The organism is Nocardioides sp. AX2bis, assembly GCF_902506435.1.
GTDB lineage: Bacteria > Actinomycetota > Actinomycetes > Propionibacteriales > Nocardioidaceae > Nocardioides.
In genome coordinates, this window is the sequence record NZ_LR733215.1 from 2970126 (window position 1) to 3025617 (window position 55492).

At 74.6% G+C, this 55492-nt stretch carries 55 protein-coding genes (1 of these 55 running past the window's edge); 25 read left to right on the forward strand and 30 right to left on the reverse strand.

Annotation, left to right across the window (positions count from 1 at the left end):
• Nucleotides 1-32: 32 nt before the first annotated feature.
• Complete coding sequence (locus GV155_RS14240) at nucleotides 33-482, reverse strand: hypothetical protein (RefSeq protein ID WP_160008971.1); 450 nt, start codon at nucleotides 480-482, stop codon at nucleotides 33-35.
• A gap of 20 nt (nucleotides 483-502) precedes the next feature.
• Nucleotides 503-1093 (reverse strand): RNA polymerase sigma factor SigE, encoded by a 591-nt coding sequence (gene sigE, locus GV155_RS14245; RefSeq protein ID WP_236554333.1) that lies wholly within the window; start codon nucleotides 1091-1093, stop codon nucleotides 503-505.
• Between the two features lie 345 nt (nucleotides 1094-1438).
• Between sigE and GV155_RS14250 the strand changes: the two genes are divergently transcribed.
• The gene (locus tag GV155_RS14250; protein WP_442938846.1) at nucleotides 1439-1972 is read left to right on the forward strand and encodes an O-methyltransferase; all 534 of its coding nucleotides are present in this window, start codon (nucleotides 1439-1441) and stop codon (nucleotides 1970-1972) included.
• Between the two features lie 3 nt (nucleotides 1973-1975).
• On the opposite strand, the gene GV155_RS14255 is transcribed toward GV155_RS14250, so the two are convergent.
• The gene (locus GV155_RS14255) at nucleotides 1976-3547 is read right to left on the reverse strand and encodes a leucyl aminopeptidase family protein (RefSeq protein ID WP_160008976.1); all 1572 of its coding nucleotides are present in this window, start codon (nucleotides 3545-3547) and stop codon (nucleotides 1976-1978) included.
• Entirely contained in the window at nucleotides 3544-3711 is a 168-nt protein-coding gene (locus tag GV155_RS14260) for a DUF3117 domain-containing protein (protein ID WP_160008978.1), read from the reverse strand. Before GV155_RS14260 ends, GV155_RS14255 begins: the two co-directional genes overlap by 4 nt.
• 149 nt (nucleotides 3712-3860) lie before the next feature.
• Here GV155_RS14260 and GV155_RS14265 point away from each other — a divergent pair, with 149 nt between their 5' ends.
• Nucleotides 3861-4655 (forward strand): enoyl-CoA hydratase/isomerase family protein, encoded by a 795-nt coding sequence (locus GV155_RS14265; protein ID WP_160008980.1) that lies wholly within the window; start codon nucleotides 3861-3863, stop codon nucleotides 4653-4655.
• A gap of 47 nt (nucleotides 4656-4702) precedes the next feature.
• Here the strand turns inward: GV155_RS14265 and GV155_RS14270 are convergent, their stop codons facing one another.
• The 4 genes from GV155_RS14270 to dapE are packed head-to-tail and all read right to left on the reverse strand — an operon-like array spanning nucleotide 4703 to nucleotide 7226.
• On the reverse strand, nucleotides 4703-5128 hold the full coding sequence (locus GV155_RS14270) for a hypothetical protein (RefSeq protein WP_160008982.1): 426 nt from the start codon (nucleotides 5126-5128) through the stop codon (nucleotides 4703-4705).
• 15 nt (nucleotides 5129-5143) lie between these two features.
• Nucleotides 5144-5401 (reverse strand): DivIVA domain-containing protein, encoded by a 258-nt coding sequence (locus GV155_RS14275; protein ID WP_236554334.1) that lies wholly within the window; start codon nucleotides 5399-5401, stop codon nucleotides 5144-5146.
• Entirely contained in the window at nucleotides 5398-6147 is a 750-nt protein-coding gene (locus tag GV155_RS14280; protein ID WP_236554335.1) for a TIGR00730 family Rossman fold protein, read from the reverse strand. Before GV155_RS14280 ends, GV155_RS14275 begins: the two co-directional genes overlap by 4 nt.
• The gene (dapE, locus tag GV155_RS14285; RefSeq protein WP_160008984.1) at nucleotides 6144-7226 is read right to left on the reverse strand and encodes a succinyl-diaminopimelate desuccinylase; all 1083 of its coding nucleotides are present in this window, start codon (nucleotides 7224-7226) and stop codon (nucleotides 6144-6146) included. Before dapE ends, GV155_RS14280 begins: the two co-directional genes overlap by 4 nt.
• 159 nt (nucleotides 7227-7385) lie before the next feature.
• Between dapE and GV155_RS14290 the strand changes: the two genes are divergently transcribed.
• From GV155_RS14290 to GV155_RS14300, 3 genes are all read left to right on the forward strand, one after another.
• Nucleotides 7386-8009: a hypothetical protein gene (locus GV155_RS14290; RefSeq protein ID WP_160008986.1), complete on the forward strand. Its 624-nt coding sequence runs from the start codon at nucleotides 7386-7388 to the stop codon at nucleotides 8007-8009.
• Between the two features lie 81 nt (nucleotides 8010-8090).
• Nucleotides 8091-8834 carry a TetR/AcrR family transcriptional regulator C-terminal domain-containing protein gene (locus GV155_RS14295; protein WP_201300173.1) on the forward strand — a complete coding sequence of 248 codons (744 nt, stop codon included), beginning with the start codon at nucleotides 8091-8093 and terminating at the stop codon, nucleotides 8832-8834.
• A gap of 17 nt (nucleotides 8835-8851) precedes the next feature.
• Nucleotides 8852-9763, forward strand: a complete 912-nt coding sequence (locus tag GV155_RS14300; RefSeq protein WP_160008988.1) for an oxidoreductase — start codon at nucleotides 8852-8854, stop codon at nucleotides 9761-9763.
• 22 nt (nucleotides 9764-9785) lie between these two features.
• On the opposite strand, the gene GV155_RS14305 is transcribed toward GV155_RS14300, so the two are convergent.
• The 4 genes from GV155_RS14305 to GV155_RS14320 form a co-directional block, all read right to left on the reverse strand.
• Nucleotides 9786-10460: a VOC family protein gene (locus GV155_RS14305; protein WP_160008990.1), complete on the reverse strand. Its 675-nt coding sequence runs from the start codon at nucleotides 10458-10460 to the stop codon at nucleotides 9786-9788.
• Between the two features lie 4 nt (nucleotides 10461-10464).
• Nucleotides 10465-13752: an isoleucine--tRNA ligase gene (ileS, locus tag GV155_RS14310; RefSeq protein WP_160008992.1), complete on the reverse strand. Its 3288-nt coding sequence runs from the start codon at nucleotides 13750-13752 to the stop codon at nucleotides 10465-10467.
• A 215-nt stretch (nucleotides 13753-13967) separates the two neighbouring features.
• On the reverse strand, nucleotides 13968-14570 hold the full coding sequence (locus tag GV155_RS14315) for a hypothetical protein (RefSeq protein ID WP_160008994.1): 603 nt from the start codon (nucleotides 14568-14570) through the stop codon (nucleotides 13968-13970).
• A 10-nt stretch (nucleotides 14571-14580) separates the two neighbouring features.
• Nucleotides 14581-14964, reverse strand: a complete 384-nt coding sequence (locus GV155_RS14320; RefSeq protein ID WP_201300174.1) for a DNA polymerase ligase N-terminal domain-containing protein — start codon at nucleotides 14962-14964, stop codon at nucleotides 14581-14583.
• A 67-nt stretch (nucleotides 14965-15031) separates the two neighbouring features.
• Here GV155_RS14320 and GV155_RS14325 point away from each other — a divergent pair, with 67 nt between their 5' ends.
• Genes GV155_RS14325 through GV155_RS14335 form a run of 3 tightly spaced genes read left to right on the forward strand, consistent with a single transcriptional unit; the run spans nucleotide 15032 to nucleotide 17638 of the window.
• Nucleotides 15032-15565: a DinB family protein gene (locus GV155_RS14325; protein WP_236554336.1), complete on the forward strand. Its 534-nt coding sequence runs from the start codon at nucleotides 15032-15034 to the stop codon at nucleotides 15563-15565.
• 47 nt (nucleotides 15566-15612) lie between these two features.
• Nucleotides 15613-16605, forward strand: coding sequence for a 2,3,4,5-tetrahydropyridine-2,6-dicarboxylate N-succinyltransferase (dapD, locus tag GV155_RS14330; protein ID WP_160011390.1), 993 nt, complete (start codon nucleotides 15613-15615; stop codon nucleotides 16603-16605).
• A gap of 34 nt (nucleotides 16606-16639) precedes the next feature.
• Entirely contained in the window at nucleotides 16640-17638 is a 999-nt protein-coding gene (locus GV155_RS14335) for a hypothetical protein (RefSeq protein WP_201300175.1), read from the forward strand.
• Nucleotides 17639-17762: 124 nt separating this feature from the next.
• Here the strand turns inward: GV155_RS14335 and dapC are convergent, their stop codons facing one another.
• A complete protein-coding gene (gene dapC / locus GV155_RS14340; RefSeq protein ID WP_236554501.1) occupies nucleotides 17763-18869 on the reverse strand; it encodes a succinyldiaminopimelate transaminase in 1107 nt (368 codons plus the stop codon).
• 5 nt (nucleotides 18870-18874) lie between these two features.
• Entirely contained in the window at nucleotides 18875-19201 is a 327-nt protein-coding gene (fdxA, locus tag GV155_RS14345; protein WP_160008998.1) for a ferredoxin, read from the reverse strand.
• Between the two features lie 67 nt (nucleotides 19202-19268).
• Between fdxA and GV155_RS14350 the strand changes: the two genes are divergently transcribed.
• Complete coding sequence (locus tag GV155_RS14350) at nucleotides 19269-20198, forward strand: GNAT family N-acetyltransferase (protein ID WP_160009000.1); 930 nt, start codon at nucleotides 19269-19271, stop codon at nucleotides 20196-20198.
• 3 nt (nucleotides 20199-20201) lie between these two features.
• Here GV155_RS14350 and GV155_RS14355 read toward each other — a convergent pair whose 3' ends face one another.
• From GV155_RS14355 to GV155_RS14375, 5 genes are all read right to left on the reverse strand, one after another.
• Nucleotides 20202-21158, reverse strand: coding sequence for a DUF389 domain-containing protein (locus GV155_RS14355; RefSeq protein WP_160009002.1), 957 nt, complete (start codon nucleotides 21156-21158; stop codon nucleotides 20202-20204).
• Nucleotides 21159-21228: 70 nt separating this feature from the next.
• Entirely contained in the window at nucleotides 21229-23004 is a 1776-nt protein-coding gene (locus GV155_RS14360; RefSeq protein ID WP_160009004.1) for a VanW family protein, read from the reverse strand.
• Between the two features lie 10 nt (nucleotides 23005-23014).
• Complete coding sequence (locus GV155_RS14365) at nucleotides 23015-23383, reverse strand: DUF6113 family protein (protein ID WP_160009006.1); 369 nt, start codon at nucleotides 23381-23383, stop codon at nucleotides 23015-23017.
• A gap of 4 nt (nucleotides 23384-23387) precedes the next feature.
• Nucleotides 23388-24308, reverse strand: a complete 921-nt coding sequence (gene mshB, locus GV155_RS14370) for an N-acetyl-1-D-myo-inositol-2-amino-2-deoxy-alpha-D-glucopyranoside deacetylase (protein WP_160009008.1) — start codon at nucleotides 24306-24308, stop codon at nucleotides 23388-23390.
• A 10-nt stretch (nucleotides 24309-24318) separates the two neighbouring features.
• Nucleotides 24319-25074 (reverse strand): NUDIX domain-containing protein, encoded by a 756-nt coding sequence (locus GV155_RS14375; RefSeq protein ID WP_201300176.1) that lies wholly within the window; start codon nucleotides 25072-25074, stop codon nucleotides 24319-24321.
• A gap of 43 nt (nucleotides 25075-25117) precedes the next feature.
• Here GV155_RS14375 and GV155_RS14380 point away from each other — a divergent pair, with 43 nt between their 5' ends.
• Both GV155_RS14380 and GV155_RS14385 read left to right on the forward strand, forming a co-directional pair.
• Entirely contained in the window at nucleotides 25118-26062 is a 945-nt protein-coding gene (locus GV155_RS14380) for a DMT family transporter (RefSeq protein ID WP_160009010.1), read from the forward strand.
• Nucleotides 26059-27123 (forward strand): hypothetical protein, encoded by a 1065-nt coding sequence (locus tag GV155_RS14385; RefSeq protein WP_160009012.1) that lies wholly within the window; start codon nucleotides 26059-26061, stop codon nucleotides 27121-27123. The genes GV155_RS14380 and GV155_RS14385 overlap by 4 nt, the downstream gene beginning before the upstream one ends.
• Before the next feature lie 21 nt (nucleotides 27124-27144).
• On the opposite strand, the gene GV155_RS14390 is transcribed toward GV155_RS14385, so the two are convergent.
• The 4 genes from GV155_RS14390 to GV155_RS14405 form a co-directional block, all read right to left on the reverse strand.
• The gene (locus GV155_RS14390; protein WP_160009014.1) at nucleotides 27145-27969 is read right to left on the reverse strand and encodes a thioesterase family protein; all 825 of its coding nucleotides are present in this window, start codon (nucleotides 27967-27969) and stop codon (nucleotides 27145-27147) included.
• Nucleotides 27970-27991: 22 nt separating this feature from the next.
• A complete protein-coding gene (locus GV155_RS20475; protein ID WP_236554338.1) occupies nucleotides 27992-29506 on the reverse strand; it encodes a lytic transglycosylase domain-containing protein in 1515 nt (504 codons plus the stop codon).
• A gap of 181 nt (nucleotides 29507-29687) precedes the next feature.
• Nucleotides 29688-29858 (reverse strand): hypothetical protein, encoded by a 171-nt coding sequence (locus GV155_RS14400; protein ID WP_160009016.1) that lies wholly within the window; start codon nucleotides 29856-29858, stop codon nucleotides 29688-29690.
• A 136-nt stretch (nucleotides 29859-29994) separates the two neighbouring features.
• Nucleotides 29995-30438: an OsmC family protein gene (locus GV155_RS14405; protein ID WP_160009018.1), complete on the reverse strand. Its 444-nt coding sequence runs from the start codon at nucleotides 30436-30438 to the stop codon at nucleotides 29995-29997.
• 81 nt (nucleotides 30439-30519) lie between these two features.
• Here GV155_RS14405 and GV155_RS14410 point away from each other — a divergent pair, with 81 nt between their 5' ends.
• Nucleotides 30520-30990 carry a MarR family winged helix-turn-helix transcriptional regulator gene (locus tag GV155_RS14410; RefSeq protein WP_201300177.1) on the forward strand — a complete coding sequence of 157 codons (471 nt, stop codon included), beginning with the start codon at nucleotides 30520-30522 and terminating at the stop codon, nucleotides 30988-30990.
• Here the strand turns inward: GV155_RS14410 and GV155_RS14415 are convergent.
• Both GV155_RS14415 and GV155_RS14420 read right to left on the reverse strand, forming a co-directional pair.
• Nucleotides 30966-32378: a hypothetical protein gene (locus GV155_RS14415; protein WP_201300178.1), complete on the reverse strand. Its 1413-nt coding sequence runs from the start codon at nucleotides 32376-32378 to the stop codon at nucleotides 30966-30968. The genes GV155_RS14410 and GV155_RS14415 overlap by 25 nt on opposite strands.
• Before the next feature lie 53 nt (nucleotides 32379-32431).
• Nucleotides 32432-33868 (reverse strand): phytoene desaturase family protein, encoded by a 1437-nt coding sequence (locus GV155_RS14420; protein ID WP_160009020.1) that lies wholly within the window; start codon nucleotides 33866-33868, stop codon nucleotides 32432-32434.
• 145 nt (nucleotides 33869-34013) lie between these two features.
• Between GV155_RS14420 and GV155_RS14425 the strand changes: the two genes are divergently transcribed.
• Nucleotides 34014-36179 carry a hybrid sensor histidine kinase/response regulator gene (locus tag GV155_RS14425; RefSeq protein ID WP_160009022.1) on the forward strand — a complete coding sequence of 722 codons (2166 nt, stop codon included), beginning with the start codon at nucleotides 34014-34016 and terminating at the stop codon, nucleotides 36177-36179.
• A 52-nt stretch (nucleotides 36180-36231) separates the two neighbouring features.
• Nucleotides 36232-36522: an antibiotic biosynthesis monooxygenase family protein gene (locus tag GV155_RS14430; protein ID WP_160009024.1), complete on the forward strand. Its 291-nt coding sequence runs from the start codon at nucleotides 36232-36234 to the stop codon at nucleotides 36520-36522.
• Here GV155_RS14430 and GV155_RS14435 read toward each other — a convergent pair.
• The gene (locus GV155_RS14435; RefSeq protein WP_160009026.1) at nucleotides 36519-37544 is read right to left on the reverse strand and encodes an LLM class flavin-dependent oxidoreductase; all 1026 of its coding nucleotides are present in this window, start codon (nucleotides 37542-37544) and stop codon (nucleotides 36519-36521) included. The two genes, GV155_RS14430 and GV155_RS14435, sit on opposite strands and share 4 nt — an antisense overlap.
• 47 nt (nucleotides 37545-37591) lie before the next feature.
• Here GV155_RS14435 and GV155_RS14440 point away from each other — a divergent pair, with 47 nt between their 5' ends.
• Nucleotides 37592-38293 carry a class E sortase gene (locus GV155_RS14440; RefSeq protein ID WP_160009028.1) on the forward strand — a complete coding sequence of 234 codons (702 nt, stop codon included), beginning with the start codon at nucleotides 37592-37594 and terminating at the stop codon, nucleotides 38291-38293.
• 83 nt (nucleotides 38294-38376) lie between these two features.
• On the forward strand, nucleotides 38377-40425 hold the full coding sequence (locus tag GV155_RS14445; RefSeq protein WP_160009030.1) for a carboxypeptidase regulatory-like domain-containing protein: 2049 nt from the start codon (nucleotides 38377-38379) through the stop codon (nucleotides 40423-40425).
• Between the two features lie 3 nt (nucleotides 40426-40428).
• Here GV155_RS14445 and GV155_RS14450 read toward each other — a convergent pair whose 3' ends face one another.
• A complete protein-coding gene (locus GV155_RS14450; protein ID WP_160009032.1) occupies nucleotides 40429-41490 on the reverse strand; it encodes an alpha/beta fold hydrolase in 1062 nt (353 codons plus the stop codon).
• 158 nt (nucleotides 41491-41648) lie between these two features.
• Between GV155_RS14450 and GV155_RS14455 the strand changes: the two genes are divergently transcribed.
• Both GV155_RS14455 and GV155_RS14460 read left to right on the forward strand, forming a co-directional pair.
• Nucleotides 41649-43442, forward strand: coding sequence for a sigma-54-dependent Fis family transcriptional regulator (locus GV155_RS14455; RefSeq protein WP_160009034.1), 1794 nt, complete (start codon nucleotides 41649-41651; stop codon nucleotides 43440-43442).
• Nucleotides 43443-43554: 112 nt separating this feature from the next.
• The gene (locus GV155_RS14460; protein WP_160009036.1) at nucleotides 43555-45237 is read left to right on the forward strand and encodes a flavin-containing monooxygenase; all 1683 of its coding nucleotides are present in this window, start codon (nucleotides 43555-43557) and stop codon (nucleotides 45235-45237) included.
• 42 nt (nucleotides 45238-45279) lie between these two features.
• On the opposite strand, the gene ychF is transcribed toward GV155_RS14460, so the two are convergent.
• On the reverse strand, nucleotides 45280-46356 hold the full coding sequence (gene ychF / locus GV155_RS14465; protein ID WP_160009038.1) for a redox-regulated ATPase YchF: 1077 nt from the start codon (nucleotides 46354-46356) through the stop codon (nucleotides 45280-45282).
• A 127-nt stretch (nucleotides 46357-46483) separates the two neighbouring features.
• Here ychF and GV155_RS14470 point away from each other — a divergent pair, with 127 nt between their 5' ends.
• Genes GV155_RS14470 through GV155_RS14490 form a run of 5 tightly spaced genes read left to right on the forward strand, consistent with a single transcriptional unit; the run spans nucleotide 46484 to nucleotide 51908 of the window.
• Nucleotides 46484-47860: an HNH endonuclease signature motif containing protein gene (locus GV155_RS14470; protein WP_160009041.1), complete on the forward strand. Its 1377-nt coding sequence runs from the start codon at nucleotides 46484-46486 to the stop codon at nucleotides 47858-47860.
• 22 nt (nucleotides 47861-47882) lie between these two features.
• On the forward strand, nucleotides 47883-48671 hold the full coding sequence (locus GV155_RS14475) for an exodeoxyribonuclease III (RefSeq protein WP_160009043.1): 789 nt from the start codon (nucleotides 47883-47885) through the stop codon (nucleotides 48669-48671).
• Nucleotides 48668-50272: a bifunctional diguanylate cyclase/phosphodiesterase gene (locus GV155_RS14480; protein ID WP_160009045.1), complete on the forward strand. Its 1605-nt coding sequence runs from the start codon at nucleotides 48668-48670 to the stop codon at nucleotides 50270-50272. Before GV155_RS14475 ends, GV155_RS14480 begins: the two co-directional genes overlap by 4 nt.
• Before the next feature lie 38 nt (nucleotides 50273-50310).
• Entirely contained in the window at nucleotides 50311-51459 is a 1149-nt protein-coding gene (locus tag GV155_RS14485) for a DNA recombination protein RmuC (protein ID WP_160009047.1), read from the forward strand.
• A complete protein-coding gene (locus GV155_RS14490) occupies nucleotides 51456-51908 on the forward strand; it encodes a DUF6542 domain-containing protein (protein ID WP_160009049.1) in 453 nt (150 codons plus the stop codon). The genes GV155_RS14485 and GV155_RS14490 overlap by 4 nt, the downstream gene beginning before the upstream one ends.
• Nucleotides 51909-51912: 4 nt before the next feature.
• On the opposite strand, the gene GV155_RS14495 is transcribed toward GV155_RS14490, so the two are convergent.
• A complete protein-coding gene (locus GV155_RS14495; protein WP_160009051.1) occupies nucleotides 51913-52539 on the reverse strand; it encodes an L-threonylcarbamoyladenylate synthase in 627 nt (208 codons plus the stop codon).
• A 102-nt stretch (nucleotides 52540-52641) separates the two neighbouring features.
• Between GV155_RS14495 and GV155_RS14500 the strand changes: the two genes are divergently transcribed.
• Nucleotides 52642-53715 carry a hypothetical protein gene (locus GV155_RS14500; protein ID WP_160009053.1) on the forward strand — a complete coding sequence of 358 codons (1074 nt, stop codon included), beginning with the start codon at nucleotides 52642-52644 and terminating at the stop codon, nucleotides 53713-53715.
• Between the two features lie 38 nt (nucleotides 53716-53753).
• Here the strand turns inward: GV155_RS14500 and GV155_RS14505 are convergent, their stop codons facing one another.
• Nucleotides 53754-54755 (reverse strand): 4-hydroxy-3-methylbut-2-enyl diphosphate reductase, encoded by a 1002-nt coding sequence (locus GV155_RS14505; protein WP_160009055.1) that lies wholly within the window; start codon nucleotides 54753-54755, stop codon nucleotides 53754-53756.
• Between the two features lie 76 nt (nucleotides 54756-54831).
• Between GV155_RS14505 and xseA the strand changes: the two genes are divergently transcribed.
• Nucleotides 54832-55492, forward strand: partial view of an exodeoxyribonuclease VII large subunit gene (gene xseA, locus GV155_RS14510; RefSeq protein WP_160009057.1) — the 5' portion only. The gene runs 590 nt beyond the window's last position; 661 of the gene's 1251 nt are visible here — the first part of the coding sequence; it begins with the start codon at nucleotides 54832-54834; its stop codon lies off the right edge, out of view.

A 55492-nucleotide genomic window follows, 5' to 3' on the forward strand; every position in this document is an offset into this window, starting at 1 on the left:
GTCCCCCCAGCGGTGCCTCCCCCGCGGCGCGGTCAGCGACCGCCGCGGCCCGACCGGTCCAGGGCCGGGGTGACGCCCGGCAGCGTGGGACCGAGCGGGGTGAGCTGGGTCAGCGGCGTGCGCTGGTCCATGGTCGGCGCCGTCGGCGCCGCGGCGGGCGAGGCACCCAGGGCGAGCACCCCGAGCATGGCGGCACCGACGGCGCTGCCACCGACCGCGACGACACCGACGCCGATCGCGCGGCGGGGACGGTGCTCGGCCTCGGTCCAGTCGGAGAGGCGTACCGGGAGTCCGGGCGCGCCGAGGAGCGAGCCCTTGAGGTGGTCCGGGGCCCCGCCGCTGCCGTCGGAGAGCCGCGCCAGCCGGCGCTTCACCCAGCCCTCACGCTCGACGAGGTCACGGCACTGGTGGCACTCGTGGACGTGGTTCCAGGCGCGCTCGGTCTCGACGGGGTCCAGGCGCCCGTCGAGGAGCGCGCTCACCCGCGAGCCGAGGTGTCCGATCACGTCAGCGCCCGGCGGACCACCGGCAGCGGTCCCGTCGCCGGCCCGGAGTAGCGGGCCCGTCCGTTCTCCGGCGCCCGGTGCGCCAGTGCGGTGCGCAGCTGGGCACGACCGCGGTGGATGCGGGACCGGACGGTGCCGAGCTTGGCGCCGAGGATCTCCGCGATCTCCTCGTAGGAGAGGCCCTCGACGTCGCAGAGCACGACGGCCGCGCGGAAGTCCGGCGCCAGGGTGGCCAGGGCGCGCTCGACGTCGTCGTCGAAGGTGCGGTCGGCGTAGGCCGTCCCGGGCTCGGGGGTCGTGCTCGAGAGCGAGTCGGCGCGGGCGTCGGAGAGCGCGTCGAAGCGGATCCGCTGCTTGCGGCGGGCCTGGTCGAGGAAGAGGTTGGTGGTGATCCGGTGCAGCCAGCCCTCGAAGGTGCCGGGGGTGTAGCCGTCGAGGGAGCGGAAGACCCGGACGAAGACCTCCTGCGTCAGGTCCTCGGCGTCGTGCTTGTCGCCGGTGAGCCGGTAGGCCAGGCGGTAGACCCGGTCGGAGTGCCGCTCCACGACCTCGTGCCAGGTCGGAGGGACGTGCGACGTGGCGTCCATGGTGGCTCCTGCGACCGAGGGGGGTGCCGTGACCGGCATCGGGGACCTCCACGGTAGGGCTCGGGGCTGAGACGGGCCTGAGAGACGGATCCGGGGACCGAACCGGGCCCGCGGCCCCGACGACGACCTCGTCCCCACCAACGTCCGGGGGCGTCCGGGCGTTCCCGGGTCCTGCTGGCGCTACGGTGGACGCCCGCACACCGCACCCCGCGCGCCACCCGGCGCCGTCCCCAGGAGGCCGCCATCAGCACCCCCCTCACGCCTGCCAGCCAGGCGTTCGCCGACGGGCTCGTGGCCGAGGACGACGCGCTCGCCGCTGCGCGCGTCCGCGCGGAGGAGGTCGGCGTGAGCGCCGTGACGCCCGGCGCCGGCGCGGCCCTCTGCTTCCTGGCCAGCGCCCTGGGCGCCCGCTCGGTGGTCGAGATCGGGACCGGTACGGGCGTCTCCGCCCTGTGGCTGCTGCGCGGCATGCGCCCCGACGGGGTCCTGACGACCGTCGACGTCGAGGCCGAGCACCAGCGCCTGGCCCGCACCGGCTTCGCCGAGGCCGGCGTCCCGTCCTCCCGGGTGCGCACCATCGCCGGCGCCGCCCTGGACGTGCTCCCGCGCCTGACCGACGGCCACTACGACCTCGTCGTGGTCGACGGCGACCGCCGCGAGTACGCCGCCTACCTCGACGAGGCGCTGCGCCTGCTGCGCCCCGGGGGCGTCGTCGTGCTCGACCACGCCCTCGGCGGGGGCCGGGTGGCCGACCCCGCGCAGCGCGACGAGCAGACCGTGGCCGTGCGCGACCTGGTGCAGGGCGTGGCCGAGCGCGACGACCTGGTCACGGTGCTGCTGCCCGTGGGCGACGGCCTGCTGGCCGCCACCAAGCGGTAGGCCCTAGGACCCGACCCCGGCCACGGGGTCGGGGCCGCCGAGCCAGGTCAGCAGGGCCCGGGCGCCGAAGCCCGAGGGTCCGGCGGTCCACTCGTCGTGGTCGGTCGGCACGTCGCCGACCGGGGCCACGTCGAGGTGCGCCCAGGGCACGGAGCCGGCGAAGCGCTTCAGGAACAGCGCCGCGACGATCGCGCCCGGCCCCGCGCCGGCGTTGTCGGAGTCGGCCACGCCGGAGGCCAGCTTGTCGGCGTAGGCGGTGTGCAGCGGCAGCCGCCACAGCGGCTCACCGGACCCGGCACCGGCCTCGAGCAGACGGTCGGCCAGCGTGTCGTCGTCGGTGAAGAGCGCACCGGTGCGCTGCCCGAGCGCGACCTTGGCCGCGCCTGTCAGCGTGGCGACGTCGACCAGCACGTCGGGCTCGACCTCCGCCACCGCGTAGGCCATCGCGTCGGCGAGGACCAGGCGGCCCTCGGCGTCGGTGTTGGTGACCTCGGTGGTGCGGCCGCCGTAGTGGCGCAGCACGTCGCCAGGACGCATCGAGGAGCCGGAGACGGCGTTCTCGGCGCAGGCCAGCAGCCCGACCACGCGGACGGGGCAGCCGAGGTCGCGCAGGGCGGCCATCACCGCGAGCACCACGGCCGCGCCGGTCATGTCGCGCTTCATCGTCGACATCGCCTCGGCCGGCTTGATGGACAGCCCGCCGGAGTCGAAGGTGATGCCCTTGCCGACCAGCGCCACGGTGGGCGTACGACGCCCGGCGCGCGGCGGGGCGTAGTCGAGGCGGACCAGCCGCGGCGGGGAGACCGAGCCCTGCCCGACGCCGAGGATGCCGCCGAACCCGTCGCGGGCCAGGTCGGTCTCGTCCCAGACGGTGACCTCGAGGCCGGCGGTGGCGGCGACCCCACGGGCCTGCTCGGCCATCCAGGCGGGGTTCTTCAGGTTCGAGGGGACGGTGGCCAGGGTGCGGGCCCGCCAGCCGGCACCGCCCAGCGCCACGGCGCGGTCCAGCGCGGGGCGCGAGCCGTCCGGGTCCGACAGGCCGGCGAGCACGATCCGGCGCACCGGGGGCTGCTCCGGGGCCGACGAGCGCCAGTGGAAGACGAAGGAGCCGAGCATCGCGCCGACGACCAGGGCCTCCAGGCCCGCGTCGTCGGTGATCGCGGCCAGCGAGGTGGCGACGTCGCCGCGCCCCCGGGTGGCCCGGGCCAGGGCCGCACCGGCGCGACGGAGGTCGGTGGGCATCGCCGCGCCGACGCCGACGAGCAGCACGAGCCGCAGGTCGGGGCAGGAGGCGTTCCCGCCGGCCACCGGCACCGTGACGACCTCACCGGTGCGCCCGGTCGCGTGGGCGGCCTCCGCCACGCCGACCAGGTCGAGGCCGAGGGCCTCGCCGAGCTCCTCGGCCCCGGGGCCCAGGATCGGGCCCCCCTCCTGCGCGTCGCCGGCGGCGTCGTCCGCGTCCTGCGGGAGGACGGGGACGGCGACCACCTCGGCGCCGAGCAGCAGGTGCGCCGCACGCTCGCTGAGGGCGAGCTGCGGAGGAGAGTGCTGAGCCGGGAGCGCGGCGGAGGTCACCCGACGACGTTCTTGAGGGCGTCGCCGAGGTTCGTGGCCTCCTCGGCGTTGAGCTCCACCACCAGGCGGCCGCCGCCCTCGAGCGGGACGCGCATCACGATGCCGCGACCCTCCTTGGTGACCTCGAGGGGACCATCGCCCGTCCTCGGCTTCATGGCCGCCATGCGGCACACCTCTTCCCTTGTCGTCCGATGGGGCCGGACCCCATATCCTCGCCCGCACCGAGCGGACCGCTCCATTATCCCCCATGGGAGCGGTGACCCGCAGCACAGGGGCGTCGCGGCCCGCCGCGCGGACTGCCAGACTGACCCGCATGACCGACGCGCCCGTGCTCCTCGACGTTGGCGACGGCGTCGCCATCGTCACCCTCAACCGCCCCGACGCGATGAACAGCCTCGACGTCGCCACGAAGGTGCTGCTCCTCGAGACGCTGCGCCAGGTCGCCGACCTCGACAGCGTCCGCTGCGTCGTGCTTACCGGGACCGGGCGCGCCTTCTGCACGGGCCAGGACCTCAAGGAGCACATCGGCCTGCTGCGCAGCAGCAGCAGCGGCCCCCGACTCTCGACGGTCGAGGAGCACTACAACCCGATCGTGACCGCGCTGGTCGAGATGCCCAAGCCCACCGTGGCCGCGCTCAACGGCGTGGCCGCCGGTGCCGGGGCGAGCCTGGCGCTGGCCTGCGACCTGCGGCTCGTGGCGGACACCGCGGGCTTCAACTTCGCCTTCGCGAACGTGGCGCTGTCCTGCGACACCGGCATGAGCTGGACCCTGCAGCGGATCGTGGGGCGGGCCAGGGCCCTGGAGCTGCTGTACTTCCCGCGCACCGTCGGCGCCGAGGAGTCGGCGTCCCTCGGCCTGGCCACCACGGTGGTGGCCCCCGAGGACCTGGTCGGCGAGACCGCCGCCCTGGCCGGGCGCCTCGCGGCCGGCCCGACGGTCGCGCTCGCCTCGATCCGCGAGGCGGTCACCTTCGCCGGGGACCACCCGTTCGCCGAGGCGCTGGCCACCGAGGCGCGGCTGATGAACCGCACCGGTGGCACCGCTGACCACGAGGCCGCGGTCGCGGCCTTCGTGGCCAAGCAGAAGCCGGTGTACGAGGGGCGCTGACCCCCGCACCACCGGACCGGCACCACCGGGCCGTCAGGACCCGGCCGTCAGACCCGGCCGTCGGCGTAGGCCCAGGTCAGGACGCCGACGCACACCAGCGTGCCCAGGTGGGCCAGCAGCGACAGCCCCGGGCCGGCCGACCACCCGTCGGTGGCTGTTGCGGCGGCGCGCTTGCCGCGCGCGGGGAGCCACCGCGCCAGGATCATCAGGCCGGCCCCGGCGGTGACCCACCAGGCTGCGAGGGCGACGATGCCGAGCAGGGAGGCGGCGTCGTCGGGGACGGCGTCGAGCCACGTGGTGCCCAGGACCAGCAGGGCCAGCCACAGCACCAGCGCGGTCAGCCCGGCGACGGTGTGCACCGTCAGGACCGACCGGCCCCGGCCGGCCACCTGCCCGCGTCGCAGTCGCAACCGCGTCAGCACGACCGACGCCGCTGCAAGGAGGGTGCACAGCACCACGACCAGGCTCGACACGTCCGGCAGTGTGCCCTACCTCGTCCCGGCGCCGCCATCACGCTCGGCGGCGAGACGGTCGAGCAGGGCGTCGACGTCGGCCATCCGGTAGCCCCGCAGCGCGAGCGGGAACCGGACCCGCCGGAGGTCGTCGGCGGTGAGAGGGCCGGTGGCCGGCACGTCGGGAGCCGGGTCGTCGTCACCGGCAGGGGCCAGCGGACCCCCGCGCCCGGCGGCCACGACCGCGACGCCGCCCAGCAGCAGCACGGCCAGCACGACCAGCAGCCAGGTCACGCCGGTCCCTGCCCGCCGTCGCCCTCGCCGGCCGCGTCGCGGCGCATCAGTGCGACGGCCTCGCCGACGTCGTCGGTCACCACGAGCTGGTCCAGGTCGGCGCGGCTCATCTTGCCCCCCGCGACCACGCTCTCGCGGAGCCAGTCGATCAGGCCCGACCAGTACGCCGTGCCGAGCAGCACCACGGGGAAGGCGGTCACCTTCCCGGTCTGCACCAGCGTGAGCGCCTCGAACAGCTCGTCGAGGGTGCCGAGGCCACCGGGGAGGACCACGAACCCCTGGGAGTACTTGACGAACATGGTCTTGCGGGCGAAGAAGTAGCGGAAGTCGATCCCGAGGTCGACCCAGTCGTTGAGGCCGGTCTCGAACGGCAGCTCGATCCCGAGCCCCACGCTGGTGCCGCCGGCCTCGCTGGCGCCCTTGTTCGCAGCCTCCATCACCCCGGGGCCGCCGCCGGTGATCACCGCGAACCCGGCCTCCGCCAGGGCCCGCCCCACCTGCTCGCCCTGGGCGTACGCCGGGTCGTCGGCCGGGGTGCGCGCGGACCCGAACACCGCGACCGCCGGGCCGAGCTCGGCCAGCGCACCGAAGCCCTCGACGAACTCCGCGGTGATCCGCTGGACGCGCCACGGGTCCGTGTGGACCCAGTCCGTGGGCCCGCGGGAGTCCAGCAGCCGCTGGTCGGTGGTGGTCCCGTCGACCTGGCCGCGCCGCTGTAGCACCGGGCCCTTGTTCTTCGACCTCACGACGTCGCCTCCTCGCCGCGCAGCCAGGCGGCAAGACGTTCCTCGCAGTGGCGGACCTGCTCCACCGGCACGTGCTCCTCGGCCTTGTGGGCCAGCAGCGGGTCGCCAGGGCCGTAGTTGACGGCCGGCACCCCCAGCGCGGTGAAGCGAGCCACGTCGGTCCAGCCGAACTTTGGGTTCACCTGGCCGCCGACCGCGGCCACGAAGGCGGCCGCGGCGGGCCGGTCGAGACCGGGCAGGGCCGCCGGGCCGAGGTCGGTCAGGGTGACCTCGAAGCCCTCGAACACGCCGCGGACGAACGCCTCGGCTTCCTCGGCCGACCGGTCGGGGGCGAAGCGGTGGTTGACCTCGACCACGCACTCGTCGGGCAGGACGTTGCCGGCGACACCGCCCCGGATCCCCACGGCGTTCAGGCCCTCGTGGTACTCCAGCCCGTCGATGACCGGGCGGCGGGCCTCGTAGGCGCGCAGCCGCTCCAGCACCGGGGCCGCCTGGTGGATGGCGTTGACGCCCTTCCAGCTGCGCGCGGAGTGCGCCCGCTCGCCCGTCGCGCGCACCTCGACGCGCAGGGTGCCCTGGCAGCCCGCCTCGACGACGGCGTTCGAGGGCTCCATCAGGATCGCGAAGTCGGCCTCGAGCAGCTCGGGGGCCACCTCGGTGAGGTGGCGCAGGCCGTTGAAGACCTCGTCGATCTCCTCGGCCTCGTACAGGACGTAGGTGACGTCGCGGACCGGCTCGGGCACGGTGGCGGCCAGCCGCAGGATGACGGCGTCGCCGCCCTTCATGTCACAGGTCCCCAGGCCGTGCAGGAGGCCGGTGGCCTCGTCGAGCCGGCTGGGGAGGTTGTCGTGCACCGGCACGGTGTCGAGGTGACCCGCGAGCACCACGCGCTCGGCCCGGCCGAGGTCGGTCCGGGCGACCACGGTGTGGCCGTGGCGGACGACGCTCAGGTGGGGCAGGGCGCGCAGCGCCTCCTCGACCGCGTCGGCGATCTGCTGCTCGCCCCGGCTGACGGACTCGATGTCCACCAGGGCGCGGGTCAGGCTGACGACGTCGGTGCTGAGGTCCAGGGTGGTCACGCAGCCATCCAACCCCACCGGCCCGAGCGCCGGGCCGGGCCGGTCCTTCTCGCCCTCGGCCCGGAGCTGCTGCCTCTCTCACCCCTTGCGGCCGACCTTACGACGTAAGGTCAACCCTTTCAGGGTGATGCACGATCGCCCGTTCACAGGAGGAAAGACATGACCACGCAGCCCACCCCCACCGGAGCCGAGCCGGTCCAGCCCGTCCGCACCGAGGACCGCAAGACCGTGGTCGCGCGCGAGAAGGACGCCTTCGGCGGCGTCAAGATCGGTGCGGCCTTCTTCGGCTGGCTGGTCGCCACGGGCATGACCGTCGTGCTGACCGCGCTGCTCGCCGCCGTCGCCGGCGGGCTCAACCTCGTCTCCAGCCCCGCCGAGCTGAGCGACGCCGCCCAGGCCAACAACGTCAGTGCCGAGGAGATCGGCTGGGGCGCGGCCATCGTCGTCCTCGTCGTCGTGTTCCTGGCCTACCTCGCCGGCGGCTACGTCGCGGGCCGGATGGCGCGCTTCAACGGCCTCAAGCAGGGCGCAGCCGTGTTCGGCTGGTCGGTCTTCATCGCCGTCGTCGTCGCGATCCTCGGGGCCGTCGCCGGCGCCCAGTACAACGTGCTCAGCGAGATCAACAGCTTCCCGAACATCCCCTCCAGCCTCGAGGGCCTGACCCTGCAGGGCGTCGTCGTCCTGGTCGGCGTGGTCGCGGCCGCCCTGGTCGGCGCCATGCTCGGCGGCCTCACCGGGATGCGCTACCACCGCCGCATCGACAAGGCCGGCCTCGGCCGCTGATCGACCGCGTCCACCACGGGGCCGCTCCTCACCCCCTCGTGCTGCCTAGCCTGACCTGCACGGACCGAGAGGACGAACCCCGTGGTGGACGACACCCCCGATGAGCCGGCCGACGCCGACGCCGAGATCGTGGCCGGGCGCGAGCCGCCCTCGGCCCGGGTCCCGCTCGACCGCGACCTGATCGTGGCCGAGGCCGTCACCTTCCTCGACGAGGTCGGGCCGGGCGGGCTCACGATGCGCCGCCTCGGGGCCCGGCTCAACGTCGAGGCGATGTCGCTCTACCGCTACGTGCCGGGCAAGGAGGACCTCCTCGACGCGATCGTCGAGCACCTGATCACCGGGCTCTACAGCGACCCCGAGGTGCTCGCCGAGCCGCGCGACGGCTGGCAGGACTTCCTCCAGCGTCTTGCCCACGGCGTGCGCCGGATGGCGCTGCGGCACGTCAAGGCCTTCCCGCTGGTCGCCTCGCGCCCGCCCGAGGCGCCCTGGCTGCGCCCTCCGCTGCGCAGCGTCGACTGGGTCGAGTCGTTCCTCGCCGGGCTGCTGGCCGAGGGCTTCACCGACGAGGCGGCCGTGGCGGCGTACCGCGGCTTCACCAGCTTCCTGCTCGGCCACCTGCTGCTGGAGGTCTCGACCCACGGCGCCGACGTCGGGCCGCTCGACGTCGTCGAGGACACCACGCCGGACCCGTCGCTGGAGGACTTCCCCACGGTGCAGCGGCTGAGTGGCGAGCTCTCCGAGGACCACGCCGGGGAGGAGTTCGAGATCGCCCTGGAGCAGCTGCTGGAGCGCATCACGGCCCTCAAGGTCGAGCACCAGGACTGACCGGGCAGGATCGGGCCATGAGCACCTGGACCGCACGCGACATCCCCGACCTCTCCGGCCGCACCGCGGTGGTCACCGGCGCCAACACCGGCCTCGGCAAGGAGACCGCGCGCGAGCTGGCCCGCAGCGGCGCCCGCGTCGAGCTCGCGGTCCGCGACGAGGTCAAGGGCCGCGCGGCGGCCGACGAGATCCGCGCCGACGTGCCCGGCGCGGACCTGCACGTGCAGCACCTCGACGTCTCCTCGCTGGCCTCGGTCCGCTCCGCGGCCGACGAGCTGCGTGGCCGGCACGACCGGATCGACCTGCTCGTCAACAACGCCGGGGTGATGTACACCCCCCGTTCCACCACCGAGGACGGCTTCGAGCTCCAGCTCGGCACGAACCACCTCGGCCACGTCGCCCTGACCGGGCTGCTGCTCGACCGGCTCCTCGCCGCCCCGGCCGCCCGCGTGGTCGCGGTGAGCAGCGTGGCCCACAAGGTCCGCTCGCGGATCGACTTCGACGACCTCGCCCTCGAGCGCGGCTACGACCGGGTGGCGGCGTACGGCCGCTCGAAGCTGGCGAACCTGCTCTTCGCCTACCGCCTCGACCAGCTGCTCCGGGCGGCGGGCGCCCCTGCGGTGGCGCTGGCGGCGCACCCGGGCGTCTCCGACACCGAGCTGACCCGCCACAGCCCCGGTCCCCTGCGGCTCGGTGCCCGGCTCGGCGGACGGTTCCTCAACTCCGCCGCCGTCGGCGCGCTGGCGACGCTGCGCGCCGCCACCGACCCCGACGCCCGGGGCGGGGAGTACTACGGCCCCCGCGGGCCGGGCGAGGCCGTCGGCCACCCGGTGCGGGTGCTGTCGACCGAGGCCTCGCACGACGGGGCGACCCAGCGCCGGCTGTGGGACGTGTCCTGCGAGCTGACCGGGGTGTCGTTCGACCTCTGACCCGGCCCCGTGGTGGCGGCGGTCAGGCGGGGAAGACGCAGAACTCGTTGCCCTCGGGGTCGGCGAGCACGGTCCAGCCCGGGGTGTCCCAGCGGTGGGTGGCGCCGAGCAGGACCAGCTCGTCGCGGTCTCCGACGAGGTCCCAGTGCACGCGGTTGGGCGCCACCTTGGCCTCCGGCACCGGCACGAAGTCCAGGGTCAGCCGCTCGTCCGGGCCGGCGCCCTCGAGGGTCGCGTAGCCCTCGTCGGCGTGGTGCACCGGCTCCACCCCGAGCACCCTGCCCCACCAGGCGGCCTGCGCGAACGGGTCGCGGCAGTCGACCACCACGCCGTGCAGGCGGTACGCGGGCGGCTCGTCGCGGACGAACACGCAGAACTCTCCACCCTCGGGATCGGCCATCACGGTCCAGATGAACCCCGACTCCTCCGCCGGGAGCACGACGCGGGCGCCCAGCGCCTCCACCTCGGCCACCGAGCCGGCGTCGACGTCGAGGTGCAGGCGGTGCTTGACGCGTCGCGGCGTGGAGGTCGGGTTGATCCAGACCCGGTGCCGGTCGGTGGGGCCGGCCAGCGACACCGGCCCCGGCGTGGAGGCGCGGTCGGCCTCCACCTCCAGGCCGATCACCGCTGCCCAGAACCCCGCCAGCAGCGCGGGGTCGTCGGCGTCGAGGCAGAGGTCCTTCCAGCGGGCGGTCACCGGCTCAGGCTCCCACCGGCGCCACCGTCACCGCCAGGGCGTCGCCCGGCACCAGGTCGACCGAGGTCGCCAGGGTCTCCCGGGCCAGCAGCTCGGCGTGCGTGCTCGCCGCGGCCAGCTGGTCCTCGGGCCCGGTGAGCGTCAGCGCGATCCGGTCCGAGACCTCCAGGCCGGCGTCGCGCCGGGCCTGCTGGACCGCGCGGACGAGGTCGCGGGCGACGCCCTCGGCCGCCAGCTCGGGGGTGACCGCGGTGTCGAGCACGACGAACCCGGCCGCTCCCCCGCCGACCATCGCCACCACGGCGTCCTCGTCGGTGGAGCCGGCGACGGTCTCCAGGGCGTACTCGCCCTCGACCAGCGCCAGGCCGCCGGCGACGACGGAGCCGTCCTCGGCCACCGACCAGTCCCCGGACTTCGAGGCACGGATCGCGACCTGCACGTCCTTGCCCAGCCGGGGCCCAGCAGCCCGGGCGTTGACGGTGAGCCGCTGGTCGACGCCGTACGACGCCGCCTCCGGGTCGTCCGCGGCGAGGAACCGGACCTGCTTGACGTTGACCTCGTCGGCCACGATCGCCTCGAAGCCGCCCAGCGCGGCCGGGTCGGCCACGACCACGGTCAGCGTGGCCAGCGGGAGCCGGTTGCGCAGCCCGGCGGCCTTGCGCAGCGCCGACGTCGTCGAGCAGACCTCCCGCACGGTGTCCATCGCGGCCACCAGCGCGTCGTCGGCCGGCAGCTCGTCGAGGGCGGGCCAGTCGGTCAGGTGCACCGAGCGGCCACCGGTGAGGCCGCGCCAGACCTCCTCGGTGGTCAGCGGCAGCAGCGGCGCGGTCACCCGGCAGACGGTCTCGAGGACCGTCCACAGCGTGTCGAACGCGCCGGTCTCGAGGTCGGTGCCGCTGGCCCAGAACCGCTCGCGCGAGCGCCGGACGTACCAGTTGGTGAGCACGTCGATGAACGAGCGCGTGGCGTCGCAGGCCTCGGCGACGGCGTAGTCGTCGAGCGCGGTCGTCATCTGCGCCACCCACTGCCGGGTCTTGGCCAGCAGGTAGCGGTCCAGCGGGTCGGTCGAGGTCGTCGAGCGGGACGCCTCGTAGCCGGCGGCGTTGGCGTAGAGGCTGAAGAAGTACCAGGTGTTCCACAGCGGGATCAGCACCTGGCGCACCGAGTCGCGGATGCCCTGCTCGGTGACGACCAGGTTGCCGCCGCGCAGGATCGGGCTCGACATCAGGAACCAGCGCATCGCATCGGCGCCGTCGCGGTCGAAGACCTCGCGCACGTCGGGGTAGTTGCGCAGCGACTTGCTCATCTTCGCCCCGTCGGAGCCCAGCACGATGCCGTGGCTGACGCAGGCCGAGAAGGCCGGGCGGTCGAAGAGCGCGGTGGCCAGCACGTGCAGCGTGTAGAACCACCCGCGGGTCTGCCCGATGTACTCGGTGATGAAGTCGCCCGGGAAGTGGCCCTGGAGCACGTCGGTGCCGTCGAACCAGTCGGCGTTCTCGAACGGGTAGTGCACCTGGGCGAAGCTCATCGAGCCGGAGTCGAACCACACGTCGAGCACGTCGGCGACGCGGCGCATCGAGCTCTGCCCCTCCTCCGGCGTACGCGGGTCGTCGGGGTTGGGCCGGACCAGCTCGTCGACGAAAGGACGGTGCAGGTCGGGGTTGCCGTCGCGGTCGCGCGGCAGCCGCCCGAAGTCGCGCTCGATCTCCTCGAAGGAGCCGTAGACGTCCAGGCGCGGGTACGCCTCGTCGTCGCTCTTCCACACCGGCACCGGGCTGCCCCAGAAGCGGTTGCGGGTGATCGACCAGTCGCGCGCGTTCTCCAGCCACTTGCCGAACTGGCCGTCGCGGATGTGCTCGGGCACCCACCGGACCTGCTGGTTGAGCTCGACCATCCGGTCCTTGAACGCGGTGACCTCGACGAACCAGGACGAGACGCCCTTGTAGATCAGCGGCTCGCGGCAGCGCCAGCAGTGCGGGTAGGAGTGGTCGTAGGTCTCGCGACGCAGCAGCACGGTCCCCGGGCTCACCGAGCCGCTCGGCGCGCGATCCTCACCGATCACGAGGGTCGCGCCACGGAGGTGGTCGATGACGTGCAGGTTGGCGTCGAAGACGTTCATCCCGGCGTAGTCGACGACCGGCGCGGTGAACCGCCCGTCCTTGCCGACCGGCATCACGGCCTCGATGCCCTCGCGGTCGGTGACCTCCTTGTCGACCTCACCGAACGCGCCGGCGGTGTGCACGACCCCCGTGCCGTCGGTGGTGGTCACGGCGTCGTCGGCGGCGACCACGCGGAAGGCGTTCTCGTGACCGGCGTAGTAGGTGAACGGCGGGGTGTAGGTCAGCCCGACCAGGTCGGCGCCCCGGTGACGCGAGAGCACCTCGGGCTCCTCGCCCAGCTCCCGGGCGTAGGCGGGCAGGCGCGCCTCGGCCAGCAGGTAGCGCTCGGGCAGCCCGGTCGCCTCGGAGGCCACGACGACGTAGTCGATGTCGGAGCCGACCATCACCGCGAGGTTCGAGGGCAGGGTCCAGGGCGTGGTCGTCCAGATCAGGATCTTCACGCCACGGAGCGGGTCCGACTCGTCGCGGCCGTGCAGCGTGTAGCCGACGGTGACCGCGGGGTCCTGGCGGTTGCGGTAGGTCTCCTCGTCCATCCGCAGCTCGTGCGCGGACAGCGGGGTCTCGTCGTTCCAGCAGTACGGCAGGACGCGGAATCCCTCGTAGACCAGGCCCTTCTCGTGCAGCTGCTTGAAGGCCCAGATCACCGACTCCATGTAGTCGGGGTTCATCGTGCGGTAGTCGTTGTCGAAGTCGACCCAGCGCGCCTGGCGGGTGACGTAGTCGCGCCACTCGCCGGTGTACTTCATCACCGAGGCGCGGCAGGCGTCGTTGAACTTCTCGACGCCGAGCTCGAGGATCTCCTCGGTCGTCTTGATGCCGTTGAGCCGCATCGCCTCCAGCTCGGCCGGCAGCCCGTGGGTGTCCCAGCCGAAGCGGCGCTCGACCCGCTTGCCGCGCATCGTCTGGTAGCGCGGGACGAGGTCCTTGACGTACCCGGTGAGCAGGTGGCCGTAGTGCGGCAGTCCGTTGGCGAACGGCGGGCCGTCGTAGAAGACGAACTCGTCCGAGCCGTCGGCACCGGCGTCGCGCGCCTCGATGCTGGCCTGGAAGGTGCCGTCGGCCGCCCAGTAGGCGAGCACCCGCTCCTCGATCGCGGGGAAGCGCGGGCTCGAGGACACCCCGGCCGGGGAGTCGGAGCCGGTGGCGTCGTGCGAGACGAGGGGGTAGGTCATGGGTGGCTCTCCTGCGGGCGTCGGCGTCGTGCGAGGACGACGTCTGCCGCGGTACCACCTCGCTTGCCCCTGCCCCGGGTGCCCGGGACGGGCCACTCTGTGCGGCTGTGACGGGCCCACCCGTCCGGTTCTACTGAGCACTCGCGTGCCGTTCCTCCGGAGGCTCGCCGCTGATGACGGCTCGAACGCCTGTGGGGCCAGCGTACGGCGGTCCGTCAGCGGCGGTCCAACCAGGCCAGCGCGCGCACCGCGGCGTCGTCGGCCGTGAGGTCGGTGTTGTCGAGGCGCAGGTGCGCTCCGCCGGTCGCCGTGACCGAGGCGATCACGGCGTCCGCGGCCGACGGGTGGTCGGGGTCGGTCGTCATCCGCCACTGCTGCTCGATCTCGCGGACGTGCGCGTCGGACCAGGCGAGGTCGGCCTTGGACGGCTTGGCGGCGATCCGGTCGACGCCGGTGTTGCGGACCAGCCGCGTCCCCAGGTCGGCCACCAGCTCGAGGACCGAGACCGGCAGGCCGGCGTCGAGGTAGGGCCGGACGAGCGCCCGGACCAGCTCGGCGTCCTCGTCGAGGTCCACGGCCCACACGAAGGTGAAGACCAACCGGGTGCCGGCCCGAGCGGCCTCCTCGACCACCCGACGCCGGAACTCGTCGTTGAGGACCATGAAGGGCGGCGTGCCGTGGCCGAAGACCTCGATCAGCGGCTCGATCGTGTGGTGGTTGTGGAAGAGCCGGAAGTCGCTGCGCGCGCAGAGCGCCCGGCCGACGGTCATCTTGCCGACCGCCGGCGGTCCGGTCACCAGGAGCAGCTCGCCCGTCATGGGGCGGACGCTAGCCGGGCGCGGGCTGCTCGCGCAGGAGGTGGAGCAGGTGGTGGCTGTCCGGGTGACCGGAGCCGCCGGTGCGGACCAGCGCGTACCGGCGTACCCCGGAGGTGCCGTGCAGGTCGAGCACGGTGCGGCGCTCGGTGCGGTCCACCGCCTCCCACCAGCCGTGGTCGGCGATGCTCTTGTGCTCGTCGGTGTAGGTCGCGTGCTCCAGGTCGTGGTCGGGCACCGCGATCGCCAGCCGGTCGGCGCCGGTGTCGGAGGGCAGGCCCTTGGGCAGCGCCCAGGACCGCAGCACGCCGTCCTCCTCCAGGCGGAGGTCGTGGTGGAGACGGGGCCGCTCGTGACGGTGCAGCACGAAGACGGGGCGGCCGGCGGGGTCGGGCACCGCCCCATCCTCCCCGCCCGCCAAGAACCGCGTTGCGCCCGCGGCTCGCAGGGGCCACGGTGGGCGCGTGAGCGACATTTGGACCACCGACGGACCCGACCCGCGCGAGGCGACCGGACCGACCCGGGGCGAGAAGGCGTGCGTGGTCGACTACCTGCGTGCCTACCGGCTGACGCTGCAGATGAAGTGCGAGGGCCTCGACGCCGAGCAGCTGGCGAGGCGCTCCGTGCCGCCGTCGTCGATGTCCCTTCTCGGGCTGGTGCGGCACCTGGCGAAGGTCGAGCACACCTGGGCACGGCAGTGCCTGGAGGGCCAGAACCTGCCGCGGCTCTACGTCACCGACGACGAGCCGGACGCGGACTTCGACGGGGCCGTCGCCGACGACGCCGTGGTCGCCGAGGCCTGGGAGGCGTGGCACCGCGAGGTGTCCCATGCCGAGCAGGTGGTGGAGCGGCTGGACGACCTCGGGGCGCTGGTGTCCTGGCACGGTGACGGGATCGAGGTCCGCGACGTCCTGGTGCACCTCGTCGAGGAGTACGCCCGCCACGTCGGTCACGCCGACCTGCTCCGCGAGTGCGTCGACGGACGCACGGGGCAGTGAGCCGGCTGCGCTGGCTAGGCTGACGCACCGTGACCGACGCTTCGATGATGCCCCTGTCCGAGGACCACCAGGACGAGACCGGCACGGCCGCCGACGGGCCCCGTCCCTCCGCCGCCGCGCACGGCCGGGGCCTGGCCACGATCGCGACCGACGGGTCCGTGCTGGACGTCTGGTTCCCCGCGCCCGTGCTGGGCGACGCCCCGTCCGGGGCGGTCGACCTCGACCTCGACGCGCTGGCCGGGGCCGACGCGGCCCGGGGCGTACGTCGTGAGGTCGTCGACGTGGAGATCGCCGACCTCGCCGCAGCGCCGGCGAGCACCGCGGAGGTCTGGCTGCGCCTCCACCTGCTCTCCCACCGCCTGGTCCGCCCGCACGGGATGTCGATGGAGGGCGTCTTCGGGCTGCTCACGAACGTGGTGTGGACCTCCGCCGGCCCGTGCGCCGTGGAGGGCTTCGAGCTCACCCGGGCGCGGATGCAGGCCGCAGGGCTGCACGTCACCGTGCTCGGGGTCGACAAGTTCCCGCGGATGGTCGACTACGTCGTGCCGAGCGGCGTCCGCGTCGCCGACGCCGACCGGGTACGCCTGGGCGCCCACCTCGCGCCGGGCACGACCGTCATGCACGAGGGGTTCGTGAACTTCAACGCCGGCACGCTCGGCGCCTCGATGGTCGAGGGCCGGGTCTCGGCGGGCGTCGTGGTCGGGGACGGCTCCGACATCGGCGGCGGCGCCTCGATCATGGGCACCCTGTCCGGCGGCGGCACCCAGGTGATCTCGGTCGGCGAGCGGTGCCTGCTGGGCGCCAACGCCGGGATCGGGATCTCGCTCGGCGACGACTGCGTGGTCGAGGCCGGCTGCTACGTCACCGCGGGCACCAAGGTGACCGTGGTCGGCGACGACGAGCCGCGGGTGGTCAAGGCCGTCGAGCTCTCCGGCGTGGACCACCTGCTGTTCCGCCGCAACTCGGTCTCGGGCGCGGTCGAGGTCGTCGCGCGCGAGGGCGGCGCCCCAGCGCTGAACGCCGCCCTGCACGCCAACTGACCCCGGGCTTGGCCGCGTCGCGGAGGATGGACGCATGACGACCAGGAGCGCCGCCGCGGCCCGCCGCCGCGGCGTCGTGGCCGGTGTGCTCGGCCTCGCCGTGCTCGGGACGGCCACCGTCGTCGGCTGGGACGCGCTCCGGGGCAGCTCGGTGCTGCCCGGCTCCGCGCAGTGCGTGGCGGTGGTGGACGGTCACGAGGTCGGCCTGGAGGCCGAGCAGGCCGAGAACGCCGCTCTGATCACGGCGATCTCCGTGCGTCGCGGGATGCCGGCCCGCGCGGCGTCCATCGCCCTGGCCACGGCGTACCAGGAGTCCGACCTCTACAACGTCGAGTTCGGCGACCGCGACTCCCTCGGCCTCTTCCAGCAGCGGCCCTCGCAGGGCTGGGGCACCGAGGAGCAGGTGCTCGACCCGGTCTACAGCACCAACGCCTTCTACGACGCGCTCGCCGAGGTCGACGGCTACGAGGGCCTCGAGATCACCGTGGCCGCCCAGGAGGTGCAGCGCTCGGGCTTCCCGGACGCCTACGCCGACCACGAGCTCGACGCCCGGGCGCTCGCCTCCGCGCTGACCGGCAACTCCCGCGCCTCCTTCACCTGCGAGACCGCCGACGACGCCGAGCCCGCCAGCACCGAGCTCACCGGCGTCGGCCTCACGCCCCGCGCCGAGACCGTGCGCCAGGAGCTGCTGGCCGTCTTCGGCGACGGCCTGGCCCTGGGCGGGTACGCCCCCGAGGGCGTCTCGACCGGTCACATGGAGGGCTCGGCCCACTACTCCGGCCGGGCGGTCGACGTGTTCGTGCGGCCCATCAACGAGGACAACAAGACCCGCGGCTGGGCGATGGCGCACTACCTGGTCGCCCAGGCCGACCGGCTCGACGTCGACACCGTCATCTTCGACGCACAGATCTGGACCACCCGCCGCTCCGACGAGGGCTGGCGCGACTACGACGTCGACACCTCCGACGTCGACCAGGCGACCGCAGCCGTGCTGGAGCACCGCGACCACGTGCACGTCGACGTGGCGGAGTAGCCGGGAGGGACGGGCCCACCCGGGTCCCGCCGGGCGTTCATGTCATGAGAAGCAGGTGGACGGCCCCTCCAGACCTGCATCTCATGACACGAGTGCCGAGGTCCGACCGCTGGAGGTGGGCGCCTCAGGCCAGGCGGCGTACGGCGGCGTCGACCCGCTCGTCGGTGGCGGTGAACGCCACCCGGACGTGCTCGGAGCCGGCCGCGCCGTAGAACACGCCCGGCGCCACGAGGACGCCGCGCTCGGCCAGGTCGGCGACGGTGGTCCAGCAGTCCTCGCCCCGGGTGGCCCAGAGGTAGAGGGACGCCTCCGAGTGGTCGATCCGGAAACCGGCGCCCTCGAGCGCCCCGCGCAGCCGGGTGCGGCGCGCGGCGTACCGAGCGTGCTGCTCGTGGGCGTGGTCGGTGTCGGCGAGCGCGACGGCCATCGCCCGCTGCTGCGGTCCGGGCATCATCAGGCCGAGGTTCTTGCGCACGGCCAGCAGCTCGGCCAACAGGGCGGCGTCACCGACGACGAACGCGCAGCGGTAGCCGGCCAGGTTGGAGCGCTTCGAGAGCGAGTGGACCGCCAGGATGCCGTCCGTCGAGCCGCCGTTGACATCGGGGTGCAGCACCGAGACGGGCTCGGCGTCCCACGCGCACTCGAGGTAGCACTCGTCGGAGACCAGGACCGTGCCGCGCTCGCGGCACCACTCGACTACCTTGCGCAGGTGCTCGACCGGGAGCACGCGACCGGTCGGGTTCGACGGCGAGTTCAGCCACAGCAGCGCCGGCGCCTCCGGCCCGAAGGAGGTCAGCGAGTCGGTCGCCACCGGCCTCGCGCCGGCCAGCACGGCCCCGACCTCGTAGGTCGGGTAGGCCAGCTCCGGGAACGCGACGACGTCGCCCGGACCGATCCCGAGCTGGCCCGGGAGGTGGGCGACGAGCTCCTTGGAGCCGGTCACCGGCAGCACCTGGTCCAGGCCGAGGCCGGTCACGCCGTGGTCGCGCGCCAACCAGTCCAGGACGGCCTGGCGGGTCGACTCCAGGCCCAGGGTCGTCGGGTAGCCCGGGGAGTCGGCCGCGTCACGCAGCGCCTGCTGCACGACCTCGGGGGTCGGGTCGACCGGGGTGCCGACCGAGAGGTCGACGATCCCGTCCGGGTGCCGGCGCGCGGTGGCGGCGTACGACGTGAGCCGGTCCCACGGGAAGTCCGGCAGCCGGGCCGAGACCGACGGCCGCGACGGCCGGATCGGCGTCAGCCTTCCTGGTTCTGCGGGGGCAGCGCGGCGATCATCGGGTGGTCCTTGTCGATCTCGCCCATCTTGGCGGCGCCGCCCGGGGAGCCCAGGTCGTCGAAGAAGTCGACGTTGGCTGCGTAGTAGTCCTTCCACTCCTCCGGGGTGTCGTCCTCGTAGAAGATGGCCTCGACCGGGCACACCGGCTCGCAGGCGCCGCAGTCGACGCACTCGTCGGGCTGGATGTAGAGCATCCGCTTGCCCTCGTAGATGCAGTCGACGGGGCACTCGTCGACGCAGGCGCGGTCCTTGAGGTCGACGCACGGCTGGGCGATGACGTAGGTCATCCGGTCCTCCAATGACGAGCAGGTGCACGGGGGTGGTCGGGGAGCGTCGTCAGCCTAGTATCCCCGCGTGCCACCCTCTCCCCCCGCCCGTGGACTGGGCCCGCACGTCGTGGGCCTCCGGGTCGTCGTACGCCGTCTCGTCCCGGGCGAGACCGGCCCGAGCGGCGGCCCCGCGATGACGGACCTGCTGGGGGTCTGCACCTCCTGGGGCGACCAGGAGTGCGTGGTGCAGCCGGAGTCCGGTCCGGCGGTCACGATCCGCCTGGTCGACGTGGTCTCGGGCAAGCCCGTGCCGCCGCGGCCCTCGGTGCGCCAGCGGGTCTCCGCCCGGGAGGCGGAGGGCCACGCGCTGGTGATGTGGCCGACCGTGGCGACCGCCGGGCTCGGCGACTGGGTGCTGCGGACCGAGACCGAGCCACGCGGCCGGCTGCTCAAGCGCGCCAACTCGGCGCTCGCGATCGGCGAGCCCGACGTCCCGCTCGACGACGCCCTCGCGCGGGTCGTGGCCTTCTACGCCACCCACGACCGCGAGCCGCTGCTCCAGGTCGAGGCCGGTTCCGTCGTCCACGCCCACGCGGTCTCGGCCGGGTGGGACGAGGTCGACGGCGGCGCCTCGACGTTCCTGCTGGGCTCGGTGTCGCGGGCGCTGCGGGCCTGCGGGTCGTCCGGGGCAGCCCCGGCGCCGGTGCTCGTCGAGGACGGCCCCCGGGCGCACGTCGTGCTCGAGCAGGACGGCCGGGTGCTCGCCCAGGGCCGCGCGGCGTACGACGGCGACTGGCTGGGGGTGCACGCCCTGCACGTCTCCGACGACCAGCGCCGCCGCGGCCTGGCCACCGCGCTGATGGCCGAGCTGCTCGACTGGGGCGCCTCGCACGGCGCGCGGACGCTGTGGCTGCACGTGGAGGTCGACAACGACCCCGCCCTGGCGCTCTACGAGCGGCTCGGCCTGCTCCCCCACCACGACCTGGCCTACCTGCGGCCGTCGGGTGGGGGCTGAGGGTCAGCGCAGCGCGCCGAACCGCCGCTCGACGAAGGTCGAGATGCGCTTCCAGAACAGCCGCTGGAAGCCCAGGAAGAGCGTCGCGGCCAGGAACAGCCCGACCAGGTTGAGCCCGAGCTGCGCGAGGGAGCCGGTGATCTCGCCGGGCTCCAGGAAGGCCAGGCCGAGCGCCAGGTTGCCCGCGGCCGGCACCGTCGTGACCGAGATGAAGACCCCGACCATCGCCGAGGTCTTGCCGAGCGACAGGGCCAGCGCCCCGACCACGCCCGCGACCAGCGCCACGATGAACGACCACACGTCGGGATGGAAGATGAAGTCGGTCTGGGGCCGGGGCCCGGTCACGTCCGACACCTCGAGCAGCCCGACCAGCCGCAGCACCAGCGCCAGCCCGACGACGGTGACGATGGCCAGCGCGAACGACCCGGTCAGCAGCAGCGCGGCCCGACGGGCCAGGCCCCACCGCCCGAAGACCACGCCGACGCAGGCCGCCGCGACCGCACCGAACTCCGGGCCCACCACCATCGCCCCCACCACCAGGACCGTCGAGTCGGTGACCACCGCGATCGCGGCCAGGACCACCGCGCAGGTCAGGAACAGCTGGTACGACAGCGTGGCGACGCTGCCGTCCTCGGCCTCCTCGAGCACCGCGTCCCAGACCACGGCGTCCTCGGGGTCCCCGGGCGCGGCCTCCTCCAGCCGCTTGGCGGCGGCGAACGGCGTGCTGTCCGGGGTCGACACCACGATCCCGCCGTGCTCGCCCACCCCGAGGTCGGCCAGCTCCCCCAGCAGCTCGTTGACCGACTCCCGGGCCACGTCGCACTCGACCAGGTCGCCCTCCGGCTCGAGCGAGACGCCCTCGTGCAGGACGACGTTGGTCCCGCAGGCGTCATCGAGCAGGAGCCGGCGTACGGCGGGGGTCAGCGAGGAGGGCACCGTCAGGCGCAGGTGGACCAGCACCGGGTGATCGTAGGGGTCGGCGGGGCCCCGCGGGCGGTGACTGCCCGCACGGGTCCAACCGGGCGCGGGGTCAGTCCGCCTGGGGGCTCCCCGGCGGCACGCACTCGACGCTGTCCGAGGGCGTGTAGACTGTCGTGAACCGCTCGGTGCGCTCGACCTCGCTGCTGCCGGGCTGGGAGAAGTCGCGGTAGACGTCGACGGTGAAGCCCTGCGAGCCGGTGTAGGCGTAGCAGTCGGGCGTGTCGAGGACCCGCGTCGTCGGCGAGGTGTAGGCGTACCGCTCGGAGGTGCGGCTCTCCACGTCCCAGGTCTTGGTCGAGTACATCGTCACGTTGACCTCGCCCTGGGTGGCACCGCTGCTCGGCGAGACCGACGCCTTGATGAGCACCCCGTGGTCGGTGTCGTTGCGGAAGCGCAGGTCCAGCACGCCCCAGGCCACGGTGGCCTCCCGGCCGACCGGGTAGCGGTCGATGTAGAACGAGTGCGGCTTGTGCTCGACGTCCTCGAGCCCGGCGAAGAACATGGCGTTGAACAGCGTCGTGGCCATCTGCGACACCCCGCCACCCAGGTCCTCGACCAGGATGCCGTCGCTGATGACGTAGCCCTCGGTGAAGCCGTTGGCGAGCGTGCGCTCGCCCACCGTGCCGTTGAGCGAGAAGGTCTCGCCCGGTTCGAGCAGCGTGCCGTCGACGAGCTCGGCGGCACGGCCTAGGTTGACGTTGCGGTAGTCCGCGTCCGGGTAGTAGGTGGAGAAGTCGGAGACGACCTCCTCCACCCCGAGACGGCGGGCGTCACGGGTGGTCAGGTCGGGCTGGTCGACCGACGCGGGCACGTCGGCGGTGCGCTTGTCCTGCGGCCGCACGAGCGCCGCGAGCAGGGCCTCGGCCACGTCCGCGGTGTCGTAGTCGACCCCGGGCTGCGCCGGGACGACCCGGGGCTCCCCGTCGACGACCTCGAAGGAGGCGTCCACCGGCTCCCCGCCGTCGGCGGTGACCCGGGCGTCCACCAGGCCGCCCAGGACGTCGGGGTCCACCTGCGGCACCAGCTCGCCGCCGTCGGCCTCGAGGGACAGCGCGGGGGCCAGCTCGGCCGGGGTGAAGGCGACCGGCGTGCCGTCGAAGCGCAGCGTGACCGGCCCCGAGAACGCCGGGTCGGCGAAGTCCGCGACGGCCGCGCGCACGTCGTCGCGGTCGATCTCGGGCCTCACGGCCTCGAGCGCGACCTCGGCGACCGGGTCGGGGTCGAGGTACGCCGTCAGCAGCGCCTCCCGGGTCGGCGCCGGGTCCAGGGTGGCCCCGTCGACGGCGTCGGTGACCTCGGGCCCCGACGGGGTCAGCGCGACCGCGCCGTCCTCGGCCGGTCGGCCGATCTCCTCCGCGGCCGCGGCGAGGGCTGCGTCCAGCGCGTCCTCGTCGACGTCGACGACGGCAGCGGCCTCGTCGCCGCCGGTGTAGTAGTCCCAGAGCCGACGGGGGTCCCAGCTGCGGCCACCGCCGACGGCGGCCACGGACGCCTCGTGGTCCACCGACAACCCGGCCTCGACCGGGTCGACCTCGACGCCGCGGTCGCCGACCTCGAGCCGCACCGCCGCCGTCTCGCGGTCGGCGAGCTGCTGCTCCAGCTCACGCACGGCGTCCTCCGGGCTGCGACCACCCACGGCGACGCCCTCGATGGTGGCCCCGCGGGGCACGTTGTCACCGGCGGCGTAGTAGGCGGCCGCCCATCCTGCGCCGACGAGCACCACCAGACCCAGGACGACCAGCCCGGCGACCAGGCCACCGGCCCGCTCCCGCCGGGACCCGTCGTCGTCCGACGAGGCAGGGGCGTCGGTGTCGAAGAGGCTCACGGCGCCCATCCTAGGAAGCCGGGGGCGCGGACGCCGACTCGGCGACGGTCCCCCGCGCCCGCAGGGGCACGGTGACGAGGGCCGCGACGACCAGGGCCAGGCCGAGCGCGAGCAGGACGTAGCCCCCGGTGTCGCTGCCGACGACGTAGTCGCCCTCCGGACGTCGCAGCGCCAGCCGCAGCACGGCGACGGCCCACCCGACCGCCAGCGGCACCCGGGCGCCCCAGCCCGGACGGGCGGCCACCGCCAGGGCCACCGTGGTCACCCCGCCGAGCAGCAGGCCCCACCACAGCGACGACAGCAGGGCCGCGCAGGCGCCGACGACCAGGCCGACGATCAGCCAGGCGACCGCGAGGACGAGCCGGGCCGCGAGACGCACGGGGTCAGGCGTCGACGCCGGCGAAGAGGTCGTCCTCGAGGCCGTCCGCACCGACCGGACCGACCTCGCCCTTGGCCAGGCGGAAGAACTCGACGCCCCACGCGGTGTCGCCGACGTTGTTGGAGAGGGCGAAGAACGGCCCGTCGAGGGTGATCTGGGTGGCGTGGGCGCGCATCGCGGCCATCTTGCGGTCGATGAAGGCCATGCCGTCGATGCCGGCGCTCAGCTCGTCGTCGGCGGTCACGAAGTGCGGCAGCGGTCCGTCGGGGTCCATGCCCTCGAACGTCGTGGTGTCCCCGGCGTCCCGCAGTGCCCGCAGGCCGGCCCGCATCCGGCTCTCCGACATGGCACCCCAGTAGATCTTCGCCACGTCCCAGGCCTCGCCGAGGTCGCGCCGGTAGGAGGTCACCGCGGCCAGGGACACGGCGTACGTCGCGACCCGGTGGGCCTGGATGTGGTCGGGGTGGCCGTAGCCGCCGAACTGGTCGTAGGTCACCAGCACCTGGGGACGGACCTCGCGGATCACCGCGACGAGGTGGTCGGCGGCCTCGGTCAGGTCGGCGTTCCAGAAGGCCCGCTCGTCGGTCTCGTCGGCCGGCACGGCGTGCCCGTCGGCGTGCCACTGCATGCCGGAGTCGCGGTAGGCGCCGTAGCCGCCGAGGTAGCGGTGGTCGGTGACGCCGAGCTCGGCCATCGCCGCGGCCAGCTCGCCGCGGCGGTGGTCGCCCAGGCCGCCGTCGCGGTCGTCGGCGAGGTGGGCGAGCTCCGGGACGAGCACCTCGCCCATCTCCCCACCGGTGCAGGTCACCAGGGTCACGCCACGGCCCTCGGCGGCGTAGCGCGCCATCGTGGCCCCCTGCCCGATGGTCTCGTCGTCGGGGTGGGCGTGCACCAGCAGCAGCCGGTGGGCGGGGGTCTCGCTCATGACGGCCAGCCTAGTGACGGCCGCCGACACCGCCCCTGGGACCGCCCCCGGGCCCTCCGTCGGGCCGCTTGACCCGGCGGGGGCCGGAGGGCAGCGGCGCGGGCGACGGCGGCAGGACCGGTACGGCCGCGGGTGACGGGTCGTCCTCCTCCCACCACCCGTCGTGCCGGTCGACGAGGACCTCGACGACGGCCGGCGGCGCGTCCGTGAGGACCGCCCAGGGGTGGTCCTCGTCGTCGTCCTCCCCGGCCAGCCGCTCCCGCTCGACGCTGGTCGCGAAGCCGTCGTCGAGCAGCCGGCGGGCCACCGCGCGGGCGTCGTCCTCCTCGAAGAGCACCACCCGCCGCGTGCCGGTCGGCGGTGTCGGGGCGCCGTCGTCGGGGGCGAGCAGCGCGGCGAGGGCCGGCAGGAACGGGCGGTCACCGTCGAGCCAGTCCAGGTCCGCCAGACCCGCCGCGTCGACCCAGCACAACCGGTCGTGCTCGCGGGCCTCGGGCTCGCCGCGCACGAGCACGGCGGTCGCCACCGCCAGCTCCAGGGCGTCGCCGACCGGGACCCGGCCCGGCAGCCACCCGGTGACCTCGACGTCGACGCCGAGCTCCTCGACCAGCTCGCGCGCGACGGCGTCGGCGGGCGCCTCGCCCGGTTCGACCTTGCCGCCGGGCAGCTCCCAGCGCCCCGCCGCGGCCGGCGGCGCCGTGCGCCGCGCCGCGAGCACCCGGCCGTCGCGCAGCACGGCCGCTCCCACCACCAGCCGTCGCGCCACGGACAGCGATGCTAGGTGACCCGGCCCGTGACAGGGTGCCGTGGTGCCCACCACGCCGCCCGCGCCCGCCGCGCCCGCCGGTGCGACCGGGCCGGTCGCCCCGAACGCGGTGCCGGTCGGCCCCGCCGCGGCGTTCGTGCTGGTCTGGTCCTCGGGCTACATCCTCGGCCCGGCCTCGGTCGCCGCCGCCGGTCCGCTGAGCGTGCTGGGCTACCGGTTCGTCCTGGCCGCCGTGCTCGCCGGGGTGCTCGCCCGCTGGCTCCGTGGCCCCCTGCGGGTCACCCGCCCGGTGCTGGTGCGGGTGGCCGGCGTGGGACTGGTGATGAACGCGGTCCAGTTCGGGCTGATGTACCTCGCCTTCGACGCCGGGCTCGCGCCGACGCTGGGCGCGCTCCTGCACTCGCTGTCACCGGTCCTGACGGTGCTGCTGGCCGGCGTCCTGCTCGAGGAGCGGGTGGGGCTGGTCCAGGTCGTCGGGTTCGTCCTCGGGGTGGCCGGTGTGCTGGTGGTGCTGGGCCCGGACGTCGAGGGTGCGGGCGGACCGCTCGGCCTCGGCCTCGGGGTGGTGGCCACCCTCGCCCTGAGCCTGGGCACCCTGGGCCAGCGGTGGCTCGGCGGCACCGAGCGCGGTCTGGACCCGCTGTGGTCCCTGACGCTGCAGCTGGCCGTCTCCGCCCCGCCGATGCTGGTGCTGGGGCTGACCCTGGAGGGGCCGTGGCCGGTCACCGACCTGTCCCAGGCGGTCGTGACCGTGGTGCTGCTCGCGGCGGTGAACTCGGTGCTGGGGCTGTTCCTGCTCGGCGCGGTGGTGCGCCGCGGCGGTGCGGGCGCCTCCTCGAGCGTGTTCTTCCTCAGCCCCCCGGTGACGGCGGTGATGGCGTGGGTGGCCTTCGGCGACGTGCTGGGACCGCGTCAGCTGGCGGGCCTGCTGCTGGCCAGCGTGGGCGTCGCGATCGCCCTGCGCGGCGGGCTAGCGTCGCGGTCATGACCCCGGACGCCCTGCCCGACCGCCGGCTGTTCCTCACCCGCGACGAGGAGGACGCCGGGGCGATCGACGCCCTCACCGCCCGCGCGCAGGCCGCCGGGGGTGGGCGGGTCCCGCTCGCGTCGTTCGTCGACCGCCTCGGGCGACGCGCCCGCCGCACCCCGATCCAGGCGCTCCCGCTGCGCGGCGTGCACCGGGCCTGGACCTGGGACGCCACCGACCGGCGCGACCCCCGCTGGTGGCCCCAGGGCGTGACCACCGGCTCCGCGGGCGGGCGGCACCTCGTGGCCGTGGCCTGGTACGCCAAGCACGTCGCCGGCGCCCCCGGCGGGCCCGCGAAGGGCCAGGGCGTCCGGGTGGCCGTGCTGGACCCGGCGCGCCGGCGCTACGAGCACGTCCTCGTGGTCGTGGCCCGCGGGGCCGGCGACGGGGCCGCCGGACGGCCGCTGGTCGCGCACGCGGGCGGCCTGGCCTGGACCGGGTCCTGGCTGCACGTGGCCGCCACCAAGCGGGGGTTCGCCAGCTGCCACCTCGACGACCTGCTGGAGCTGCCCCCCGGGCCCCTGCGCGACGCCCACTTCGGCTACCGCTACGTGCTCCCGGTGCGTCTGGCCCACCGCGCCGGGGCCGAGGAGGGCACCGAGCCGCTGCGGTACTCGTTCTTCTCCCCCACCCCAGCCGGGGCGGACGGCGTCCGCAGCCTGCTGGTCGGCGAGTACGCCCGCGGGAAGCAGACGCGGCGGCTGGCCCGGTTCGCGCTCGACGACGCCGGCCTGCCGGCGCTGGGCCCCGACGGCAGGGCGCACCCGGTCCTGGGCGAGGGGGTGGCCCAGATGCAGGGCGTCGTCGACCTCGGCGACCGGTTCGTGGCCACCGCCTCCCACGGCCCCTGGGGGCCGGGCTCGGTGTGGTCCGGTCCGCACGGGGCGCTGCGCGAGCACCGCCGTGCGCTGCCGATGGGGCCCGAGGACCTCGCCCACGACCCCGCCACCGGGCTGCTCTGGTCGGCGACCGAGCACCCCCGCCGCCGGTGGGTCGTGGCGATGCGGGCGGACCGCTTCTAGGAGCACGCGCCCCGGCGGGGGCTAGGAGGTCCGGGGCGCCAGCGCGAGCTGCCGGGACTGCGCGACCAGCCGGTCGGCGGAGTCCCAGACCTCGCAGTCCTCCTCGAACATGCCTCCGGCCAGGTTGCGGGTGGCGTGCCGCACCCGCAGCCACCCCGGTGCCGGCCGGGCCCGCACGTGTGCGGTCAGCTCCAGCGTCGGCGCCCAGCCGGGCAGGCCGAGGCAGAACGTGACCGGCGGCAGCGCGTCGACGGCACTGAGCAGGGCGAGCACGTCCGGCTCGCGGCCACCCTCGAGGCGGAACCACGCACTGATCTCGCCGCGGCCGCTCGGGCGGCCGACCGCCCACCCGGCCTGCTCCCGCGGGATGCGCAGGTCGAAGCGGCTCATCAGCCGCGGCGGCGTCCGGGTCCCCTCCGGCGCGACGTCGGTCGCGCCCACGCAGTCCTCCGGTGCAGGCAGGACCAGCGGCTCGGCCGTGGTCCGCACGTCCCCGGCTGCGCGCCCGAGGTCGCCGCAGGTGGCCAGCGCGGTCACCCGCACCACCTCCCGGCCCTCGACGTCCTGGACGAGCTCGACCGAGGCGGTCGCCGTGGCGCGGCCCTCCCGTCGCACCCGCACCCGTACCGTCGCCGGGCCCGGCGAGGCGGCCGAGACGTAGTAGGCGCTGGTGCTGAGCGGGTCGGGCTTCCCGGGCAGCGCCTCACCCAGGGTGCGGCCGAGGATCGCGAGCAGGTAGCCGCCGTTGAGCCCGCCGCCGACGGTCCAGCCGCCGTGCAGGTCGGCCGACCACGCGCCGTCCCCGAGGGGGACGACGGCGGTCTGCTCGTCGAAGGCGTACGTCATGCGTGCCCGGGGCCGGGCAGGCTCAGAGCGCGGCGAGCTCGGCGAGCTCGGCGAGGCCGACCACCGGGTCGTACCCCGCTGCCTCGAAGGCCGCGGCGACCTGGTCCTCGGGCACGAGGGTCGGGTCGGCCACGAGGTCCGCGACGGTCACGACGGTGCCGCTCGCGAGCGTCAGCTCCACCAGGTCGGGCGAGGACGGCAGCACCAGCTCGGGCTCGGGCGCCGGGGCCGGGGCCGTCGGGCTCGGCGCCGCCGGGGCGGGCGACGCCGTGGGGTCCGGCGTCTGCACGGGGTCGGTCGGCTCGACCGGGTTCTCCGGGTCGACCGGGGTCTCCGGGTCGACCGGCGCCTCCGGCTGCGCACCGCCACCGTTGCCGCGGGGCACGTTCTCGCCGGAGCTGTCGAGGTCCTGGTCGCGGTCCTGGTCCGCCCGGACGGTGCCGCCCTTGGCGGGGCGGTCGCCCCTGTCGCGGCCCTGGTCGTCGCGGTCCTGGCCGGCACCACGCGGCCCGGTGGCCTTCGACACCTTGTCGGCCGCGTCGCGCTCCTCGGCGACCATCTGCTGGTCGGCGGCGTCCTGTGCCTGGCCGGTCAGCGGCGCGGCTCCCTCGGGAGCGGTCGCGGCCGAGCCGGTGCCGAGGTCGACCGTGCTGACGGTCGGGACGGTCGTGGCCGGGTCGCCCTGGGCGTAGGCCGAGCGCAGCGCGAGGACCGTGGCGACGTAGGAGCTGCTGTTGTTGTAGGTCAGCACGGCGGCCTCGCGACCACCGACGGTGGACAGGTCGTCCCCGTCGCCGCAGAGGTAGACCGCCGCGGCGAGGGCGGCGTCGTCGATGTCCTGCGGGTTCCGCTCACCGTCACCGTCGGCGTCGACCCCGACGACCGACCAGGTGGACGGGATGAACTGCATCGGGCCGACGGCGCGGTCGAGGACCTTGTCGCCGTCGAGCTCACCGGCGTCGCTGTCGGAGATGCGGCGGGTGCCCTCACCACCGGTCAGGGGCACGCCGATGATCGAGGGCTTGGCGACCCCGCGGGCCGACAGCACGCTGCCGCCGAAGCGGCCGTGGTCGGACTCGACCCGACCGATCGCCGCGAGCAGCTCCCAGTCGAGGGCACAGCTGGGCATGGCCTCGTCGATGACGGCCGCGGCCCGCTGGTAGGCCGACAGCGCCGGGGCGGGGATGTCGGTGAGAGCGGCCTCGTCCGGCGCGCCGATGGCAGCGACGGTGCGCGAGGAGCCGCCCCGGGCCGCGGCACGTGCGGCGCGCTCGACGGCCGGCTCGGCGGCGGCCAGCGTGGCCGGCTGCGGGAGCTCGGTCGGCGCAGCCCAGTAGTCGGTGCTCGCCGTCTCCGCCGTCTCCGCGGCGGGCGCCGCGGCCGGGACCACGGCCACGGGGGCCGCTCCGACCTGGCTGGTGGCGGTCACGACGACGACGGCCCCGCCCACCGCGGCCACGGCGAGACGCCGGAGACGCAGGGTGACGTGCCGGGAGGAGCGGTTCGACGAGGTCGAGCCGCCGGGCGAGCGCTTCATGGGTACATCCTGACGTGGGAGCAGGGCTGGCGCCAGGTTTCAGGGGTATTCGAGACGCCGATCAGCAGAGATATCGGCAGGCACCCCGCCGGGGTTGAGGTCCCGGGTAGAAGTACCTGCCGACTGCTCTAGAACAGTGTCGCCGACGATCCTGAGAAAGTCGGCGTCACGTGGTACGGGCTCAGCGTCGGACCTTGCCGAGCAGGCCTCGCACCCCCCGCCCGATGGCGGCGTCGGTGCTGGACCCGCCGGTGTTCCCGCGGGGCGAGGCCCCGGTGGTGGGACGTGCGGTGGTCCCGGTGCGGCGTCCGCCGCCGAGGACCCTGCTGGCGATCTGGCTGATGGCACTCATGTCGTGCTCCCTCCGTATGGAACCCCCATCGGAGCGCGCCCGCGGCGCCGCCGACACACCCTCAGGGATCAATTCGGCAGAGCACCGGCCCGGCCGGGCTCGGGGGCCCGACCGGGCCGGTGGATCGTGGGGCTGCTCAGCCCTCGAGGGCGGCGTCCAGCGTGATGTCGACGCCGGTGAGCGCCTTGCTGACGGGGCAGCCGGCCTTCGCGTCCTCGGCGGCCTTGGTGAAGCCGGCCTCGTCGAGACCCTCGACCTCGCCGCGGACGGTGAGCGTGATCCCGGTCAGGCGGAAGCCGCCATCGCCCTGGTCCGGGCCGAGCGAGACGTCGGCCTTGACGTCCAGCGACTGCGGGGTGCCGCCGGCCTGCGCGATGAAGGCGGAGAGCTGCATGGCGTAGCAGGCGGAGTGCGCCGCCGCGATGAGCTCCTCGGGGCTGGTGGTGCCGCCGGCCTCGTCGGCCGCGCGCTTGGGGAAGGACACGTCGTAGGTGCCGACCTTGGAGCTGCTGAGCTCGACCTGGCCGGACCCGTCCTCGAGCCCGCCGTTCCATGCGGTGCGTGCGGTGCGTGTGGGCATCCTGTCACTCCTTCGTGAGGTATCTTGTGCACAAGACAGTAGCGGACGATTGAACGCTGCACCACCCACACGGAGGAGACCATGTCCGACGGCCCGACCACCGGCCTGCAGCCGACCGGTCTGCAGTCGATGCTCTGCTTCGACCTGTACGCCGCCTCGCGCGCGCTGACCGCGGCGTACCGGCCGGTGCTGGCCCCCCACGGCCTCACCTACCCGCAGTACCTCGTGCTCGTGGCGCTCTGGAACGACGACGACGTCCTGATCAAGGACCTCGCCACCACGCTGCACCTCGACCACGCGACGCTGACCCCGCTGCTGCGCCGCCTCGAGGACCGCGGGCTGCTCAGCCGGGTCCGCTCCCGTGACGACGGGCGGGCCGTCCGGGTGGCGCTCACCGCCGTGGGCGACGAGCTGCGCTCGATCGTCGACGACGTGCACTGCGCGATCACCGACGCCGTCGGGCTCGACGCCGACGAGCGGGCCGCGGTGCAGGACGCGCTGCAGCGCCTGGTGGTCAGCCTCTCCGGTCAGCCGGCCGGACAGGGGGCGTAGAGCGCCCGGGTGGCGAACCGCTCGGGGTCGTCGTAGCCCCGCGGGTCGGTGAAGCGACACCCGTAGGTCGGGGACGCGACCGCTGCGCGCGTCAGCACGTCGTCCCCCGCCGGGCGGTCGGGGTAGGGACCCGAGTCGCCCGACTCGACCCAGGCGGTCAGGTCGCGCCAGGCCGTGCGAGCCTCGCCCGGGGTGAACTCGCAGTGCCCCGCAGCACGCACCGCGCGCTGCACCAGCAGCTCGGACCGGCCGGCGGCGGCGACCTCGCGGGCGTAGACCTGCTCCATCGAGAACGGGACGAACAGGTCGCCGAGGCCGTGCAGCGTCAGCACCGGCACCCGCGGCTCCCCGTCGACGCGCGGCACCGCGATCAGCCGGTCGGTCCCCCGCGACCCGGGGTCGGCCGGGGCCACCCGGCGCACCAGGGCGTCGAGGTCGACCGGCGCGTCGGGGGTGTAGTCGGTGCCGATGTTCGTGGCCAGGCGACCGGCGTTGCGGGCGAGGCGTCCTCCGTCGTCGGCGGAGTAGAGGGTGAACAGGAAGTCCTTCCACACCGCGAACGCCGGGTCCGAGCCCGGGCGGGGGCCGCCGCTGCGCTCGGCGGTCACGGCGCGCAGCTGACGGCCCCGCGCGTTCGCGGGGTCCTCGCCCGGCGTGAGACCGGCGATGCCGAGACGTCGCTGGATCACCGGGACGTCGTCGGTCAGGTAGTCGGCGGGCGCGGGGTACACCTCCCGGTCGGCCAGCGTCTGGGCGACCAGGTTGTAGTCGAGGAGGTAGTCGAAGAGCTCCTGGTCACCCAGGACGCCGCACATCGGGAGGGCCCCGTCGTACGCCGCGGGGTACTCCTCGAGCGAGCGGCCGATGACGTGCCCGCCCATCGACACCCCGGCCAGGTAGGTGCGCTCGGGGACCCGGTCGAGCACCCGGCCGGCGTACCGGGCCAGGTCGCGGGTGGTGGTGACGCCGGTGGCCACGTCGTAGTCGTTGCGGGCATAGCTCGAGGCCGCCCACGCGTACCCCTGACGGGCGAACGCCCGGCGCAGGCCGAAGCCCGGGGGGTCCACGGTCAGCTCCTTGCCGGTCCCGCGGTAGCCGTGGGCCCACATGACCAGCTCGCCGTTCCAGTCCGGCGGCACCTCGATCACGTAGCCGGCGTGCGCCCGCGTGCCCTGCTCCACCCGGGTGCGCCGGCCGTCGACGCGCAACGGGTCCACCGGCGGGTTGCTGATCGTGTAGCCCCGCAGCGGCTCGTCCCCGCGCGGAGCGGAGGCCCCGCTCGGAGCGGCCTCGACGGGAGCGGAGCCCAGCGACAGCGCCAGCGCGGCGACCGCCCCGACGGCGAGGGTGCGGGCGGCGAGCGTGCGGGTGGTGCGGCGTGGGCGCATGGCGGACTCCTCCGAGAGTGGTGTGACGCACGTCACCACGGCACCCTAGGTGCTCACCCGAGCTGGCGCAGCACCGACTCCGCGGCCCCGTGGCCGCACATGCCGTGCACGCCGCCGCCCGGAGGCGTGGCCGACGAGCACAGCACGACCCCGCGCACCCCCAGCGAGTACGGGTCGAGCGCGGGACGGGGCCGCAGCACCAGCTGACGCAGCGTGTTGGCGCCGACGCCGATGTCGCCGCCGACGTAGTTCGCGTCGTGCGCCTCGAGCGCCGCGGGGTCGCGGGTGTGGACCGCGACGACGCGCTCCCGGAAGCCCGGGGCGAAGCGCTCGACCTGGGCGAGCGTCGCCTCGGTGGCGTCCCGGTCGTAGGCGTGCGGCACGTGGGCGTAGAGCCACAGCGGGTGGACGTCGCCCTGCGAGCGGGTCGGGTCGGCCAGGTGCTGCTGGCCGACCAGGACGAAGGGCCGCTCCGGCATCACGCCCTTGGCCACCGCCCCCTCGGTCGCCGCGACCTCCGCCGCGGTGCCGCCGAGGTGCAGGGTCCCGGCCCGGCGGGCGTCGGGGTTGGTCCAGGGCACGCCGCCCTCCACCGCCACGTCGACCTTGAAGGCCGAGGGCCCGTAGCGGAAGCGCCCGAGCTGACGGCGGACGCCGGCGGGCATCCGCTCCCCCAGGATCCGCACGGCGGCGTCCGGCGAGGTGTCGAGGACGACGGCGGCGGGCCGCTCGGCGCCGAGACCGGCGAGCTCGCGCACCTGGTCGAGGTCGGTCACGTCGGCACCGGTGACCACCCGGCCACCGAGGCTCTCCAGCAGGGCGATCATCGCGGTGGCGATGGCCTGGCTGCCCCCCTCGGCGACCGGCCAGCCGGCGCGGTGCCCGGCCGCGCCGAGGAGCAGCCCGACCGCGCTGCTCAGCGGGGTGTCGAGGCGGTTGAAGGCGTGCGCGGCGATGCCCATCAGCAGCGCGCGGGCCGGCTCCTCGCGGAAGACCCGGGCCAGGACGGTGGCCGGCAGGGCGGCCCCGAGCCCGAACCGGACCAGCGAGAGCGGGTGCCGCGGCAGGTGGACGACCGGGCCCATCGCCTCGGCGGCGACGTGCTCGAAGTCGCGGGCCAGCGGACCGAGCAACCTCTCCCACCGGGCGCCGTCGACGCCCAGGGAGGCCACGGTCGTGGCCATGTCGCGGGACATCAGCCCGGCGCGGCCGTCGTCGAGGGGGTGGGCGAGGTCGATCTCGGGCCACCGCCAGGTGAGGCCGTACCGCTCGAGGCCGAGCGTGGACAGGAACGGCGAGAGCACGCCCATCGGGTGGAAGGCCGAGCAGTCGTCGTGGAGCACCCCCGGCAGGGTCAGCTCGGAGGTGCGCACCCCGCCGCCGGGGACCGTGGCCCGCTCCAGCACGGTGACCTGCATCCCGGCCCGGGCCAGGCGGATCGCGGCCGCCAGGCCGTTCGGACCGCTCCCGACGACGACGGCGTGGCTCATGGCACGAACGTACGGGGGTCCCCGACCACCCCGGGTGGTCGTCGTCGCTCGGGGCCTCGGACCCCGGCCGCCCCGATCCGCGGACACCGGCGCCGTCATGCGTCACCATCGGGGCACGCCGACGCGGCCGATCGAGGAGGTGCCCGTGGTCCGGACCCGGACGGGACGCGCCCGACCCCCCGCCGTCCTCCCGGTCCTGCTCGCGACCGCGGTGCTCGTCTCCGTCCTCCGCGTCACCCTCGACGCCGGCGGCGGGGTCCCGGTCGACCTCGGCTACCTCGCCGTCATGGTCGGCGCCGCCGTCGTCGCCGGCCTCCACCTGCGGCGGAACCGCTGCCCCCTGCGGTCCCCCGCCGGCCTGATCACCGCCGCGGTCGCCGCGACCGGTCTCGGCGAGGTCCTCTGGTACGCCTCCTGGTGGCGCTCGGGCGTCGACCCGGGGGCGGGCGTGCACGACGTGCTGTTCCTGCTGGCCTACCCGCTGCTGGCCGCGGTGCTCCTCGGCGCGATCCGCACCGCCGGCGGCGGTCGGCTCGGGGCGGACGCCGCCATCGACGCGGCGACCGTGGTGACCGTGTGCCTGCTGGTCCTGTGGGAGCTGGTCGTCGCGGACATCGCCGGCACCGCCTCCCCGGTCGTCGAGCGACTCTTCACCGCCGCCTACCCCGTCCTCGACGCGCTGCTGCTCGGGCTGGTGGTCCGGGTGGCCTGGCAACGCCGGGCCCGGGCCGTGGTCGGCCTGCCGCTGGCCGTGGGCATCGCGGCGATGCTGCTCTCCGACATCGGCTACACCGCCTCCTTCGGCGTCCCCACCCCGGTGCTGGACCTGGGCTGGATGGGGGGTGCGGTGGGGATGACCTGGGCGGTGCTGTCGCCCGGCCGCGAGGCGCCCGACACCGCCCCGGGGTCCCCGGGGACCCAGGACTCGGCGACGGTCCGCCTCTCGGTCGCGATCCTGCCGCTGCTCGCCCCGACCCTCGTGCTCGTGCTGCACGAGCTCCAGGACCGGCCGGCGCCGGTCTGGACCGTCGTGGTGGCCACGACCGTCCTGGTCGCCCTCGCCTTCGCCCGGACGCTCGTCCTGCTCCGGCAACAGGAGCGGGCGGCGCGCGACCTCACCGCCGCCCGGGACGCGGCCCAGCAGGCCTCCCGCACCAAGTCGGCCTTCCTGGCCACCATGAGCCACGAGATCCGGACCCCGATGAACGGGGTGACCGGGCTGACCGAGCTGCTCCTGGCCACCGACCTCGACGACCGGCAGCGGGAGTACGCGCGCGGTGTCGAGACCGCCGGCCGCGCCCTGCTGGGCCTGATCGACGACGTCCTGGACTTCTCCAAGATCGAGGCCGGCCGGGTCGAGCTCGAGTCCGTGCCGTTCTCGTTGGCCGGGGTGGTCGACGACGTGGCGCAGGCGGCCGCCCTCGACCCCCGCGCGCACGGGCTGGACCTGCTGGCCTACGTCGCCCCCGACGTCCCGCCCCTGCTCCGCGGCGACCCGGGCCGGATCCGTCAGGTCCTGCTCAACCTGGTCTCCAACGCGGTCAAGTTCACCCACGAGGGAGAGGTCGTGGTCTCCGTCCACCTCGCCGGGGGCACGGCGCCGCGGCCGCTAGTGCGGGTGGAGGTCCGCGACACCGGGGTCGGTCTGGACCCCGCCACGCAGGACCGCCTCTTCGAGCCCTTCTTGCAGGCCGACTCCTCGACCACCCGTCGCTACGGAGGCACCGGCCTCGGGCTGGCGATCTGCCGCGGGCTGGTCGAGCAGATGGGCGGTCGGACCGGCGTGGAGAGCACCCTCGGCGAGGGCAGCACGTTCTGGTTCACGGTCCCGCTGGGCCGGGAGCCGGACCCCGTCGTCGCCTCCCCCACCCCGGTGGTGCCGCCGGAGCCCGTAGGGCCCCGGTGCGCGGCCGCGGTGCTGGTGGTCGAGGACAGCGAGGTCAACCAGCTGGTGGCCGAGGGCATGCTGCGCCGGCTCGGCTGCACGGTGGAGATCGCCGAGAACGGCCTGCTCGCCCTCGAGGCGCTCGGAGCGCGGCGCTTCGACCTGGTGCTGATGGACTGCCAGATGCCCGAGCTGGACGGCTACGACGCCACCGCCGAGCTCCGGCGGCGCGAGGAGGGCGGGGCGCGTACACCGGTGGTCGCGATGACCGCGAGCGTCACCTCGGAGGAGCGGGAGCGCTGCCGCCTGGTCGGGATGGACGACTTCGTCGCCAAGCCGGTCACCCTGGCGACGCTGTCCGCGGCCCTGGAGCGCTGGACCGGGGCCCGCGACGACGCCGGCGACCTGGACGACCGGCTGTCCTGAGCGCCGGTCCTGAGCGCCGGTCCTGAGCGCCGGTCCTCCTAGGCTGTCGCGGGTGATCCTCGAGCACGCCCTGCTGCCCGTCCGCCCCGGCGAGGAGGCCGCCTTCGAGGCGGCGCTGGCCGAGGCCGTCCCCCTGATCTCCGCCGCCCCGGGCTTCGGGTCGATCTCGGTCTCACGCGGGGTGGAGAGCCCGTCGACCTACCTGCTGCTGGTGGAGTGGGACAGCGTGGCGGACCACGAGGAGGGCTTCCGCGGTTCCCCGGCGTACGAGCGCTGGCGGGCGCTGCTGCACCCGTTCTACGACCCGTTCCCGGTGGTGGAGCACTTCGCCCCGGTCGTCTAGCCCGCGACGAGCGGGGCGACCTCGGTGCCGAGCAGCTCGATGCCGCGCAGCAGGTCGCCGTGCGCCAGGCGCGGGTTGGTCATCTGCAGCGACAGCCGGTCGACCCCGCCGAGCTGGTCGGAGACCCGACGGATCTTGTCGGCGACGGTCTGCGGGTCGCCCATGAAGAACGCGCCGTCGGGGCCGGAGGTGGCGTCGAACTGCTCGCGGGTCGGGCGACGGAACCCGCGCTCGGCCGAGATCTTGGTGAACATCTCGTTCCAGCCGGGGTAGATCGTGTCGGCGGCGGCCTGCGTGCTCTCGGCGACGTAGCCGAAGACGTGGATCCCGACCTGCAGCTTCTCCGGGGCGTGGCCGGCCTGGGCACCGGCCCGGCGGTAGAGGTCGACCAGCGGCCCGAACTGGCGCGGCTCGCCGCCGATGATCGCGATCATCAGGGGCAGGCCCAGCAGCCCGGCCCGGGCGAAGGACTCCGGCGTGCCGCCCACGCCCACCCAGATCGGCAGGGGGTCCTGGAGCGGGCGCGGGTAGACGCTCTGGCGCACGAGCGGCGGGCGGTGCCGGCCCGACCAGGTCACCTCGACCTGGTCGCGCAGCTGCAGCAGGAGCTCGAGCTTCTCGGTGAACAGCGAGTCGTAGTCGGCGAGGTCGAGGCCGAACAGCGGGAACGCCTCGGTGAAGGACCCGCGGCCCACCACGAGGTCGATGCGGCCCTTGGCGATGAGGTCGAGCGTCGCGAACTGCTGGAAGACGCGGACCGGGTCGTCGGCGCTGAGCACCTTGACCGCGCTGCCCAGCCGGATCCGCTCGGTGCGCGCGGCGGCGGCGGCCAGGATGATCTGCGGGGCGGAGTCGTAGTACTCGCTGCGGTGGTGCTCGCCGATCCCGAAGGAGTACAGGCCGACCCGGTCGGCCAGCTCGATCTCCTCGAGCAGGTGCTCCATCCGCTCGGAGGCACCGACCACGTGCCCGGTGGTGGGATCGGTCACGGAGGACACGAAGCTGTCGACGCCGAGGTGCATGATCCGATTCAACCACTCCGCGCCGCGGCGCCGCCTAGCCTGGGCGGGTGTCCTGGTCCCGCGCCGCCGCCCGCCTCGGGCTGGTGCTCGTGCTCGCCGGGGTGGCGGTGCTCGGCTACGTCGGCTGGCAGACCTGGGGCACCACGTGGGTCAGCCAGCGCGAGCACGCCGACATCACCGAGCGGCTGGAGCAGGCGTGGGCGGCCGAGCCCGTCGTCCGCGGGACCACCCTGCAGGACGAGGGCTCGTACGACGCGGTGCCCGCGGGCGCCGTGGAGGTCGACGCCGGGGTGGCCGAGGCGATCGTCGAGATCCCCCGCCTCGGGGCGGACTACCGGGTGCCGCTGCTGGAGGGCACCTCCGACGAGGCCCTGGCCGCCGGCCTCGGCCGCTTCACCGGGTCCGCGACCCCCGGTGGGGTCGGCAACCTGGCGCTCGCCGGGCACCGCGTCACGCACGGCGAGCCGCTGCGGGACATGCCGGCCCTCGTGCCCGGGGACGAGGTGGTCGTGACGACCCGCGACGCCGTGCACACCTACGTCCTCGACACCGGCGGCGACGACCTCGAGGTCCCGCTGACCGAGACCTGGGTGGTCGACCCCGAGCCGGTCGACCCCGACGGCGGTGACGTCGTCCCGGCCGCAGGACAGCGGCGGCTGCTCACCCTGACCACCTGCTCGGAGCTCTTCCACACCGACGACCGGCTGGTGGCGTTCGGTCACCTCGTGTCGAGCGAGCCGCGCGGGTAGTCGGACAAGACGCGGACAGCGGGGCCCCGGCGGTCCTATGCTCCGTCCACGGGGACCGCCCCGTCGGAGATCCGGGAGCCAGGATGAGACGCTCACTGCCCGCCACGACGGCCGCCACGACGGCCGCCGCCACCATGGCTCTCCTCGCGCTGACACTGGTCCCCGCCGCGGCCGAGACCGACGCCTGGGCGTCCTGGGAGCCGCTCACCGGCAGCCCGAACGACTACGCCACGACCATGCGCCAGGCCGCGCCCGGCTTCCCTGCCGCCGCGCTCACCACCGACTCGCGCGCAGGCGTCCAGCTCGCCGGCGGCACGTCGACGTTCCTGGCGGCGAGCACCCCGCCGGGCGCTGCGTACGGCGCGAGCCGCGGCAACCCGTACCTCGTGCTCCGCCCGCGCGCGGACACCGCCACGGCGCCCTCGACGTCCACCTACGCCTTCGCCGACCCCACCCCGGCCACCGGCTGGGCGTTCGTGCTCGGCGACGTCGACGCCGACCAGGTCCGGGTGGACGCCACCGACGCGTCCGGCGACCGGGTCCCCGATGCTGCGGTGGACCGCTGGTTCCAGGGCACCTTCAACTACGCCGGCGGTGACGACGAGCCCACCTGGGACGCCGGGAGCGCCACCCTGGTCGGCAACGACCAGGCGGCCGACTCCGACGGCGCCGCCGGCTGGTTCGAGCCGGACCGGCGGCTGACCAGCCTCACGTTCACCTTCACGCGCCGCGCGGGCTTCCCGGTCTTCCAGACCTGGTTCGTCAGCCGCGCCCGGTCGGTGACCGGCGAGGTCTCGGACGTCTCCCCCGCCGGCTCGTCCTGCACCGTGGAGGGCACCCGGCTGGTGCTGCTCTCGCCCTACGGTGACCGGGTCGCCGCGACGACCGCCGAGGCGGACGGCTCCTACGACCTCGGCGACGTCGCGACCCAGGGCGGGTACGTCGTGCGCGCCACCGCGCCGGACGACTGCGCGGTCGTGGGCGTCGCCGAGCGCACGGTCGCCACCAGCGGGCCCGAGGGCTCCCCCGCCTCGCAGGCCGACTTCGAGGTCCGGGAGGTCGTGCCCCAGCCGATCAGCGGCGCGGTGCGCGACGACGACGGCCGTCCGGTCGCCGGCGTGGACGTCACCGTCACCTCGCCGGTGGGCGACGAGGTGACCACGACGACGGGTCCCGACGGGACCTATCTCGTCGACGCCAACGAGGAGGGCACGGGCTACACGATCTCCATCGAGGTGCCCGAGGGCTACCGGGCCGGGCCGGGCGGCGCCACGATCGAGGACGTCGAGGTGGGCGACGAGGACGTCGTCGGCCAGGACTTCGAGGTCGTCGAGCTGGCCACGGTCGGCGGCCGGGTCACCGGGGGCGGCGGCGGTCTCGGCGGCGTCCCGGTCACCCTGGCTCCCGTGGGCGGCGGGGCAGCGCTGGTCGCCGTGACCGACGGCCGGGGTCGCTGGGACCTCACCGGGGTGCCCGCCGGGGCCTACCGGCTGTCCGTCGACGCACCCCGGGGCTACACGGGCGGCGACGGACGCCGCGTCACCGTCGGCGACGACGACCTCCGGGGCCTGGACGTCGCCCTCGCCAGGCCCGGTGCGCTGGGCGGACGCGTCACCGACGACGACGGCGCGGTCGAGGACGTCGCGCTCGTGGTGACCGGTCCCGGCGGGGCGACCCGACGGCTGGCCACGGACGCCGACGGCCGCTACTTCCTCGACGGTCTCCGCCGGGGCACCTGGACGGTGCGCGTCGTGGCGCCCGCGGGCCAGGAGGTCGTCGGCCGCAGCACCGCGACCGCGCGCATCACGCGCGCTGGCGAGGTGCGCGGCGGACGGGACTTCGTCCTGGACGCGGTCCCGCTGACCGCGACCGGCACCACCGTCCCGTACGGCGCCTCGCCCTCGGCGACGCCGAGCGCCGCGGGGACCGTGACCACCACCCCGACGCCCACGTCCTCGGCGACCGCCACGCCCCTGACCACCGCGACGACCTCTCCGGGCACGAGCAGCACGGGGGTCCTCCCGGACACCGGCGGACCCGCCCTCGCGCTCGTCCTGCTGGCCGGCGGCCTGATCGCGGGCGGCGGGGCACTGCTGGTCGTCGGCCGACGAGGGCGGTCCTCGGCGGGCTGACCGTCAGCCGGGGAGGGCGAGGAGCTCGCCCAGGTGCTGGTCGATCTGCGGCATGTAGGTCGGTGCGACGCCGAACAGGCCGAGGTGGCCCAGCACGTCGTTGACCACGCGGAGCTGGCTGCCCGCGATGAGCTGCTGCTCGGGCTCGACGTCGCGGACCGGGAAGAACATGTCCTCGTCGATCGGCATGACGAAGGTCGTGGCGGTGATCCGTCCCAGCGCGGCGGCCAGGTCGCCGCCGGTGTGCCGGGCCACGTCGCCGCGCTGCCACTTCCAGGCCTGGGTCAGCAGGTCGTTGGGGTCCATCGCGGTGAAGTACGGCTCGAGGAAGCCGGCCATGAAGGCCTCCTTGGAGTCGAACTCCAGCGCCCGCCACACCTCCTGCTTCCAGAACTCGGTGGAGAAGCCCATCACGGCCCAGATCCCGGCGTGCCGGGTGAGCCCGGCGACCACGTCGGCGTTGGACTTGTACTCCCCCTCGGCGTACCCGGGGTCGGAGGTGATCGCCTGCACGAGCGCGTCGGCGAAGAGGACGTCGTGCGGCGTGTTCTGCGCCGTGCCGGCGATCATGGCCGCGCGCCGCACCTTCTGCGGGAACCTGACCGCCCACTCGTAGGTCTGCTGGGCGCCCATGGACCCGCCGACCACCAGGGCCAGCTGGTCGATGCCGAAGTGCTCGCGCAGCAGGCGCTCCTGGGCGACGACGTCGTCGCCGATGCGCACGTGCGGGAAGTCCGACATGGCGAGGTCGGCGTTGGCGCCGTCGGCGTTGTGCGGCGAGGTCGAGAGACCCGAGCCGATCTGGTCGACGACCACGATGAAGTAGGTCCCCGGGTCCAGGGCGTGCTCGGGACCGATGTAGACGTCGCGCCAGATCTGGTGGGTGCCCGAGAACCAGGTCGTGACCAGGATCGCGTTGTCCTTGGCCTCGTTCAGCGTCCCGAAGGTCGCCACGGCGAGGTGGCAGTCCGGGATCGTCCCGCCCTCCTCCAGGTCCAGACGGCCGATCGGGACCACCTCGTAGTCGCCGTGGAGCTCGTGGGAGTAGAAGGGGTTCTCGATCATCGGTGCTCCTGTGTCAGAGGGTCCTACCGCGACGCGCGGTCGGGGCGATCGGCTCACTATCGACCGTGTTCCAGGCAGGTCGCGTGTCCCGAAATGGGACACGGTCCCGGGTTGACCACCGAGGCATCATGAGACGTGCGTCACAGGGAGGTGGCCGGATGGACGGCGGGACGGAGCAGCACGACCTGCTGACCCACGCCCTCGCCGGTCTCCTCGACGGGCAGCCCCTGGACCGTCCGGGCGTGCCCGCCCACGTGGCGGCCTCGTGGCGACGGAGCCTGGCCAACGGGGTGTCGCCCACCTCGATGGAGGGCCACTACGTCGCCGACCTCGACCTCGGCGCCCGTCTGGTGCGCTGCGCGGAGCCCGTCATCGACCAGCTGGGCGAGATGCTGGCCGACGTGCCCGCGTGCGTGGCCCTGACGGACGCCAGGGCCCGCATCGTCGCCCGCAAGGACACCAGCCTGTGGATCTCGCGCATGCTGGACCGGGTCTACTTCGCCCAGGGTTTCGACTACGCCGAGAAGGCCGTCGGCACCAACGGCGTGGGCACCGTGCTCGAGTTCGGGGCCTCGGTCCAGATCACCGGCGCCGAGCACTTCGTCGACGCCCTGCAGTCCTTCGCCTGCGCCGGGGCCCCGGTCCGCGACCCGTTCACCGGGCGGATCGAGGGCGTCCTGGACATCAGCTGTCTCGACGAGCACTCCTCGCCGATCATGCACTCGATGGTGCGGTCGGCGGCCACCCGCGTCGAGCGGAACCTCCTGCTGGACCGCGGCCCGGCCCAGCAGGCGCTCTTCGACCTGTTCTCGCGCGTCGACGCACGGACCCGGGAGGCCGTGGTCGCGGTCGGTCCTGGCCTGACCATGGCGAACACGGCGATGGAGGTCCTGCTCGGGTCCACGGACCGGTCCGCGCTGAGCGACCACCTGCGCTTCCTGGCCGGCCGACGACCCGACAAGGTGGACGACCGGGTCGTGCTGCCCTCGGGCACCGAGGTCCGGCTCCGTGGGACCTCGACCGACACCGGAGGCGCCGCCGGGATGGTCGCGGTCGTCAGCCGCGACCGTGACCGTGACGTGGCGGGCACGACGGGGCGGGCACGGCTCGGTCCACCCGTCACGGCGCCCGCCCCACGCCCGAGGGACGACCACCACCCCGGGTCGTCACCCGGGTGGGAGCACGCGGCCGCGACCGTCGAGGACTCGCTGCGCTCCGGACGGTCGGTCCTCGTGCTCGGCGAGGCCGGCACCGGCCGTGCCACCCTGCTGGCCTCGACCTTCACCCGGCTCCGGCCCGGTGCCCGCGTGGTCCACCTGGGCGCGTCCGAGGTCGACGCCGCCGACCCCCGCCGCTCGGCCGCGCTCACCACGCCGCACGAGGTGCCGACGCTGGTCGTCCTCCACGACCTGGAGCGCGTCAGCCGCACCGCGGGCGCTGCCCTGGCCGGCCTGCTCACCGCCCACGCGGCCGGTCCGGCCGCCCTGGCCGCCACCGGGTGCCCGAGCGGCATCCCGGGCGACCACCCGCTGCTCGACCTCCTCACGGACTCGGTCACCGTGCCCCCGTTGCGCCAACGCCACGTCGACCTCACGGCCCTGGTCCAGGCCGTCCTGGCAGAGCTCGACCCGCACCGACGGACGCGGATCTCCGAGGACGCCCTGGGGCTGCTCACCCGGTACCCCTGGCCGGGCAACGTGCGCGAGCTGCGCGAGGTGCTGGTGTCCGCGCTCGCCAGACGACCCGTCGGCACCATCGGGCTCCACGACCTGCCCGCCCAGTGCCAGAGCACGCCGCGCAGCACCCTGCGCGAGGTCGACAGGGCCGAGCGCGACGCCATCGTCTCCGCGCTGCGCCGTCTCGGCGGGAACCGGAAGGCCGCGGCCACGACGCTCGGGATCGCCCGGTCCACGCTCTACCGCAAGATCCGGCAGTACGGCATCACCGACTGACCCGCCGGTGGGCGCCGCCTCGACGTGTCCGGATCTGGGACACCCGACGGGCACGGGCCGCAGCCACGATGGATCTCGTGGTGACCGGCGCCACCCCGACGAGAGGCATCCCATGACGAACGCGACACCGACCACCGACGCGGAGACCGACGCCACCCGGACCACGCTCGACGCGCTCGTCCTGGGTGCCGGCGTCGCCGGGCTCTACCAGCTCCACCAGCTGCGGGAGCAGGGCCTGACCGTCCGCGCCTACGAGGCGGCCGACGACGTCGGCGGCACCTGGACGTGGAACCGCTACCCCGGGGCCCGCTTCGACTCCGAGGCCTACATCTACCAGTACCTGTTCTCCGAGGACCTCTACAAGGGCTGGAGCTGGAGCGAGAAGTTCCCCGCCCAGCCGGAGATCGAGCGCTGGCTGCAGTACGTGACCGACGAGCTCGACCTGCGCCGCGACATCCGGTTCTCCACGCGCGTCACCAGCGCGCACTACGACGAGGACCGCGGCCGGTGGACGGTCACCACCGACGGTGGCGAGGTGATCGACACGCAGTTCTTCGTCACCTGCGGTGGCATGCTCTCCGCTCCCATGGAGGACGTGTTCGAGGGGCAGGACACGTTCGAGGGTCGGATCTTCCACACCTCGCGGTGGCCGCACGAGGAGGTCGCCCTGGCCGGCAAGCGGGTGGGGGTCGTCGGCATCGGCGCGACCGGCATCCAGGTCATCCAGACCATCGCGGGCCACGTCGGGCACCTGACGGTCTTCGCCCGGACGCCGCAGTACGTGATCCCGATGAAGAACCCGTCGTACGGCCCCGCCGAGCAGGAGGCCTACAAGGATCGCTTCGAGGAGCTGAGGGCGACCATCCCGAACACCTTCACCGGGTTCGAGTACGACTTCGAGCACGTCTGGGCCGACTGCACGCCCGAGCAGCGCGAGGAGGTCCTCGAGGAGGTCTTCCAGGACGGGTCCCTCAAGCTGTGGCTGGCCGGCTTCGGCGAGATGTTCTTCGAGGAGGAGGTCAACGAGGCCGTCTCGGAGTTCGTCCGCCGCAAGATGCGGGCGCGTCTGCAGAACCAGCGCCTGATCGACCTCCTGGTCCCCACCGACTACGGCTTCGGCACCCACCGCGTCCCCCTCGAGCACGGGTACCTCGAGACCTACCTCCGCGACGACGTCGACCTGGTCGGGGTGAAGGACAACCCGATCGCCCGGGTCCGGCCCGAGGGGATCGAGCTGGCCGACGGGACCGTCCACGAGCTCGACGTGATCATCCTGGCCACCGGCTTCGACGCCGGGACCGGGGCGCTGACCCGGATCGACATCCGCGGCCGCGGGGACCGCTCGCTGGCCGAGGACTGGTCGCGCGACATCCGGACGACGATGGGGCTGATGGTCCACGGCTACCCCAACATGCTGACCACCGCGGTCCCGCTGGCCCCCTCGGCCGCACTGTGCAACATGACCACCTGCCTGCAGCAGCAGACCGAGTGGATCAGCGACGCCATCCGCGCCGTCCGTGAGCAGGGCCGGTCGGTGATCGAGCCGACCGCGCAGGGCGAGGAGGCGTGGGTCGCGCACCACGAGGAGGTGGCCTCGGCGACCCTCGTCCCGACGACCACCTCGTGGTACCTCGGCTCCAACGTCCCCGGCAAGCCGCGTCGGCTGCTGTCCTACATCGGGGGCGTGGGGACGTACCGCCAGAAGTGCCACGAGGAGGCGGCCGCGGGCTACCCGGCCTTCGAGATGTCGGACGCCGCGAGGCCGCTGGTCGGTGCCACCGGCCCGTCCGCCTGAGGACGACCTCGACGGTGCGGGGGTCGCCGACCCCCGCACCCGCTACACGTTGAAGCGGAACTCCACGACGTCACCGTCGGCCATGACGTAGTCCTTGCCCTCCATGCGGACCTTCCCGGCCTCCTTGGCCTTCGCCATGGAGCCGGCCGCCATCAGGTCGTCGAAGGAGACGATCTCGGCCTTGATGAAGCCCTTCTGGAAGTCGGTGTGGATCACGCCGGCGGCCTCGGGGGCGGTCGCGTTGCGCCTGATCGTCCACGCCCGCGACTCCTTGGGGCCCGCGGTCAGGTAGGTCTGCAGGCCGAGGGTGTCGAAGCCGACCCGAGCGAGGACGTCGAGGCCGGGCTCGTCGACACCCATCTCGGCGAGCATCTCGCGGGCCTCGTCCTCGTCGCCGAGCTCGACCAGCTCGGCCTCGAACTTGGCGTCGAGGAAGATCGCCTCGGCCGGCGCGACCAGGGCGCGCATCTGCTGCTTCAGGTCCTCGTCGGCGAGCTCGTCGCCGTCGCAGTTGAAGACGTAGATGAACGGCTTGGCCGTGAGCAGGGACAGCTCGCGGAGCAGCGCCACGTCCAGGTCGGTGTCGATCACCGGCGTGCCGCGCTCGAGGTGGCCGACGGCCTCCTGGGCCACGGCGACGAGGGGCCCGAGCTCCTTCTTGCCCTTGGCCTCCTTCTCCATCCGCGGCAGCGCCTTCTCCAGCGTCTGGAGGTCGGCCAGGATCAGCTCGGTCTGGATGGTGGAGATGTCGCTGCCCGGGTCGACCTTGCCGTCGACGTGCGTGACGTCCTCGTCGCGGAAGACGCGCGTCACCTGGCAGATCGCGGAGGACTCGCGGATGTGGGCGAGGAACTTGTTGCCCAGCCCCTCCCCCTGCGAGGCGCCGGCCACGATCCCGGCGATGTCGACGAACTCCACCGTCGCCGGCAGGACCTTGGCCGAGCCGAAGACCTCCGCGAGCTGCGGCAGCCGGGCGTCGGGCACGGCCACGACACCGACGTTCGGCTCGATCGTCGCGAACGGGTAGTTCGCCGCGAGGACGTCGTTCTTGGTCAGGGCGTTGAAGAGGGTCGACTTGCCCGCGTTGGGGAGTCCGACGATGCCGATGGTGAGAGCCACGGGCCGGAACTCTACGGCGGTACGCCGCCCACCCCGAATCGTCTCCTGCCAGGACGAGCACGGGCCGGCCGTCCACAGCCGGAGCTGGACCCTTGCGGGTCGAACACCTGTTCGATAGAGTGGGCTCATGGAGATCGAGACCGACCGCGCCGGGTCCCCCGCCGTGCTGGCCGACCTCGACGACGACTGGCTGCTGGACCTGGCCGAGGAGTCGGAGGTGGCCAGCCGCGAGGCCGAGCGTCGGCGCCTCCGGCTGACCGCGCACTGGTGCCGCAGGCGCGTCGTGCCCGCCGACCCCCACACCGGGGCGCCGGGCGGGGGCGATCCTGCGCAACGCTGGCGGCTGGACCCCGACGAGGCCGTCGGCGGGGACGGTTGCCCTGCGCTGGCACCGTTCAGCGCCGAACCGCTCGGCACCGCGTTCTCCCTGTCGACCTCCGCGGCGCTGCAGCTCATGCACGACGTGCAGGACCTGGTGCACCGCCTCCCCCTGGCGTGGGCCCGCGTCGAGTCCCTGGAGGTCCCGGCCTGGCGGGCCCGCCGGCTGGCGCAGGCGACCCACGGGCTCAACGCCGCCGCCGCTGCCGCGGTCGACCAGGCCGTGTCACCGCGGTTGCACCGCATCGGCGTCGCCCTGATCGACCGCGCCGTCGGAGAGGCCGCAGCCGAGCACGACCCCGCGGCGCAGGCCGCCCGCGAGGAGCTGGCCCGGCGCGGGTGGGACGTCCGGGTCGGTCCCGAGGTCGGACCCGGCGGGGTCTACGACGGCTCCTCCTGGCTCGAGGCCCACGGTGACACCGACGACGTGAACCGCTTCTACGAGCTGGTCGGCGACGTCGCGGCCGACCTCGCGACCGAGGCCACCTCGGCGGCCGCGGTCCCCGAGGACGTCGGGGTGCGCCGGGCCCGCGCCCTGGGCCGGATCACCGACCTGGTCCGCGGCACGGCGGACCCGGGCGACCGGACCGGCCCCGCGGGGGCACCCATGACCCGGACCCGCCGCCGCGAGGCGCGGGCCTACATCCACCTCACGCCCGACCCGGACGACCCCCGCCCGCCGGCCGAGCAAGTCGCCACCGTCGAGCGGCTGGGCGCCCTGACCCTGGAGCGGCTCGGGCCCTGGCTCGAGCACAGCACCGTCAGGGTCGTCGGTGTCCTCGACCTCGCCGCCACCAGCACCGACCGCCCCGACCTGGTCACCGACGCCCACGACCCGTCTCCGGAGCTGCGCGAGCTGGTCGTGCTGCGCGACAGCCACTGCGTCTTCCCGTGGTGCACCGTCGACTCCCGCGACTGCGACCTCGACCACGTCGAGCCGTACGTGCCTCCCGAGGACGGTGGGCCACCCGGTCAGACCTGCCCCGAGGGCCTCGCTCCGCTCTGCCGCCGTCACCACCGGGCCAAGACCGCCCGGGCCTGGTCCTACCGCCGCGAGCGCGACGGCACCTACACCTGGACCGACCCCCGCCACGGCACGCACCGCGTGGATCCCCGCGCCCGTTGAGGCACGCCCTAGGCTCTGGCCCGTGCGACTCGCCACCTGGAACGTGAACTCCCTGCGCTCCCGCATCGACCGGGTCGAGGCCTTCCTGACCCGGCACGACGTCGACGTGCTGGCGCTGCAGGAGACCAAGGGCCGCGAGGACCAGCTGCCGCTGATGGGGCTCCAGGCGCTCGGCTACGAGGTCGCCGTGGCCGGCACGAACCAGTGGAACGGCGTGGCCGTGATCTCGCGGGTCGGCCTCGACGACGTCGAGGTGGGCTTCCCCGCGATGCCTGCCTTCGGCGACCCGCCCGCCGCCGAGGCGCGCGCGCTCGGTGCGACCTGCGGCGGCGTCCGGGTCTGGTCGCTGTACGTCCCCAACGGCCGCAAGGTTGACGACCCCCACTACCACTACAAGCTCGACTGGCTGGCCCGCCTGCACGACGCGGCCGCGTCCTGGCGCGACACCCCCACCGCCCTGGTCGGGGACTGGAACATCGCCCCGCAGGACGAGGACGTCTTCGACGTCGCCGCGTTCGCCACCAGCACCCACGTGACCGGGCCCGAGCGGGCCGCCTTCGAGGCGTTCCTGGCCGACGGGTGGACCGACCTGGCCCGCCCGTACACCCCGGGACCCGAGCTCTACACCTACTGGGACTACTTCCGGCAGCGCTTCGAGCGCAACCGCGGCCTGCGCATCGACTTCCTGCTCGGCTCGGACCCGCTGGCGGCCCGGGTGACCGGCGCCTTCGTCGACCGCGACGAGCGCGCCGGCAAGGGCGCCTCCGACCACGCCCCGGTCGTCGTCGACCTGGACGAGGCACCCCGGTGACCGCGGACGCCCTCGGGCCCGCCGGCGCGGACCTGATCGACGTCCTGCTCGAGGCCGCGACCGCGATGCCGTGGCCGGAGGAGGAGATCGACCGACGCCTCGTGCAGTGGGCGGCCGACGCGGTGGGCGCCACCGTCACCCTCGGGCCCGCCCCGGCGGGCACGCACGGCCCCGCCGAGCTGGCGGTCCCCCTCCACGACGAACGGTTCCTTCTCGCGCGTCGCGAGACCGGCTCCGCCGGGTTCGGCGACCTCGAACACCGTCTGCTGCTCGCCCTGGCCGCCATGGCCGCCACCTCGGCCAGGCACGCGCAGCGGGAAGCCCGGCTGCGACGTCGCGCCCTCACCGACGACCTCACCGGCCTGTGGAGCCACGGGATCTTCCCCGACCTCCTGGCGACCGCCTCCCGCCGTCGGGACGACGGCGAGCAGCTCGGCGTGCTGTTCCTCGACCTCGACCGCTTCAAGCAGATCAACGAGGAGCTCGGCCACCTCGACGCCGACGCGGTGCTGCGCGAGGTCGGCCGGCGGCTGCTCGCCGCGCTCCCGCCCGACTCCGTGGTCGGCCGCGTGGGCGGCGACGAGTTCGCCTGCGTGGTGCGCCGCCTCGCCGGCCAGGACGGCCTCACCGAGACGCGCACGCTCCTGCGGCGGGCCGTCAACCAGCCGATCCCCGTCGGCGACCGGTTGCTCAGCGTCGACGTGAGCATCGGCGGCGTCGTCTCGGTCAGTCCCGACGAGGACCCCGACGCGCTGCTGCGCGCCGCGGAGGAGGCGATGCGCACGGCCAAGCGCGGCCGCGAGGACGTGGCGCCCCCGCGCTGGTACGACGAGAAGACCCTGGTGCGCGACCTCCTCGACCAGGGCGGCGTCGGGATCGCGCTGCAGCCCATGGTGCTCCTCGGCAGCGGCCGCGTGGTCGGGTACGAGGCACTGGTCCGCGCCGACCACGGCCACCTCGGCGCGGTGTCCCCCCTGCTGCTGGTGGGCTCGGCGTCGCGGACCCAGATGCTCGACGAGCTGACCGAGGTCGTCGCCGCGCAGGCGGTCGAGACCGTCGCCGCCATCGCCCGCGACAGCCAGACCCCCCAGTGGCTGTGCCTCAACGTGGAGTTCGAGCAGCTCGTCCCCGGCAGCGGCCTGGTCCCCGCGCTCGCCGCGGCCGTCGCGGGCACCGACGTCCGGCTGGTCCTGGAGATCTCCGAGCGCGAGATCGGGCGCTGGACCGGGGCCCACGACGCCGTCGCCCGCGACCTCGACCAGGCCGGGATCGGGCTGGCCGTCGACGACTTCGGCGGTGGGCACGCCACCTTCGCGCTGCTGCACAGCTGGCCGTGGCGGTGGGTCAAGATCGACCAGGCCCTGGTCTCGGCCCGCGACGACGACAGCTCGCGGGTGCTGCTGGGCCACGTCGTCACCATGCTGCGCGACCTCGGCCTGACCGCGGTCGCCGAGGGCGTGGAGTCCACCGACCAGCAGGACCTCCTCCGTTCCCTCGGGGTCCCCCTGGCCCAGGGCACCCTCTTCGCCGCCCCGGCCACCGCCGCGCTGGTCCGCGACGCGGCCGCGACCCAGCTGCACGCCGCGCCTCCCGACCTCTGATCCCGGGGACTGTCGGCGGTCTGCCCCACGCTGGGGCCATGACCGCCGGACCCGAGACGCAGACGTCCCTCATCGTGCTGGTCCTGGTGTGCGTGCTGCTCGCGCTCCTGGTCGGCGGCGCCGTCGGCTACGTGCTCGGCGTCCTGCGGACGCGGACCGCCTCCGCCCGGACGACCGCCGGGCTCGACCAGGGCGCCCGGGAGAGCAGCGCCGCCGAGGCGGCGGTGCTGCGCGAGAGCCTCGACCGGCTGCACGACCAGATGCGGGACCTCGAGCACAGCCGGGTGTCCTGGCAGAGCCGGCTCCACCAGCAGGTCGACGACGTCCGAGCCACGACCGACACCCTGCGCCGGGAGACCGCGTCCCTGGCCACCGCCCTGCGCAAGCCCGCCGTCCGCGGCCGCTGGGGCGAGCTGCACCTGCGCCGCGCCGTCGAGCTGGCCGGGCTGGTCGACCGGTGCGACTTCGAGGAGCAGGTCCGTCTGCACGGCCCCGACGGCGCCGAGGCGCTCGACGCCGGCGCCCTGCGACCGGACCTGGTGGTCCGGCTGGCGGGCGGGCGCAGCATCGTCGTCGACGCCAAGGTGCCGCTGGAGGCCTACCTCGACGCCACCACCAGCACCGACGACGAGGAGCGCGAGGCCCACCTGGTGCGGCACGCCCGCCAGCTCCGCACCCACGTCGACGCCCTGGCCACCAAGTCGTACTGGCGCTCCCTGCCCGGCTCGCCCGACTTCGTGGTGCTGTTCGTGCCGGCCGAGTCGTTCCTCGCCGCAGCCCTCGAGACCGAGCCCGCCCTGCTCGAGCACGCCGCGGCCCGGCACGTGGTGCTGGCCTCCCCCACCACTCTGATCGGGCTGCTGCGCACCGTCGCGCTGGGCTGGAGCCACGCCGCGCTCACCGAGCAGGCGCAGGAGGTGCACCGGCTGGGCCGCGAGCTGCACGCCCGGCTGGCCACCTGGAGCGGCCACCTCGACCAGGTCGGCCGCTCCCTCAACGCCGCCGTCGGTCACTACAACAGCGCCGTCGGCTCCCTCGACACCCGCGTGCTCGTCTCGGCCCGCCGCTTCGAGGAGCTCGGGGTGACCCGCGACGAGCTGGCGCCCCCGCGCACCGTGGGGCTGCGGGCCGTGGACCGGCGCGGCGCGGCGCCGGAGGACCCGCCGGACCGTACGGTGGCGCTATGAGCGCCCGCACGCTGTGGGAGGAGGGACGACAACCCGGTCACGAGGTCGTCGCCCTCGCTGCAGCGCTCACCATGACCGCGGTGACCGTCGACCTGCTGCTCGACGACTCGCTGTCCTACTTCTTCGACCTGAGCTTCGTCTCGGTCTGCGTGGGCGTGGCGCTCGCCGTCCGCCCCCGCGACTTCTTCACGATCGGGGTCCTCCCCCCGCTGCTGATGCTCACCGTGTGCGTGCTGCTCGCCGTCGCCGACACCGACGTGCTCGCGCGGCCCACGGACGGTGTCGTGCAGGCCACGGTCACCGGGCTGGCGCACCACATGGTCGCCCTCGGCACCGGGTACGCCCTCTGCCTCGCCGTCCTCGTCGTGCGCCAACGCTCCGGGCGCCGCCCGGAGCGGGCCGACGACCCGGTCGAGGCCCCCCAGCAGCCGGACCGCCGCGTCGGCTGAGGACTCAGTCCTCCAGGAACGGGGTCGGGTCGCCCGCACCGACGCGCAGGACCTCCGCCGTGCCGTCGGAGAGGTCCACCACGGTCGTCGGCGCGGCCGAGACCTCCCCCGCGTCGACCACGAGGTCGACGGCGTGGTCGAGGTCCTCCTTGACCTCCCAGCCGACCGTGCGCGGCTCGTCCTCGCCCGGCAGGATCAGCGTGCTGGTGAGCATCGGCTCGCCGAGCGCGTCGAGCAGCGCAGTGACGAACGGGTGGTCGGGGATCCGGACGCCGACCGTGCGCTTCTTCGGGTGCAGCAGTCGTCGCGGGACCTCCGGGGTCGCCTTCAGGATGAACGTGTACGGCCCGGGCGTCGCGGACCTGATCGCCCGGAACGCGTGGTTCTCCACCTGCACCAGCTGCCCGAGCTGCGAGAAGTCCTGGCAGACCAGGGTGAAGTGGTGGCGGTCGTCCAGGCCGCGGATGCGCAGGATCCGGTCACGGCCCTCGCGGTTGCCCACCCGGCAGCCCAGCGCGTACCCCGAGTCGGTCGGGTAGGCGATCAGGGCGTCCTCCTCCAGCGCCTGCACGATCTGGGCCAGCCGCCGGGGCTGGGGGTCCTCGGGGTGGACGTCGACGAACCTGGCCACGCCTGCTCCTGCCTGCTCCCGACGCCGCAGCGCCTGTATCGTCCTGGGCGCCCACGATCTCACGAGCCCTCCTCGTGGACGCAGACGGAAGGCGGGTGGCGCGTGCGCACGGCCCTCGCCCCGGTGACGACCCTGCTCCGCCTCCTCACCGTCCTCGCCCTCCTCACCGCCGCGGCGGCGGGACCCTCGGTCGCTGCCGAGGCGACGCCCGGTGCCGGCCCTGCCTCGTTCCTCCCGGCGACCGCGTCCCGGCTCGACGTGGTCGTGCCCGCCGACGCCGGGTCGGGCACGGTCCGCGCCGGCCTGGCCGCGGTGGGAGCCCTCGCGGCGCGCTACCCGACCGCCTCGATCGGCCTGCGGGCCGACGACGCCGAGGTCCCGGACGTCGCCGGCGACCAGCGCGTCGTCGCGCTCCTCCACTCGCCGGGACCGGTCCGGCGCACGGTGCGGACCGTGGACGGCGTGCCGGCGCTGGCCCTGCGCGGGCGTGCCCCCGACCTGCTGGTCGCCGCCAGGGCGCTGGCCGGTCCGGACGCGCGCCCCTCCGGCGAGGGCATCGCCGTCGACCCGGGCACCACCGGCACCGACCCGGTCACGGCCGCCCGTCGGGCCGCCCCGGTCGTCGCCGCCCTCCAGCAGGCCACGACGCGGGTGCTGCGGGTCGGGCTCGTCGCCCCGGGCACCCTCGTGGGCGGTCAGCGGTCCGGTGTCCTCGTCGGGGCCACGACCGCGGACGCCGCCGCCGTCGGGGCCCCGCTCGGGCTGCGGGCCTCCAGCGGGCTCCCCGACGTGGCACGCGGGAGCGCCTACGCCGCGCTGCAGTCCGTCGACGACGGCGGGCGACGCCTGCTGCTGCTCGGCGGGTGGGCACCCCGGGACGCGGAGGGCGACCGGCTGCTCGAGCGCCTGCTCGACCGGGCCGCCTACACCGCGGGCACCACCGGCTGGGACGGTCGTGGCGAGGAGTCGCTGGTCGTCACGGCGGGCGAGGACCCGCTGGTGCTCGCAGCCCCCACGGGGCCGGCCGCCGCACCCCAGGAGAAGTCGCAGGAGCAGTCGCAGGAGCAGTCGCAGGAGGGCTCAGCCGGCCGCTGGTGGTTCGTCGGCGGCGTCCTCGCGCTGCTCGTCGCCCTGGCCGCGCGCGGCGTGGTGACGGTGGCGCGCCCGCGGCGCTAGCGCCGGCCGACCACCTCCGGCCGGCTCCGTCCGGCCGACTACTTCCGGCCCGCGGCCTTCAGGTCGCGGCGCAGCTCCTTGGGCAGGGAGAAGATCAGCGACTCCTCGGCGGTGACCACGGCGCGGGCGTCGGGGTAGCCCCGCTCGGCGAGGTAGTCCAGGACGCCGTCGACGAGGTTCTCCGGGACGCTGGCGCCCGAGGTGACGCTGACGGTGCGCACGCCGTCGAGCCAGGACTCGTCGATCTCCGAGGCGTCGTCGACGCGGTAGGAGGCCTTCGCCCCGGCCTCGAGGGCCACCTCGACCAGCCGGACCGAGTTGGAGGAGTTGCCCGAGCCGACCACGATCAGCAGGTCGGCGTCGCGGGCGATGTCCTTGACGGCCAGCTGCCGGTTCTGGGTGGCGTAGCAGATGTCGTCCGACGGCGGGTCGAGCAGCGCGGGGAACCGCTCGCGGATGGCCGCGACCGTCTCCATCGTCTCGTCGACCGACAGCGTGGTCTGCGACAACCACGCCACCCGCTCGGGGTCGCGCACCTGGATGGAGGCGACGTCGCCCGGGCCCTGCACGAGCTGGATGCGCTCGGGGGCCTCGCCGGCGGTGCCCTCGACCTCCTCGTGGCCCTCGTGGCCGATCAGCAGGATGTCGTAGTCCTCGTCGGCGAACCGGCGGGCCTCGTGGTGCACCTTGGTCACCAGCGGGCAGGTGGCGTCGATCGTCTTGAGGTCGCGCTCGGCGGCGTCGCTGTGCACCTGCGGGGAGACCCCGTGGGCGGAGAACACCACGGTCGCGCCGGTCGGCACCTCGTCGAGCTCCTCGACGAAGACGGCGCCGCGCGCCTCGAGGTCGGCCACGACGTGCTTGTTGTGCACGATCTGCTTGCGGACGTAGACCGGCGAGCCGTACAGGTCGAGCGCCTTCTCGACCGTCACCACGGCCCGGTCCACGCCGGCGCAGTACCCGCGCGGCGCTGCCAGCAGGACGGCGCGCTCGGCCTCGTCGGGAGGGAGCACGGTGGGCGTGCCGAGGTCGGTGGTCATGGGCCCATCGTAGTGCCGTCGCGGTCACCGCCCGGTCGCTGCACCACCGGCGGCGGTGGCGGCTACTGTCCCGCCCATGGCTCTGGAGACCTCCGCCGCGTCGCCGGCGCCGGTACGCCAGGTCGCCACCGCCGTGGCCGGCTGGGTCGACCGGCTGGGCCCGATCTGGGTCGAGGGCCAGCTGGCCCAGGTCAACCGCCGCCCCGGGGTCTCGGTGGTGTTCATGACGCTGCGCGACTCCCTGGCCTCGGTGTCGGTGCGCCTGACGGTCCCCCGTGCCCTGGTCGACTCCCTCGACCCGCCGCTGGTCGAGGGCGCCAGCGTCGTGGTGCAGGCCAAGCCGTCCTACTACGCCGCCAACGGGTCGTTCTCCCTCGAGGTCCGGGAGCTGAGGATGGTCGGCCTCGGCGAGCTGCTGGCCCGGCTCGAGCGGCGCCGGCAGCTGCTGGCCGCGGAGGGCCTGTTCGCCGCCCACCTCAAGCGGCCGCTGCCCTTCCTGCCCCGCCGGGTCGGGCTGGTCACCGCGCCGGGCTCGGCCGCGGAGCGCGACGTGGTCGACAACGCCCGCCGGCGGTGGCCGGGTGTCGAGCTGACCCTGGCCTACGCCACCATGCAGGGCCCGCGCTGCTCGGGCGAGGTGGTGGAGGCGCTGGAGCGCCTCGAGCGCGACCCGGCCGTGGACGTGGTGGTCGTGGCCCGCGGCGGCGGCTCGGTCGAGGACCTGCTCCCCTTCAGCG

What these genes read in the sequence shown, in the direction of transcription:
- sigE (WP_236554333.1), bottom strand. Translation starts at nt 1,093, where the DNA reads ATGGACGCCACGTCGCACGTCCCTCCGACCTGGCACGAGGTCGTGGAG.
- GV155_RS14260 (WP_160008978.1), bottom strand. Translation starts at nt 3,711, where the DNA reads ATGGCGGCCATGAAGCCGAGGACGGGCGATGGTCCCCTCGAGGTCACC.
- GV155_RS14265 (WP_160008980.1), top strand. Translation starts at nt 3,861, where the DNA reads ATGACCGACGCGCCCGTGCTCCTCGACGTTGGCGACGGCGTCGCCATC.
- GV155_RS14290 (WP_160008986.1), top strand. Translation starts at nt 7,386, where the DNA reads ATGACCACGCAGCCCACCCCCACCGGAGCCGAGCCGGTCCAGCCCGTC.
- GV155_RS14300 (WP_160008988.1), top strand. Translation starts at nt 8,852, where the DNA reads ATGAGCACCTGGACCGCACGCGACATCCCCGACCTCTCCGGCCGCACC.
- ileS (WP_160008992.1), bottom strand. Translation starts at nt 13,752, where the DNA reads ATGACCTACCCCCTCGTCTCGCACGACGCCACCGGCTCCGACTCCCCG.
- GV155_RS14315 (WP_160008994.1), bottom strand. Translation starts at nt 14,570, where the DNA reads ATGACGGGCGAGCTGCTCCTGGTGACCGGACCGCCGGCGGTCGGCAAG.
- dapD (WP_160011390.1), top strand. Translation starts at nt 15,613, where the DNA reads ATGCCCCTGTCCGAGGACCACCAGGACGAGACCGGCACGGCCGCCGAC.
- GV155_RS14335 (WP_201300175.1), top strand. Translation starts at nt 16,640, where the DNA reads ATGACGACCAGGAGCGCCGCCGCGGCCCGCCGCCGCGGCGTCGTGGCC.
- fdxA (WP_160008998.1), bottom strand. Translation starts at nt 19,201, where the DNA reads ATGACCTACGTCATCGCCCAGCCGTGCGTCGACCTCAAGGACCGCGCC.
- mshB (WP_160009008.1), bottom strand. Translation starts at nt 24,308, where the DNA reads ATGAGCGAGACCCCCGCCCACCGGCTGCTGCTGGTGCACGCCCACCCC.
- GV155_RS14385 (WP_160009012.1), top strand. Translation starts at nt 26,059, where the DNA reads ATGACCCCGGACGCCCTGCCCGACCGCCGGCTGTTCCTCACCCGCGAC.
- GV155_RS14390 (WP_160009014.1), bottom strand. Translation starts at nt 27,969, where the DNA reads ATGACGTACGCCTTCGACGAGCAGACCGCCGTCGTCCCCCTCGGGGAC.
- GV155_RS20475 (WP_236554338.1), bottom strand. Translation starts at nt 29,506, where the DNA reads ATGAAGCGCTCGCCCGGCGGCTCGACCTCGTCGAACCGCTCCTCCCGG.
- GV155_RS14400 (WP_160009016.1), bottom strand. Translation starts at nt 29,858, where the DNA reads ATGAGTGCCATCAGCCAGATCGCCAGCAGGGTCCTCGGCGGCGGACGC.
- GV155_RS14405 (WP_160009018.1), bottom strand. Translation starts at nt 30,438, where the DNA reads ATGCCCACACGCACCGCACGCACCGCATGGAACGGCGGGCTCGAGGAC.
- GV155_RS14410 (WP_201300177.1), top strand. Translation starts at nt 30,520, where the DNA reads ATGTCCGACGGCCCGACCACCGGCCTGCAGCCGACCGGTCTGCAGTCG.
- GV155_RS14415 (WP_201300178.1), bottom strand. Translation starts at nt 32,378, where the DNA reads ATGCGCCCACGCCGCACCACCCGCACGCTCGCCGCCCGCACCCTCGCC.
- GV155_RS14420 (WP_160009020.1), bottom strand. Translation starts at nt 33,868, where the DNA reads ATGAGCCACGCCGTCGTCGTCGGGAGCGGTCCGAACGGCCTGGCGGCC.
- GV155_RS14435 (WP_160009026.1), bottom strand. Translation starts at nt 37,544, where the DNA reads ATGCACCTCGGCGTCGACAGCTTCGTGTCCTCCGTGACCGATCCCACC.
- GV155_RS14445 (WP_160009030.1), top strand. Translation starts at nt 38,377, where the DNA reads ATGAGACGCTCACTGCCCGCCACGACGGCCGCCACGACGGCCGCCGCC.
- GV155_RS14450 (WP_160009032.1), bottom strand. Translation starts at nt 41,490, where the DNA reads ATGATCGAGAACCCCTTCTACTCCCACGAGCTCCACGGCGACTACGAG.
- GV155_RS14455 (WP_160009034.1), top strand. Translation starts at nt 41,649, where the DNA reads ATGGACGGCGGGACGGAGCAGCACGACCTGCTGACCCACGCCCTCGCC.
- GV155_RS14460 (WP_160009036.1), top strand. Translation starts at nt 43,555, where the DNA reads ATGACGAACGCGACACCGACCACCGACGCGGAGACCGACGCCACCCGG.
- GV155_RS14470 (WP_160009041.1), top strand. Translation starts at nt 46,484, where the DNA reads ATGGAGATCGAGACCGACCGCGCCGGGTCCCCCGCCGTGCTGGCCGAC.
- GV155_RS14485 (WP_160009047.1), top strand. Translation starts at nt 50,311, where the DNA reads ATGACCGCCGGACCCGAGACGCAGACGTCCCTCATCGTGCTGGTCCTG.
- GV155_RS14490 (WP_160009049.1), top strand. Translation starts at nt 51,456, where the DNA reads ATGAGCGCCCGCACGCTGTGGGAGGAGGGACGACAACCCGGTCACGAG.
- GV155_RS14505 (WP_160009055.1), bottom strand. Translation starts at nt 54,755, where the DNA reads ATGACCACCGACCTCGGCACGCCCACCGTGCTCCCTCCCGACGAGGCC.